Raw genomic sequence first — 57,671 nt, forward strand, 5'->3', positions numbered from 1 at the left:
GTCGGCTTGCAGAAGGGGGGTATGGTAACTGATAAATTCGCTTTCCATCGGCTTGCCCTCGGTGGCAACCTCTGTTCCTGCCTGTTCGGGGGTGGAGAGGGTGAGGGGGACGAAGCCGGCTTGAGAGACGGGGTTGCCTGTCGTCGGATCGATCAGTGTGCTACAGTTGGCAATGCAATAGAGCTTGACGAAAAGGCCTTTTTTTAGTTTCATCAGTCCTTTGGTTTGCTTATTGGTGGCATCGGTTGCCGTCAGATCCAGTTCGGTAGCCCCGGCGGGCAGCTCTGCTGTATCGTCGGCACGGTAGGAGAACTGTTCCTGGAAGGTATAATCACCCTCCTCGGTGGCACAGCCGAAAACATAGACGTCGAGCGAAGAGATTGCATTCTCTTCGGCTGTAGCGATTGGATCGTCACCGGCTTTCGTTACGTTCTTTTTCAGGACTAGCTCGTTGTTTAACGTGAGCAATACTTCACGCCGTTGTTGAGGCGTTTCGCCGCCTGGTTCCGGCCCAGTGCCGTTTCCCTGTTCTTTTTCTTCGGTACATCCTGTCCAAAGAAAGACGACAAGCAGCATCATTGTTAGTTTGCAGATTTGTTTCATGACATTCATATATTTAATTTTCAATTCTTATGGTTACCCAAGTGTTCCTCCTTCATCCCAGTCGGATGCTCCGGCCAGCGATACGATGATTTTATCTTTATATACGGTTATCAGAATATCGAATTCCTGTTCGATGTTCGTATCCATATTCATAGGCAGCTTGCTGAAAAAACTGTTCAGGTCGAGCTCCCTGATGATCTGTTTACCATCCCGCCACAGGCTCCACATCTGGTGGGTATGCGAGGTGTAACGGTAGGTGACCAGCTCTCCGGTCACTTCGCCGTCGTAATTCATAGCGGCGCGCGTTTCGTGGTAAGTCACCGTTCCTCCGATACGCGGTATATGGAAAACTCCGGTACCCGAAGGTGTATCCGACTCATACCCGCTGGTAAAATCGTATTTGTCCGGAATACCTTTCATCCGCATCCGGTAGATACCCCCTTCGGGCGGTGGCGATGCGTCGGCCATCCAGCGGACGGTTACCGAAAGAACGGCATGGGCGTGCGAGAGATAGACCCGCAGGCGTTGCGTCACTTTGTCATCGACCTCGAAAGTGGCCGTACCGTAATAGATACGTTCGGTGTTCTCCCGGAAACCGGGTGGAACACCCTCGCGTCCGGCATTGAGCGTGGTGTTACCGAGCGATGTGCTGCCGTTGGCTACCACCTGTACCGAACTTTTCTCCTCGTTACCCAGGTTTCCCCATAGCACGATAGTGTAACGTCCTTCCGGCAGATCGGCCGACCAGCCTGTCACACTGTCGCCTCGCAGGGTAGTCGTTGCTATCAGTTGCCCTTCGTTGTCGAAGAGATACTGACGGATATTGTCTACATAGACCGGTAGCAGATTTTCTGCACTGCTGCCTGCATACCAGTATTCCAGCCGGGTGTTGAACGGACAGAGCGAAGGCTCGTCGCCGAAGGAACAACCGGACAGGATAACTGCCAGCAGCATGTAAACTATCTCCGGTATCTTGTTCATTCATCATTCGTTTTATCATCCTCGTAACGTACAATTACCTCGATACGGCGTAAACGGGGAAAGAAATGTTTCAACATATCTTTATAAGGAACGCCTCCCTGCAACTCCATCAAATGCCTTTCCCGGCCGTTGAAAACGCCGTAACGGGAAATCACTCTCTGTACGGCCGCCCGGTACGAGGGGGCATCCCGTTCCAGCAAATCGACCAGTCCTTCCCAATCTTCCGCCACCGACGAAACCTGTACCAGTCCGCGGGGAATACCGTACATACTGCGTAGATAAATCGAGAAGAAGCGCGACCGGGCTTCGGCCAGCCGTTCATTATCGCCATAATTACCATCGGGAGAACTATAACCGCAGATACGGATGCTGCGGACAGACACAAAGTGTTCCCGTTGTAACGGAGCGATCAGCCGGTCGATCTTATCGATTTCATAACGGTTATTCTTAAAATCAGGATGTATATCGTCTTTGCCGATGGGATAATCGAAATAGAGAACCAGACTTTCGGTATCCCGGACAGGCTTCGCCGGAACACTATCCCGTTCCTGTGCCTGAGACAAGATCGCAGAGACACTTGCCGTACTCTTAGCCGTAGGAAGAGGCTTGTTTTCCGGCACTCCCGTATCCGGTACGTGAACAGGGAAGTCTTTCAGAGTAATATGCCGTACCAATGTATCGACACCCAATACTTGCAGGTTGCAACAATCTTTGATCTCCTGGCGGAGCAGTAACGATGCTTCGTGCATCCACGAGGTATAAGGTACGGATACTTCATACTGTACATTCTTCGACCGGGTTTTCCGGTTATCCAATATAACCAGAAAAGGAATCGGCAATGGAGTTTCCCGGTCGGTCAGGGCTCTTTCCCTGCGTTCGAAGCGAAACCGTTTATTGCCGGTTATCACAACGGGTGAAAGATCGAGTTGCTCCGGGTTGCCCTTTAAAACAGGAGTGAAGCTGATAGCTGTAAGCGTATTGACGCGGACGGCATTCAGATCCATTTCAAGGGCCAGATGTAAGCTGTCGTTGCGAACCTGGATTGAATGAGGAATAATACGGATTCCCTCGGCCGCCGCTTGAAGCAGGCAGCAGGATAATCCGGCAATCAGAATACCCGGTCTTATTATATTATATATATGTATGGATTTCATCTGTTAGTTATTTAGTGTAAAAAGTAGATGATGGAAAAGCCTATCCGGGTGGGGCCGATATAGCTGCGTGTGTACGAGCCGACCCGTTCGGCACAATCCGTACAGCGTAGTTTATCATATTTCATATAGGCATAACCGGCACCGATCATGGCTTCCATGCCCCAGCGTTCGCCCAGTGCCCAGTGATAACCGTAGGTGGCACCTCCTCCGTACAGGTCGCCTCTGAGTACATACTCTTTCAGTCCTGATATAAACGGGATTTGTCCGATATTGAAGTGACCGTAATGTCCGTGCAGGCCGACGAAATGACCTTCGAACTTGCGGCAGAACCAGTAACGTATTTCCGGTTGGGCGAGATAAAGATTTAGTTTCATATCGTTTCTGAATTTCCAGGCGTTGTAAGCACCCCATATATCGACAGTGATCCGATGGAAGAGTGCTATCTCTACACCTGCGTTGGGTGTTGTGGTAGCCCAGAAAAGCGCATTTGTTTTCATCGCTGTCTGCTGTCCTTGCAAGCAGGTAGTCAAACAGACGAACAGAATAGTAATTATGTGGTATTTTCTAAATATCCCCCTATACATCATTACCGATCGGTTTAAAAAGTTATTTAACTCTTTCTGTCTCTTGGTAAGAGACGGAAAGAGAAAAGGCAGATTGTTGTGAGGTATTAATAATTAAACTGTTTGCCATGTTAGTGGCTCCCCACATGACAAGAACGTAAAACAAAATGTCAAACAATAAACATAATGAATGCCTTTATTTTAATATTTAGTAATGCTTTATTCAGTAATGCTGCATGTCCCGAAGGGACTAACTGTGAAGCTTGTTGAAGCTCTGGCCGTCTAACATGACAAGGACTGTTTGAGGCTTTTATCACCCCATGAAATTGTAAAACAATTGTGAAACATCTGATAATAAGGAAGTAAGGAGAAGAAAAGACAGTAGATAAAAGAACATAAAGGGCATAGGAAAGCTGTTTGTGCTATGTGGTTCTTTCCTTAAAATACGTTATAATATTCTGGAAAACTCGGAATATTAAGCTTTCGCTGTTTATTAATCGGTGATTTCTCTTGTTTGTTCAAAAAAACGTTATTACATTTGCAACGTTTTAACAATCAGTTGAAATGTCTTTTCCGTCTCTTACCAAGAGACAGAATTTCCCATCCAATAATTCTCCGTTGTCTTTCTAGAAATAACAAGTTTATTAGCTCGGTCAAGTCTTGAATTATCAAGTGTAGCGATATAGATATGCGTTGTCTTTGCCGATGTGTGTCCCATTCCTTCCGATATGAGTTCTTCCGGAACTCCTTTGCTTTTGGCAATACTGGCCCAGGTATGGCGGGGAGTATAAGTAGTCAGATCGCATCCTATCAGTTCGCTTATCTTTTGTAACCGCATATTCTGAAGCCGGAGAGCACTTTCGTAGTTCCGGTATTCCGACTTGCAGGGACATATCACAGGGAACAGGTAGGGTGAATTTTCTGAATGGTAACGCTCTATCAACTCTCTGATTTCCGGTAGTATTCCGATCTGTAACGTCTGACCGGTTTTTTTGCGGGTATAGACCAACATGTCGCCATGGATATTTTCGTGAGTCAGATAAGCCAGATCGATAAAAGCCATCCCTCGCGTATAGAAGGAAAAAAGGAAGAGATCGCGAGCCATCGACAGAGAAGGTTCCCCTAATTGTTCGTCTGTCAGCGTTTCCAGTTTTTTGATGACTTCTTCCTTCACAGCACGTTTTTGCGTCTTTTCAATGCGGGTATTCACCCGGCTGAATAATCCGGGCTTATCTTCTACCAAGCCGGCCAGAACTGCTTTATTCCATATGGCCCGGAGATTTCGGAAGTAGAAGGAGACGGTGTTAGGAGCCAGTCCCCGTTCATTCAGATAGTTTTCATACCGGATAATAATTGTCTCGTCGATAGCGGCGAGAGTTATATCATTCGTTTTTTGTTCCTGTTGGCTGAGAAAGCCGGTAAAGCTGTTTTGCAGGCTTCGGTAATGGTGCAGGGTGGCACATTGTTTTTTGCATGCCAGTTCCTGCATCAGTTTCCCGATGTGTGCAAAGAGGGTGACGGATGATGTTTTATCCGTATAGGCGTCCACGATATCGTTGAGGGTATAATCTCCCCGCATTTCCAGTTTGCTTATTAGTATACTGATCAGTTTACGCGTTTGTTCGATCTCTTCGTTTACGCGGAGCAGATATTCACCCCGTGCCCGTTGTGTCCCGACCGGAATAAGGGCCGTCTGGTTACCTGCATCCCATTCCTCTTGGTAGACCGAGAGGTTGAGTGGGATGCGTTTCATCCTGCGGTGACGGATCAGTTGTATGCAGAGCGCCGTCTGCCTGTCCGGTATCACCGATTTCCTTCGTTTGATTTTTATTGATGTATGAGTCATAATATATAATGTATAGTGTATAGTGTATAAAACAAAAATAAGGGTGGTCGGTCGTTTATAATAAGATAATAAATCCTTATTTCTGTCACCGTAAAACCGTTGTTTTAATTACTACATATTATATTTATGCTCCGGTTAAATATCCTTCTTCCGTAATAAGTAATATTGTCAGTTTCCCTTTAGGGATAAGCGGGGTACAATGCTCGTAGCATTTTTTCAGCAGGAGATTGAAGAATGCATCCTGCTCTTCCATGGGAAACAATTGCCATAGTTCCCGGGCCAGCGTGATGCCGTCGATCTTTTGGATGGAAACATCGGGACAGCCGGATTGACTTGCCAATTCTTTCAGGAAGTCTTTATTCATTACTACCTTTTTACTATGTGTATCGAGGAAACCTTCGGCCAGTTTAACTGCTTTCCCGATCATTATACCCATAACAACCTGCTGAAAGCCGAGTGATGAAGCTATCTTTAATGTCTCGCCGATAAAGTTGCCGTAGTGTACGAATGCCTGTGGCGGCAGTTCGGGATAGCGGACTTTCAGATGCCGTTCGCTTTTGGCGCCGGAGTTGATTACCAGCGTCGTGCAACCGATGGCTCTGGCTACTTCCGCTTCCTTACGGATAGAGGCGATAAAAGCATCCGTGGAGAAAGGGCGAACGATGCCGGATGTCCCGATAATGGAGATCCCGCCGACGATACCCAGTTTCGGGTTGAATGTCCTGGCTGCAATCTCTTCTCCACCGGGCACAGAGATCGTAACGGTTAACCCGGCTAACTCCTCCTGCCGGAAATCCCGTAAGACGGCAGTCAGTTCTTCTGTTATCATCTTACGGGGAGTGGCGTTGATAGCCGGGCCGCCTACTTCCAGGCCCAATCCCGGAAGCGTAACGGTGCCGACCCCTTTTCCGGCAAGAAAGCGGATGCCTGACGGGGCAATATCCGTAGAGAAAGCAACCGTAGCAACGATCCGGCAGCCGTTCGTTACGTCTGGGTCGTCTCCGGCATCTTTAATGACTGCACAGGTGGCGCTGTTATCGTTCCAGGCGGTATCGGCGATCGGCAAGGTGATCACTTCGCCCGAAGGCAAGGTGATGGGAGAGTCGGCTTGCTCTTTCCGCGTTAGCAGGGCTACTAAGGCAGCCTTAGCAGCGGCAGTGGCACAGGTGCCGGTGGTGTAACCATGATGCAAAGGAAAGAATTCCGGCAATAGCCGTTCTATTTGCTTGCGCAATCCGTCTTCTCCGTAAACGATATAGAATGTTTCGGGTAATGCCGGACGTTTTACGACGAATACCGGAATAGACCGACTACGTGCGGCAGCCACTTTCTCGTTGAAATATCCCGATTGCCCGCTTTCTTTCGTGATGACGGCATCCGGCTGAAGCTGATCCATCAGCTCTCCGGCGTCATCTTCATCGCGATAGAAACATAACCGTCCGGCGAGAAACCCTTGCCGGGTAGCGATGGCGAGCGATTCTTCACGTTCGAGGATGCGGAACCATGCCGGATGCTTTTCCCACCAGGGGCGGAGCGGGGCGATGGTGTTTACCCCGGTCAGGGCGAGCAGGTTACGGATGCCGTGTTCGTTTAACTTGTCGATGGCATCGTGGTAATCGTCACACCAGATCAGCTCGTTGTCGCGCGGAGGATAACGCCGCTCATAGCGGATAACCGGCAGTTGGAGGGAGGAAGCGACTTCCGCTACCGTTCGGTGCAGGGCGGAAGCGAAAGGATGTGCGGCATCGATCAGCAGGCGGATATTGTTTTCGCGGCAGCATGTTTCCATCGATGCAGCATCCATTCCACCGATCAGGCGGATACCGTGCGCACAGTCTATTTCCTGAAGCGACCCTTTAGTCGAATAGAAATAAGGGGCACTTCCTTCGTCGGCTATGCGGACGGCGGCGCGTCCTTCTGTCGTTCCTCCCAGTATCAGTATCATTGTCCGGTTATTTGCGGAACAGGTGTTTGAACTCGTCGGCATACAGTCGGGAAAGGCCTTCGCGGTTGTCGATCGCGTCACCTACGACCAATAGCGTGGTCAGTGTAAGGTTGTTCTCTTTCACGATCTTAGCCAGGTCTTTCAATTCCCCGCGGTAGATACGCTCGTCTTTCCATGTCAGCTTGTAGCAGGCGGCTACCGGTGTAGTAGGCGCATAATGCTGGAGAAGTTCTTCCTGTACCTTGTCGGCTATGCCTGCGCTCAGGTAGATGCACATGGTACTCTGGCTGGCGGCCAGTTTGTGCAGCTGCTCTTTTTCTGGCATTGGCGTGCGGCCTTCGCCACGGGTAAGGATGATGGTTTGTACCTTTTCCGGGATGGTGAACTGCGAGCGCAAGGCGGCAGCGGCAGCCTGGAAAGAGGATATTCCTGGCGTGATATGATAGCTCATATCGTACTGGTCGAAGAAGTTCATCTGTTCCTGTATCGCTCCGTAGATGCAGGGATCACCGGTATGCAGACGAACGATGAACTTACCTCTGTCGTAGAACTCTTTCATCAGGGCGAACTGCTCGTCGAGATTCATATCGGCCGAACTACGAACGGTGGCTCCCGGTTTGGCACAGTAAGTCAGTTCCTTCGGGACGAGACTTCCGGCATACAGGATAAGGTCTGCTTTCTCAAGCATCCGGCGCCCACGGATAGAAACCAGTTCAGGATCACCCGGTCCGGCTCCGACTATTTCGATATGTCCCTGGCGACGAACCGACTTGTCCATAGCAACGGCGAAAGTGTATTCGTTGCCTTCACCCAGACTTCCTTTTTGCTTTTCCAATAATAAAAGACCACCTCCGGCACTGTAAATAGCGGCGGCTTCGGAAACGCTGGCCGATGCTGTCGCCTCTTTTACGCGGAGGGATGGGTTAGGAACCGGTATTTTGTTCAAGATTTCCGCCGGATAGGTCTTGAACGGACAGTTCATAATGCCGTAAGCCAGCAGGGCAAGCATAGCCTCGTCTTTCTTGATGTCGATGGATGAAATATCGACGATCGACTCCGGACAGATATTGTTGTCGATCAGCGTTCCGATGATATGCTGGTGAAGTTCCACCGGATCGCCTTTTATATCTTTACGGCAGCCGATACCGATATGCAAGACCTTCGGGAAGTAGGACACCATCATCACATCGGCCTCGTAGATGAACGGCCCGACAGTGATAACCAATTCGAACTGATCGAGCGGTATATCCGAGAATTTATTGAATTGCTGGACATGGACAGGAAGGGTACTTTCCAGATAATCCGTTCCCTTGTCGCGTACATTGAGCAGTAAAGCAGTCGGTTTCTTATTGACGAAGGCGGCGATGCAGGTGTTCATCGCGTTCTCGTTGTCGCTCAAATCGTCGGCAACGACAGACCAACCGAACTTCTCGGCCAGCGTATCCAATGCCCACAATCCGGTGTTATCGCTTTGGGTCGTGACAATGGCGTTGCCGCCCAGAAGTTGTGCCAGTTCGGTGCTGAGTTCGTTCGCTCCTCCGATATGTCCCGACAGGACAGGGATGATATATTTGCCTGTGCTGTCGATGCAGACCACAGCCGGGTCGGTATGTTTATCCATAATATAGGGAGCGATGCATCGAACGCAAATCCCCATCGCACCGATAAAGACGATAGCATCCGTTTTCAGGAAAAGATCTCCCATAATAGAGTCGATCGATTCCATCAAAACTGTTTCTTCTTCTGACTCTTTGCTGTAAATAACAGCGTCGGGGAATTGTTTTTTTATTTGGCGTGCCAATGGTAGACTACTTGTAGAGACTACCACAATGGCTAAAGATCGTTTATTCATTGTTCTCCTATTTTGCTTCTTTAAATGCCTTCAGTATGACTATCGGGTTATAATCGCCCACAGTTACATGTAAAGGATCATCCAGTTTCAATCCGGCTTCAAGAACCGAGTCGATAAATAGTTTCTCACTTTCTTCGGATACGGAGTTGAATACCAGTAAACCGTCGGGTGCCAGATAGCGAGCTACCTTATTTACTATCTCTTTCAACTTTCCTCCGTGACCGCCTATGAAGACAGCATCGGGTGCCGGCAGGTCGGATACTTCTTCTTCCATAAAGTCGCCGATATGTACATCGATGCCGGGAGCACCCAGGCGGGAACTGTTATTTTCCATCAGTTGCCAACATTCCTTACGGATCTCAAATGCATGGATATGCAGATGCGGATATTGCCGTTTGGCTTCGATAGAGATGGAACCGGTACAGAAACCGATATCCCAGAAATGATTACACATAGGTAACATCAGGGCACTCATGTCGAGGATACGGATCGGTGCTTTTGTGATCATCCGTTCCCGTCCGTCGAGAAGTTCGAACATCTTGTCGGGTATTCCCAATGGCCGGTAAATACTGTCGTTATACATTCGTTCCAGGATCACGCAGTTTGGGCTGTCGATCGGATGCTCTTCAACTTCCGACAGGGCGAGTGAGCGTGATACACGTTGTTTCTCCGGATTACCTAAATGTTCGCCTATATACATTTTATACTGTGTGAAATTGTATTTCAACAGGCGCATGGCAATGGCGGCCGGTGTATGCACATGGTCGGTCAGGATACCGATCTTACTTCTGTTTTCTATCAACGCACGATCCAGTTCATGCCAGGGCCGGCCTGTAAGAGGAACCATAAGCATATCTTCGTACGACATTTTTAATTCATGAGAAAGCATTTGCAAAGAGTTGAACGAAGGTATGATCGTAACTTCGGCTTCCGGCATGCGTTTTAATATGGTTGAAGCAAATCCCGAGAATAAAGGATCACCCGATGCAAATACAACGATCTTCCGGTGATATTCATATTCATCGAAAACGTTGGACAAGGGTGCTTTTATATCGATCCATACGGCCTCGGGAGGCAGGAACGGCCGGAGCAGTTCGTGGTGTCGTTTCCCTCCTGAAAAGTGGGTGTTGCTATTGATGATATCCTGTATATCTATATTGTAGCTGATATAGTCTTGATTATCGGGCATACCGATAACGATAAATTGTGTTCTCATACGTCTCTTCCGGGTTTTAAATTAATAGCGTCGTTATAACAAAGTATAGAATTTACTAGTGTGGCTGCCAGGTTACTGCCGCCTTTTCGTCCCTCAACGATCAGTTTAGGAATGGAGACGAATGGTTTTACCATATGTTTGGACTCCTGTACATGCACAAAGCCGACAGGTGCGGCAATAATGCCGGCCGGGGTCGCTTTCCCTTTCCGTATCAGGTCGCACAACTCCATCAGGGCTGTCGGTGCGTTACCGAATACATATAAAGCGTCCGGATGTTCGCTGACGGCCACACGGATACCGGCCTGTGTACGGGTGATTCCTTTTTCAGAAGCCAGGGCCATTGCCTTCTCGTCAGACAGATAGCATTCCACTTCTATGCCCATGCGTTGCAAGGCTCCTTTACGGATGCCCGAGGCTGCCATGGTGACATCGGTGATGATGGTGCGTACCTTTCTGCTATTAAGTAATTCGTAAAGGGTTGCCACAGCGTTGTCGTCTATCCGCAATACGTTTTCCATGTCGAAATCGGCTGTCGTATGGATTGCATGTAGTAAAGCCCATTTCTTGTCTAATGGAATATCTTTGTTCTTTAATTCTTTCTCGATTGTCCGGAAACTGCGTATCATGATATCTTGCCCGATACCTGTTTCCTTTTTGCCCATCTTGATCTCTCCATAATAGCCGCGTGGGGTTATCATGTGATTATTGAATTGGTACGTCTGGGAGTTACCGATGATGATAACGGTGAACATATCCACTTGCTCGGGATCGAATTCGGCCAGCGTGGTGATGGTGACTGTCTGTTCCTCACGTCCTGCCTGGCGGACAAAACCGACAGGTGTTTGCGGGTGACGTTCCTGCAGGAAGAGTTCGATGAGGCGGTAGAGCTGCCAGTAGCGCCCTTCGCTTTTGGGATTGTAGATAGCCGTGATAAAGTCGGCAGAGGCAGCGGCTTTGATCCGTTTCTCTATCATTTCCCAGGGTGTCATCAGATCGGAGAGGGAGATCACGCAGAAATCGTGTCCTACCGGAGCACCCAACAGAGAGGCTGCTTTCTGGAAGGCACTGATTCCCGGAAGTACTTCGATCGAAATATCGCTCCCTTTCTCGCGTTTCATCTCGTAGATAAGGGGAGCCATGCCATAAATGCCGGAGTCACCGGAACTGATAACGGTTACCACATGACCTTCGCTAGCATAGTTATAGGCTTCTTCTGCCCGGACTTTTTCGCGTTTCATCCCTGAGTCGATACAGATTGCATCGGGCCGGATCGCTGATTCAACAAACTGAAAGTAATATTTATACCCGACGATGACATCCGACTGACGGATGGCAGATAATACTGCTGGAGTTATATCTGATTCACTGCCGGGTCCGATCCCGGCTACGATTATTTTACCTGTGCTCATTTGTAGCTTTGAGTTATTGATTCTGATCTGCTCTAAAAATCATGAGACACAAAGATAATGTATTTAATCTTATTTATTAACTGATTTGATGTTTCTGTATTTAATTTTGTTTGTACAGTTTTTCTTCTGTACCGATTATTTTGTCTACTTTGCCGGTGCTGACAGAGCGTATGGCAACAGCATTGAACCTATACACTTCATATTCCCCGTTATTGTAGAAACGTAGAAGTTCGGTCATTCTTTCTATCAAACCGGACGATAACATATGTAGGTCATTTTCGTATATTTCCCTGTCATCCGGGTGAATTAGTTCAAGTCCTGTTTCATAACTCATTCCATCTTTAGAGAAAGCATTATTATGCAGAGATATAAATAAGTTCAATTGTATATCATATATCCAGACTGCCAGCCGATGTACTTCTTCTGTACTGTATTCCGATTTTAATTCGTGGTTAAGTAGAGTAGGTAGTCTGGTTCTTTCTTCTCTATTCTTTTGTTTTTCAAAAATAAGCTTTTTTACTTTGTGTTTGAAGTGCAGGATTTGTAGCCAGGATATTACTCGCATCAATACAACAAGTGAAATTACCCCTAACAAAATATAACTAACTAAAGGAGTTGACATTCTCTCCTCAACATAACTACTATCCCCGTCCTTAATCAGGGATAATAACAAATACATTTTGGTCATCATAATTTAAAAAGATCTGTTTATAGATGACACAAAGGTAACTTATGCGATAGAAGGGTGATGTATATATAATCACATATAAAGTGTATATTCTGATAATCTTTTACTGATTTAATTTTTTTCTTAGTTCTTGGGGAGTAAATCCGTATTGTGTCTTACAAAATTTATATAAATGTGAATGGGAACTGAAACCAAAGTCATCAATTATATTTTTGAAATCTTCTCCGTTCGTTGCCAGGCATTTCAATATACGTTTTGCCTTTTCATTTAGTAACCATTGATAAGCAGCTATACCGAAAGTTTCCTTGAATTTACTCCGGAAAGAATTTACTCCGTATCCCATCAGATCTGCGAGTTCTTTTACATTCTTTACTTTTATATGATTAGCTATAACCTGATTCTCGAATTCAGACGGATGGCTAGCCAACAGATAGAAAAAGTGACCTAATTCTTCTCTTGAATAAATAGTTTTGAGTAGATAGAATAGTTCGTCCCTTTTGGAAACATATAGTTTGTAATCCAAATAATGATTCTCTAAGTACTGGGCGAGAAGATTTAAAAAGCTGTATAAGGGTTCGAGTATCTTTAATTCTATCCATTCAAATGCAGACTGGGGCAACAGATCATATTGGACCCGAAAACAAATGAGTTCATCGATAGGCAGGCTGTCGAAGGTGAAAGCCAGAATTTTTGAATATGGAGCAATCTCATATGTATATTTTTCGTATACTTTAAGGAAGACCATATGTGCTTCGTCTATAAATGTCATCTGGGTATGAGAAGAATATATTTTTACCGATCCGCTTAGAATGAAAACTATCATATTATCATATAGGCTAGATTTTGTTAATATCATTCCTTCTGTACTTTTTAGAAGATCAAAACCGGCTTGTTGTATACGGTTATTTGCTACTTCAGAAGGAGCATTGTCGTTTGTACTCTTCATGTTTTCATTTAGATTTAATTATTAGTTCACATTTATATCAATGTGGAATGCAAAAAAAGTATAATATTGTAGTTTGATATGTATACAAAATATCATTTAATGTGTATAATTTAATATAAATAAAAATACAAATAAAGGTGATAAATAATTAGTGGATAACAGATAAAATATGTATTATTATTACTCCTTTATTTTTAATGTTATGATATAGGAAGTTAGGTGTTATAAGTGAGAACTCAATGGAAGTCATTTATGCTTTATTAGTAACTACTCAGCCCCCATAACATATTGTCATTACGATTGATAATTGATTACGTTTTTCGCAATCTCTCTAAGAGAAAGAAAAGTATCTTGCTTTTTTTTCTTTGTAGTATCAACTATTGAGTGAATCATAGAAAAAGCGCTGGCACCTTCATCGGACTTAAACTGGCCACTTACCTTCTGTTTCACTTTAAGGGGATGGATTGTTCGTTCAGATGCCTCACGGAATACATTCACGATGTCTGATACGCTATTTTCATGACATGAAGATACTTATAATTAGGTCTGTATACTAATTATTAAACCGGTTTTTTCATTCAAAATGATATTTATGCTAAAAAATATCATTTTGTCATTTTGACCAAAGGTTTGACAGGCAGCTTCTATTGCTTAATGAAATGCTTTAAAACCGTAACATAAAAAATCTAAACAGAGGGCTGAGTGGTTACCTTTATCGTATTGCGGGGATATGTTAAGTGTTCTTTACTGGCAGATATAAAAAAGAACCGACCTCTCCCTGTAAGAGGAAGAGGCCGGTTGTCATTTGGACAGTACGTATTTTAGTCTTTTTCAGCTGCGTACTGTTTCTTTTTCTCTGTGATGTTGATCATTTTGTGTTTGGCGGCAAACTTTGCATGATCGATAAATATCTTCTGTATGTCTGTGTTTTGTCCTAGGCCCTGCATAAAGACAAATACTTCGTATCCTTTGTCTTCCAGTTGTTTTTTCATGTCGACTGCAATGTCATTGTTCGCATGGTCGCCGGCAACAAACATGAAAGGCATCAATAATACTTTCTTTGTTTTGCCTGCTTCGAGTTTGGCAACCATATCGTCGAAAGAAGGATAACCTTCAACTGTTGTCACATAATAATCGTTGTAACCTTTCGAATGCAACATATAATCCATCATCGCGTACTGAGCTGTTGCAGGTGTGTACGTGCCATGTCCTACAAGGACGGTTGCACCTTTTTTCGCTCCGTTCTTTGTGATGGCTGCTATTACATCCTCAAAATCGTGAGGCGTATAAAGCAACGGATTGCCGATGCGTATGTCTTTGAAATTCTTTTCCAACGGTGCAATGTCTTTGCGAAGCGATTCCATTTCCACCCCTTCGATAATGTTGGTTGACTGGATAAGGATATGGGTATATCCGTCAGCTTTCAGTTTTACCAGTGCTTCCATAGGATTCAGTTTTTCAATACCGCGTGCTTTCAGGCGGCGTGCGACAATGCGGGAAGTGTAAGCTTCTCGTACTTCCATGTCTTTAAAGGCTTCCTTTGCTTTCTGGTTGATCGCGTCGATAGTAAGTGCACGGGTGTTGTCATACGTGGTACCGAAATGTACCATTAATAAGGCGGCTTTGTCACCCGGTTGCATGGAGGCCAGCATGTCGGATGCCTTGAAGTTCTCGCCGTCGTGTGCCCAGCACATAGGTGCGAGCATACAAGCAATAAGTAATAGTAAATGTTTCATATAATGTAAATTAAAAGATAACCTACGAATACGACAAACCATAATACCGATAGTCGGTAAACATTTTCTTTTATGAAAAGAGGTTGTCCGTATGTTCTTATCATCCTCCTGACCCCGGGAAGATACGATATAAAAAAACTTGGCAGGTTTCCTGACTTGCCCGGAAAGCGACCTTCCCGTCCTTGTACCGGACAGTGGTGTAAGAATGCCTTCCTTCGGAATGGGCTTAACAGTAGCGGGCACTGTTCTGGATTTTCACCAGATTCCCTTTTATACGATAACCGGAAGTTACCGTATCACCAAAGCGGTGACAAAGTTAGAAAATTATTTAAAATAAGAGGGATTTTATACTATCTTAATTGATTCTGTCGGAACAACTGCCTTACGGCTTCTGTTTCATTACCACAAGTAAAAACCGGACATAAAATGTCTATTTAGTATTAACGCCAAACAGTTTATATATGGAGTGGTTTGTAGATTTACTCAAACACTATCCGGAACTGGCCATCTTTCTGACACTGGCTTTTGGATTCTGGATCGGTAAGTTCAAGATAGGGAAATTTTCGTTGGGAACTGTCACCAGTGTCCTGCTGGTCGGAGTAATAATCGGACAGTTACATATCGATATCGGAGCACCTATCAAGTCGGTATTTTTTCTTTTATTTCTTTTTGCCGTGGGCTACAGTGTAGGCCCGCAGTTTTTTCGCGGACTGAAGAAAGAAGGACTTCCGCAGGTCCTTTTTGCAGTATTGATGTGTCTGTTCTGTCTGTTTGTTCCTTTCTTATTGGCAAAGTTGATGGGATACAATGCAGGTGAAGCTGCCGGGTTACTGGCCGGTTCACAGACGATCTCTGCCGTATTGGGTGTGGCAGAAGATACGATTAATCAAGGAGGACTGAGCGCTGCCGACAAGGCTTCGATGATAAACGTGATGCCTGTGGCTTATGCCGTTTCTTATATTTTCGGTACGGCCGGCTCTGCCTGGATCATGAGTGATATCGCTCCCCGTTTCCTCGGAGGGTTAGCTTCTGTAAAGAAAGCTTGTAAAGAATTAGAGTCGAAGATGGGGACTGACGACGAGAGCGAACAACCCGGTTTCATGCCTGCTGCCCGTCCGATAACTTTCCGCGCATATAAGATAAATAACGATTGGTTCGGAGCCGGTAAGACGGTGCAGGAGCTGGAAGATTATCTGGAAGGGCAGGGGCGGCGTTTGTTCGTCGAACGTGTCCGTATCAATGGTATTGTATATGAGGTGAAGCCCGATCTGATGCTTATGAAAGGAAACGAAGTCGTATTGAGCGGTCGCCGAGAGTTTGTGATCGGGGAGGAAGACTGGATCGGAGACGAAGTGAACGATATCGAATTACTGGATTTCCCGGCAGAGACATTACCGGTCCTGATATCACGCAAGAAATTCGTTGGAATGACCGTAGCCCGGCTCCGTAAGGAAAAGGTGATGCATGGTGTCAGTATTAAAAGTATCAAACGTGCAGGTATCAGTATACCGGTATTGGCAGCGACTAAGATTGATCCGGGTGATATGCTCGAGTTAGTCGGCACCAAGATGGAGGTGAATGAAGCGGCTGCCACATTGGGCTATGCAGATCGTCCGACGAACCAGACGGATATGGTCTTTGTCGGATTAGGTATCTTTATTGGTGGCGTGATCGGTTCGCTCGCATTGCATTTCGGAGATATTCCGGTTAGCTTGAGTACAAGCGGTGGAGCACTGATTGCCGGACTGGTGTTCGGTTGGCTTCGTTCCAAACATCCTACTTTCGGCCGTATCCCGGAACCATCGCTCTGGGTATTGAATAATGTCGGACTGAATATGTTTATCGCTGTTGTCGGTATTACGGCCGGACCAAGTTTTGTGACCGGCTTTAAGGAAGTAGGTGTAAGCCTGTTCGTGATCGGTGCACTGGCAACGACCATCCCGCTGATCGTTGGTGTCCTGATGGGACGTTACCTCTTTAAGTTCCACCCGGCCATCACACTGGGCTGTACTTCCGGTGCACGAACGACAACCGCCGCCCTCGGTGCCGTGGAAGATGCGGTGGAGAGCCAGACTCCGGCACTCGGCTATACCGTTACATATGCTGTCGGAAATACTCTGCTGATTATCTGGGGGGTCGTGATTGTTTTATTAATGAATTGACAAATTTAAATTTATAAATCATATAATAATGTATATATGGAAGAAAGAGTAATTACCCGTGAATATGAAAAGAAGATGTCGGAGATCAGTCCCTTCGAATTGAAGGATATCCTGATCGATCTGGCTGACGAGAGTGCTCGTAAAAGCACTCATATCATGTTGAATGCCGGACGAGGTAACCCGAACTGGATCGCAACGACACCTCGTGAAGCCTTCTTTCTGCTAGGTCAGTTCGGAATGGAAGAATGCCGTCGCGGAACCAAGTTGGAAGACGGTATGGTCGGTTTGGCGGGTGTGCCCGAGAAAAAGCGCATTGCTGTCCGTTTCAAGGAATTTTTGGATAAACATGAGGAAACACCCGGTTCCCGCCTGTTAAGAGATACTTACGAATATATGGTCCGTGAAAAGGGTGTCGATGAAAACGATCTCGTACATGAATGGGCCGAAGGGGTGATCGGCGACCAATACCCGGTTCCGGACCGTATTCTGAAATATACGGAAGTGTTGGTAGAAGACTATCTGAAGCTGGCACTTTGTAACAACCATCCGCCCAAAGGTAAGTTCGACCTTTTTGCAACAGAAGGCGGGACAGCTGCGATGTGTTATATCTTCGACTCCCTGCAACAGAACTTCCTGTTGAATAAAGGTGATAAGATCGTCCTGTTCGCTCCGGTCTTTACTCCATATATCGAAATACCCGAACAGGCGCGTTACCTGTTCGATGTAATTGAGATTCACGCTTTAAAAATGACAGGCGACGGATATCATACCTGGCAATATCAGGAAAAAGATCTTGATGTACTGAAAGACCCTTCAGTCAAGGCTGCCTTTATCGTTAACCCGAGCAATCCGCCGTCTTATGCATTGACAGAAGGCCTGACAGAATGTATCGTCGATATCGTCACCAATTTTAATCCGAACCTGATGATTATAACCGATGATGTGTATGCTACTTTTGTCCCGGGCTTCCGCTCTTTAATATCGGTATTGCCGGATAACACGTTATGTGTATACTCTTTCTCCAAATATTTCGGAGCGACCGGTTGGCGTCTGGCAGTGGTGGCTTTGCACGAAGACAATATCTATGACCGAATGATTGCCGATCTGCCGGACGATAAAAAAGCGGCATTGAATAAACGTTACGACAGTATCATGATCGATCCGTCAAAAATGAAATTAATCGACCGCATGGTAGCCGACAGCCGCCAGGTCGCTTTAAATCATACGGCTGGTCTTTCCCTGCCACAGCAGACCCAGATGGCTCTGTTTTCCGCCTTCTCCCTGTTGGATGCGGAAAACCTCTATCAGTCGAGAATGATCGAGATCATACACGAACGCCTGCATACACTTTGGGAAAGCACAGGTTTTACCTTGCTGGACGACCCGCTTCGTGCCGGCTATTACAGTGAAATAGATATGGAAGTCTGGGCAAAGAAATTCTATGGAGACGAGTTTGTGGAATATCTGAAAGCCAATTATGAACCTGTCGATGTGGTGTTCCGCCTGGCACAGGAAACGGCATTGGTTCTCCTGAACGGCGGTGGCTTCGATGCCCCCGAATGGTCTATCCGCGCTTCCCTGGCTAATCTGAAAACAGAAGATTATGTCAGGATCGGAGAGGGGATAGCCTCTATTCTTCATAGCTATGCCGAGAAATGGAAGGAGTCGGAAGGAAATAAAAACAATCATTAAATAAACAGCGATAATCGCTGAACAAAATGGGTTCGCCTTGCGTTCTATTAATAAATGTAGAATGTAAGGCGAACTTTCTTTATATAATAGATATTCTCTATTGAACCATAGAAATTATTGAATGAAACGTATTCTGATATAATATATATTTGTTAAGAATTAAATCAGACAGTAAAATTTTTATGATGTCTTATATATTACATTCCATCCGATGACAAGTCGGTATATTGCGTGAAAAACATTCTGATAAACAAACAACTAATAAGATTACGATATGGTGTACGACATTGAAATGCTGAGAAGCTTCTATTCAAATTTTCCGAAACGGGTAGATACAGCCCGTGAAAAGATTGGCCGCCCGATGACATTGGCCGAAAAAATCTTATATGCTCATTTATATGATGAAGAAGCACTCCGCCTGTTTAAGCGTGGAGATGATTATGTAAACTTCCGTCCCGACCGTGTGGCGATGCAGGATGCAACAGCCCAGATGGCTTTGCTGCAATTTATGAATGCAGGGAAAGACAAATCGGCTGTTCCGGCAACCGTCCACTGCGATCACCTGATTCAGGCGAATATCGGAGCGAAAGCGGATATTGAAACGGCTACCAAAGGAAACAGCGAAGTGTATGACTTCCTTAAATCCGTATCTGATAAGTTCGGTATAGGTTTCTGGAAGCCGGGAGCCGGTATCATCCACCAAGTTGTATTGGAGAACTATGCATTTCCCGGCGGAATGATGGTCGGTACGGATTCTCACACACCGAATGCCGGTGGCCTCGGAATGGTGGCTATTGGAGTTGGGGGTGCTGATGCTGTCGATGTCATGACCGGTATGGAGTGGGAACTGAAGATGCCGAAGCTGATCGGTGTTAAACTGACCGGACGTTTGAACGGTTGGGCTTCTCCCAAAGATGTCATTTTAAAGCTGGCGGGTATCCTGACCGTAAAAGGAGGAACGAATGCCATTATCGAATATTTCGGTGAAGGTGCGTCTTCCATCTCTGCAACAGGAAAAGCGACGATCTGTAATATGGGTGCCGAAGTTGGAGCAACTACTTCGTTATTTCCGTACGACTTGAATATGGCTACTTACCTGCGTGCTACCGGACGTGATACGGTTGCCGCCTGGGCAGACGCTATCCAAGATTATCTGGAAGCCGATATGGAAGTGAGGGCGCAGCCGGATGAATACTACGACCGGGTGATCGTGATTAACTTGTCTGAACTGGAACCGCATATCAATGGTCCGTTTACTCCGGATGCAGCAACGCCTATCTCTGAATTTGCTGCTAAAGTAAAAGCGAACGGTTATCCCCGTAAGATGGAAGTGGGTCTGATCGGTTCGTGTACGAACTCGTCTTATCAGGATTTGAGCCGTGCCGTCTCTATTGCCCGTCAGGCTTTTGAAGATAAGATTCCTGTTGCCGCTCCGCTGATCATCAATCCGGGATCGGAGCAGATTCGCTATACTGCCGAACGTGACGGTATTATCGGTGACTTCGAGAAAGTGGGAGCGACCATCATGGCAAATGCCTGTGGACCATGCATCGGCCAGTGGAAACGTCATACCGACGATAATACCCGTAAAAATTCTATTGTAACCTCCTTTAACCGTAATTTTGCCAAACGTGCGGATGGCAATCCGAACACACATGCCTTTGTCGCTTCTCCGGAACTGACGCTGGCACTGACTATTGCCGGCGACCTTTGTTTCAATCCGTTGACCGATACGTTGAAGACGGAAGATGGCCGTGAAGTAAAGCTCAAAGAACCGCAGGGAACCGATTTCCCACCTAAAGGATTTGATGTAAAAGATAATGGTTATCTGGCTCCGACCGGAAAGAATACGGATGTAAAGATCAATCCTGAATCAAACCGTTTGCAGGCTTTGCAACCTTTTGCTCCGTGGGATGGCAATGACCTGTTGGAGATGCCATTGCTTATCAAAGCGGAAGGAAAATGTACGACAGACCATATTTCGATGGCAGGTCCTTGGCTGCGTTTTCGTGGTCATCTGGAAAATATCTCCGATAATATGTTGATGGGAGCTGTCAACGCTTTCAATGGTAAGACAAATGCCGTATTAAATCAGCTTACTGATGAATATGAAGCTGTTTCTGCCGTTGCCAAGCAATATAAAGCAAAAGGAATCTCGTCCATCGTTGTTGCCGAAGAGAACTACGGCGAAGGTTCTTCCCGCGAACATGCTGCTATGGAGCCCCGTTTTCTGAATGTAAAGGTGATACTTGCCAAGAGTTTTGCCCGTATCCACGAGACAAACCTCAAGAAACAGGGAATGCTTGCCCTGACGTTTTCAAATAAAGATGATTATAATAAGATCCGTGAAAACGATCATATCTCCATCCTCGGTCTGAAAGACTTTGCACCCGACAAGCCGTTGACTGCCGTTCTTACACACGCCGACGGTTCGCAGGAATCATTCCCGGTAAATCATACATACAACGATTTGCAGATCAAATGGTTCAAAGCAGGGGCGGCACTGAATGTAGTACATTAATAGGAAAATTTAAAACAACTAATAAGCTAACAACATGCATAAAATAACAAAACAAAAAGACCATTTGATCGTTCCTGATAAGGTTGTTATCCCTTTTATCGAAGGAGATGGCGTAGGAGCAGAGATCACGCCGGTCTGCCAAAAGATAGTAAATGCAGCTATCGAAAAAGCCTATGACGGTAAACGGTCCATCGAATGGAAAGAAGTATTGGCGGGTGAGAAAGCTTTCAATAAGACCGGAAGTTGGCTTCCTGATGAAACGATGGATGCTTTCCGTGAATATATGGTTGGAATAAAAGGTCCGTTGACCACTCCTATCGGTGGTGGTATCCGCTCGCTGAATGTGGCTTTGCGCCAGACTTTAGACCTTTATGTCTGTCTGCGCCCTGTCCGTTGGTTCAAAGGTGTTGTTTCTCCGGTACGCGAACCGCAGAAGGTAGATATGTATATCTTCCGTGAGAATACCGAAGATATCTATGCCGGTATCGAATGGCAACAAGGAACGCCTGAAGCACGTAAGTTTCTGAAGTTCCTGACGGAAGAAATGGGAGTGACTAAAGTTCGTTTCCCCGAAACCTCTTCATTCGGCGTAAAACCCGTATCCGTAGAAGGAACCGAACGCCTCGTGCGTGCCGCTATCGAATTTGCCCTGACCAATAAATTACCGAGTGTAACGCTTGTACATAAAGGCAATATTATGAAGTTCACTGAAGGCGGTTTTAAACTCTGGGGCTATGCTTTGGCAGAACGTGAGTTTGCCGACAAGACATTCACCTGGCCGCAATACGAAAAGATCAAAAAGGAGAAAGGAGAAGCCGAGGCGGTTAAAGCCATGTTTGCAGCATCTGAGAGCGGAAAAGTCATCATTAAAGATGTTATTGCCGATGCCTTTCTACAGAATACTTTATTGATCCCGGAAGAATATTCCGTCATCGCAACGCTCAATCTCAACGGCGATTATATCTCTGATCAGTTGGCTGCTATGGTGGGCGGTATCGGAATTGCTCCCGGTGCTAATATCAATTACGACAGCGGTTATGCTATTTTCGAAGCAACACACGGCACGGCTCCTAACATTGCCGGAAAGGATATTGTAAATCCGTCGTCCCTTTTGCTTTCATCCGTGATGATGCTTGAATATATGGGATGGAATGAAGCAGCCAACCTGATTACGGCTGCTATGGAAAAAGCTTTCTCGAAAGGTGAAGCAACGAATGATCTGGCTCGTTTCATGCCGGCAGGAAAATCTCTTGGCACCAGGGAGTTTGGTGATTGTATCATATCTTTATTATAAACTCATAAAATAATTAGTCATGAAGAAAGAATATCTTATTTATAAACTGTCGGATGCATCAAAGGATGCCTGTAAGATCGACAATGAACTTTTCCCGATGTATAATGTGAAACGTGGTCTGCGTAACGAAGACGGCAGCGGTGTTTTGGTCGGATTAACCAAGATCGGTAATGTTGTAGGTTACGAACGTCTGCCGGATAACGGTGGTCTGAAGGCTATCCCCGGTAAACTGTTTTACAGAGGGTACGATGTGGAAGATTTGGCACATGCCTTGATTAAAGAGAAACGTTTCGGTTTTGAGGAAGTGGCTTACCTGTTGCTTTCCGGTAAGTTGCCCGATAAGGAAGAACTAGCCTCTTTCAAAGGTCTGATCTGCGACAACATGCCGTTGGAGCAGAAAACTAAAATGAATATCCTCGACCTGGAAGGACAGAATATCATGAATATTCTTGCCCGTAGTGTTTTGGAAATGTACACTTTCGATCCTAATCCGGATGATACTTCGCGTGACAACCTGATGCGCCAGTCCATCGAGCTGATCTCCCGTTTCCCGACTATCATCGCTTATGCATATAATATCTTCCGTCATAGTACACACGGACGTTCTTTGCATATCCGCCATCCGCATGAAAACCTGTCGCTTGCAGAAAACTTCCTGCACATGCTGAAGAAAGACTTTACCGAACTCGATGCACGTACACTCGATTTATTGCTTGTCTTGCAAGCTGAGCACGGTGGTGGTAACAACTCCACCTTTACGGTTCGTGTAACCAGTTCGACTGGAACGGATACCTATTCATCCATCGCAGCCGGTATCGGTTCGTTGAAAGGCCCGTTACACGGAGGTGCCAATATCCAGGTTGTAGATATGTTCAACCATCTGAAAGAAAATATTGGTGATTGGAAGAATGTGGATGAAATCGATACTTATTTCATGCGTATGCTGAATAAGGAGGCTTATAATAAAACGGGGCTGATCTATGGTATCGGTCATGCCGTTTATACAATATCCGACCCGCGTGCCATTGTCTTGAAGGAACTGGCTCGTGATCTGGCAAAGGAAAAGGGGCGTGAAGAAGAATTCGCCTTCCTCGAACTGCTGGAAGAACGTGCTATCGAATGTTTCGCCAAACATAAAGGAACGAAGAAACGTGTCTCTTCAAACGTGGACTTCTATTCCGGCTTCGTTTATGAAATGATCGGCCTGCCGCAGGAAATCTATACGCCGTTGTTTGCCATGGCTCGTATCGTCGGCTGGACAGCTCACCGTATCGAAGAACTTCATTTCGATGGCAAACGTATCATCCGTCCGGCTTATAAGAATGTTTTGGAAGAAACAACTTATGTTCCGATTTCGGAACGTTGAGATTAACATTTATTTGTAAGAGGTGTGTCAACAACGTTGTTGAGGCCGATCTCAACACCCCTGTTGAGTAGGATGGGAATAACGTTGTTGAGGTAGGTGGGAACAACGTTGTTGAGCAGGGTGTCAATAACGTTGTTCCTAATAACTTAACGACAATCCGTAAGCTACACTATTGAAAGTATTGCCTGTACGGATTTTATCTTTTCCGAAGATACGGTAGAGTATTTCTCTTACTGGTATAACAAGACTGCTACCGCCTGTGATAAAGACGGAGTCGATATCTGAAGCGCTGTATTTGGAAGTTTCGAGCAGTTGGCAGATATATTGTTCGATTGCTGTCGTATGCCGTTCGATGACTGTGGCGAATTCGTCAGGAGTGAAAGGTTCGTGAATACTGATCGTTTCTTTCTCAAAATCGATCGTCGTATCTTTTCCGTCTGATAAATTGATTTTGGACTGTTCGATCCCTTTGAATAGTGAGAATACATAGTTGTTGTCAATCAAGACCCTCACGTTGTCAATCTTCGGATTGTTGCCTGAAAGGTGGTAATAGTTATCCATCGAACGGCGCAGTTTACTTTCTTTCAGCATAAAAGTCCGTTCCCAGTTTTTCAGTTCGCGATAGAGGATGGAGGGTACTTCGATCTCTTTGTCGTATGACTGATATTTCACGCCCCGTCCCAGGTGAGGAGTTACTTTATACCACATGATCTCCGAATCGAAGAGGTCGCCACCAATGTAGACCCCGCCGTGGGCGATGATATCGTCTTTCCGATCTTCCTTGCGTACTTTGCTGGGTGACAGGTTCATGATTGTAAAATCGGAAGTACCACCACCGAGGTCGGCTACCAAGACATTTTCACTATGGTCGAGCCGTTGTTCGTAGGAGAGGGCGGCAGCGATCGGTTCCAGTTGCAACTTGATATTCCTGAATCCTGCGTTGCGGGCGGCAAGCATCAGGCGGTTGACGGCCAGGTTCTCCTGTTTGGGATCTTCCGAAAAGATGGCAGGTCTTCCCAATACCACATCGGTGATTTCAGTACCGGTAAAAGCTTCCGCTTTCTCTTTCAAATGACGGATGATGCAGGTGACGAGCTGGTCGGGTGTCATTCGTTTGCCGAATATCCAGGTAGAAAGGAATTTATCCTGACGAAGCAGTGTCTTGACCGATTTCAGCAGGCGTCCGGTCATATTCTCTTCTATATATTTGTCGTGGGCTTCCTTTCCCACATAATAGCTCATTTCGTTTGTATCCGGGAAATAAAGGATGGAGCTTTCGCTATAAGAGAATACTTCTTTTTGTGTCGTTTTATCAGTGAGGGAGATAATAGAATTGGAAGTCCCGAAATCTAAACCACATGTCAACTCGTTCATGTTCATCTTTGCCTTTTGTTTAATGAAAAATGGGGCGCAAAGATATAAAAAGGAGATGTAGCTGCCAAACATCCGGTAGCTTTTATTGTTATTACCGGATGTCTGCGAAAAAACTCGTTTCGTATATTATTACAGCTGCTTCGTATACTAACTTGTTCTCCCGTTGTCTGTTTGCTTAGTTTTGCATCAAGTTCAATTATAATAAAGAAGCATAATATGAAAACAGGATGGTTGATGTTGATTTTGTCAGGGGTTTTTGTATTTCAGGAAGTAAGTGCACAGGTCTGGCTGAAGGCTGAATATATCGGTTCTTCCGGTTTCCGGGATATCGATAATAAAAAGGTTGATGGAAAGGGCGATATGAAGGTGATACAGGGAGGTGTCAATATCCCCGTATCGATGAAGATGGATGAAAACAATCATCCGACAGCCTGGATGGTAGGCCTGGGCGCTTCCTATGCTTCGATGGATAATAAGAACCTGTCGGGATATGTGGATATACCGCAGATATTTAATGTGCAGTTGGCTGTCTCTTACATTCGTCCGCTCAGTAAGAAGTGGTCGTTGCTGGCCAGTGTCGGGGCGGGGATCTTTATGGATACCGGAAGTTTGGCCTATGCCCGTTGGAAAAATGTGATGGGCGTAGGAATGGCGGCGGCTATCTGGCATCTGCGGGATAATCTCGACCTGGGGATGGGATTGGCGTTGAATACCAGCTTTGGTTATCCGATGGTCTTCCCCGCTCTTTTTATCGATTGGCGGATCGAAGGACGCTATATGGTCAATATCTCGATGATGGACGGGGTGGAGGTTTCAGGCGGTATCCAGCTGCATAAGCTGTTTCGTCTGAAGCTGGTCGGCTCGATGAACGGAATGCTGGCCTTTGTTGAACGTGACGGCAAGGATAAGATATTTGCGCAGCAGTATGTGATAGCCGGGTTGCAACCGGAGCTTACGATCACGAAGTCGCTGTCTGTCCCTATTACGATCGGCCTGTCTGCTTACCGGGCTGCCTATTACGACGACCGTACGCTGAAGGCCATGTTTAAGGTGGAGGGAGATTATGACCCGCATTTCTCACCATCCTTCTATGCCAGCGTAGCCATTAAATATGGTTTCTGAATGGGGATATTACTATCTTTGTTCGTTGAATAGCTCAAAACAGATAAACAATAAATAATGTCTCAACCGGAAGTTACATATAATAGTTTTTTGATCGATTTCCTGATCGCCCCCAAATACAGGGTTGGCAGACATGTGTTGCTTGTGCTGTTCTTTGTGTTTGTGTCATTCAATATGCCGTATATAATTTGCTCTGAGTATCTGGACAAGATAGATAACATGGTGCTGTATGCCGGCCTATTCTTACTGGTGGCTTATTTAACAGGGCTTTATCTGCATATGTATGTTTTATTACCAAAACTACTGCTGAAGAATAAATATCAGCTATACGTAGGAACTATATCGTTGCTTATTTTATTGATATTAGCGATTTCTTTCGGAGTGGATTATTGGATAAATAATTATTATCAACAGAAGCCTGGCCATTATTCTTTTTTCTATGAAAACCGGAGCATGATAGTAGAAATTATAGGGAATTTCTTTCTGTTCGCTTTGCTGATAGCAGGAACTTCGCTTACTGTGTTATTGCGCCAGTGGCTGCAATTCAGCATGCGAAAGAATGAATTGGAAAAGGTAAATCTGAAAACAGAACTGGAGCGTTTGAAAGATCAGATAAACCCGGAGTTCCTTTTCAGTATGCTGGATGAAGCCGGCGAGCAAACAGCCGGTAATCCGGAACAGGCATCAAAGGTCTTGATGAAGTTGAGCAAGCTGTTGCGCTACCAGTTGTATGACGGGAATAGAGAGAAAGTATTGCTGATCTCGGAGATCTCCTTTATTGAGAATTTCCTGATTTTGGCTCAGGTGCGCTATACAAACCTGAGCTTTGCACTGACATGGGAAGGAAATGTCAACCGTAAACTGGTGCCCCCCTTATTGTTTATTCCCTTTGCTATTTACTATGTAAAGTTATTGATGAAAAAGACAATGCAAATGGATCTTCAGATCTGCTTTCGGGTGGAAGAAGCTGGATTATTATTCTCATGTATCTGTTTTTCTCCCGAGATATCGCTGGCGGATATTGAAAACAGTCGCGAGCTGATAGATGTAAAACATCGTTTCGACCTGTTATTTGCCGGCAGCTATACTTTAACGATAGTGGGTGATGGCTCGCTTTATAAAACAAATTTGTATATTAAGCTATGATAAATGCCTCCGGTTTCCTGTTGCGTTTGTTGGTTGATCCTCGTTACCGGATTTACAGACATCTCCTGCTGTTCGTTTTCAGTATGATAACGATCGGCTTAAACTATTACATGGATCTGATAGAACGAAAGAATTTGACAGAAGATTTTGCGCAGAGCGTCTTTTTGCTTGTACCCATTTATTTGAGTGTCTTTGTACTGACCCCTCGTTTTCTACTGCGAAATAAGATTGGTACTTATATATTATCTGTTTATTTGTGTATAGGGCTAAGCCTGCTCTTTTCGTTTCTGTTGCGTAACGAGTCGATCAGACAAGAGTATCACATTTATCAATTTTGGATGGGTTCCTTCCTTATCATTTCGTCTGTTATCCAGTTGAGTCTGATTATTGCCGGAGCATCTGCCGTGATCGTCTTTCAGGATTACATAAAGAACGGGCAGCGCATCGACCAGTTGGAAAATGCTACCATACAATCCGAACTGGAACAGCTGAAGAACCAGATCAACCCGCATTTCCTCTTTAACATGCTGAATAACGCGAATGTGCTGATAAAAGAAAGCCCGTCAGAAGCCGTCCTTGTCCTTTCCAAACTGAAAGACCTGCTGAAGTATCAGCTGAAAGACAGTGTTTCGGAAAACGTCCGCCTGAAAGACGACATCTCTTTTCTGAATGATTATCTGAATATGGAAAAGATACGGCGCGATAACTTCGATTTCATCGTATCGACAGAAGGCGATACGGAGGATGTCACTCTTCCACCTTTGCTGTTCATCCCCTTTGTGGAGAATGCCGTGAAGCATAACAACGATAATAAGAAGCTCTCCTATGTACACCTTTATTTCAAAGTGGAGGAGAAGAGTCTTACCTTTATCTGCATCAACTCCAAACCTGCCGAACAGCAGGAACGTCCGTCTGACGGAGGAATAGGGCTTGCCAATATCCGCCGCCGGCTCGAACTGTTGTACGATACCGATCATTCGCTGCAAATAGACGAGACCGATATAACATATACGATCAATCTCCGTTTAAACATAAAAAGAATAGTTGTATGAATTGCATAATTGTAGATGATGAACCGCTGGGGCGTAAAGCCATCCAGTTACTGGTACAGGATACACCGTTATTATCCTTATGTGGAAGTTTTGGAGACGCCGTTTCAGCCGGTAAATTCATGCAGGCTAGCCCGGTCGATCTTGTCTTTCTGGATATCAAAATGCCCGGTGTAAACGGCCTGGAGTTTGCCAGGATGATCCCGGCCGAAACACTTGTGATCTTTGTTACTGCCTATGCAGAATATGCCCTCGACAGCTACGAAGTGGACGCGATCGACTATCTGGTGAAACCGATCGAGATAGAACGTTTCAAACATGCTGTTGGGAAGGCGCAGATTTATCACACGCTGTTGAAGGCAGACAATAATAAGAACAGTGTCGAGTCTGTTGCTGCAGATCATATATTTGTCAAAGCCGAACGTCGTTATTTCAAGATACAGTTTAAGAATATCCTGTTTATCGAGGGATTGAAGGATTATGTCGTGATCCAGACACCCGACCAGCGGATCATAACGAAGATGAACCTGAAGGCCATCCATGAAATGCTTCCGAAGGATGTTTTCCTCCGTACAAATAAATCATATATTGTTAATACAGACTATATTGACTCGTTCGATAACAACGACGTGTTTATTGGGAAATATGAGATTTCAATCGGCAATAGTTACCGTGATGCCTTTTTCGAGACGTTTTTTATGAAGAATAATCCGGCGGATTAGGGCTCGTTCTCTTGAAAATCACGTATATTTGTCGTCGGAAAAATGAATAAAGACAATAAGAGATGCCTAAAATAGCCCCTGTTTTCTCCATTAGAAGTTATGGATTATACACTGCTTGGGAGCGGGAATCGAAGACTTTGCCCAAGATTATCAAACATACGTTGGATATTCCTGCAGAGGTCGGCATCGAATTTGGCTATATTCTTTCTGTGAAAAAGGCAAAGGGAGAAGTGCTTGATTTTAGTATAGAACATCCTCCGTTTTGTGATGAAAATGGAGAGTTTATGCCTCCATTCGTGGGAACCTATTTTATAAACAGCAACGATTTCGAGTTCTTTCTGGGTGATACCATCTGGGAACCGGTCGACGACAAGAAAGGGATTTGGACGCTCATCGTGAGCTATAAAGGCAAAGAGGTCGTTCGCAAAAGTTTTAATATATTCTGATAGATATGAGCAGCAAGCTCATGAACGATTGATATGAAAGAGTCTGTACGAATACTGCGTTTTATCATTGTAGGCACGCTGAATGCCCTCATTACCGCCCTTGTTATCTGGGTGCTGATGGAGGGGGTGGACTGCAATTATTTATGGTCGAATGTCGCAGGATATGTCGCAGCACTTATCAATAATTTCTTTTGGAGTAAATACTGGATATTTTCAGCCCGTAGTGGAAAGTTCCAGCGTGAGATTCCTCTTTTTTTGGTCGCTTTCGGCTGTGCCTACGGGCTGCAATTCCTGTCCCTCTTACTTATGGTAGAGATCTGTGATATGAACGAATATCTGGGCCAGTTCCTGGGGCTCTTCGTATATGGTGCCGTTAACTTCACTATGAATAAACGGCTTACCTTCCTCCGGAAATAAAACGATGCCAAGTGTTTCCTGGCCTTACTCGCTCCTCAACGTATCAGCCGGTGCAATGCGAGACGATAACCATGCCGGGTACCAAGCCCCCAACATAATGACAAATGCCATGAATAGGTAAGTAATCGACAGTCCGAAGAAGATACGGAAGAAATTGATTTGCATGATATTCGTGCTGATAAACTCCAGTTTAGCCAGGTTGACACAGAGAATGGCGGCAGGTATGGCAACCAGGCTTAACAACAGCCAGCCCTCGCCGATCATCATCTGTAGTATCTGGCTGCGGGTAGAACCGATAGCCAGCCGTAATCCGATCTCCGGTTTCCGGTATTCGTTGCGGAACCAGAAAGTACCGATAATACCCAGGAAAATGTTGAAGACAAGGAAAGCCATGAAGGCTATCCGGTAGCGGATGGCATCCGTCACCCCGTTGGTAAGATAAAGTCTCTCTCTTAAATCGTAATAGGAGTTGACTTTGGAAAGCATGAAATTGCTAACATTTATCTGTTCCCTCATATCTCGCTGGAAGTTCTCTATGAACTTTTGTTCATTAAGTCCGGGTTTTACCCGTATACTGATCCCTAACGACCAAGCAAGTTGTTTTTCATCCCATTCCTTAAAACTGGATGTAGACAAAAGAAAGTAAGCAGCTCTTTCTTCATGGCTGTAATCATCACGTTTTAATGCTCCGCAAACATCTCCTATACGGAATGAATTATCATTATCCATATAAATAGATTGTCCTTTAGCTTGTTCACCGGGGAAAAGAACTTCTGCCAGTTTACGGGAAATAACAATATTTTTTTCATTTAGCGCATTCTTTAAAGCAGATGGGTCTTCACTGTTCAAGGAACGGACTTTGAATACATCGAAGTAGGAGGGTGTAACCGGTAAATATTGGAATTGTACTCTATTTGAACTGTCTTTTCCCATTTGGTTATCCATGTAACTGGGATTATAAGGACTGCTGTCAAGTGTCAGGCATACTTCTTCTACTTGTGGGTATTGCCGGATACGTTCGATAATAGATAAATACCGGTCAGAAGCCTGTTCTTCTGTGTTTTCATAGTGAATGTAATTCGGACTGCTTACCGGAACCGTCGTGAGTCGTACCTGATAAGTGTCTCTTATATCATAAGCACTATCGATAGAATCGGCATATCCGATCGTAGTAAAATAATCTATAATGTACCATAGTAAAATGAATACCAGGAATAATTCGGCAGCAATCCAAGCATTTTGCCGACGTTGTTTCCACAAGAGTTTTAAAAGATGTTGTATCATGATCTTTGTTATTTATCGTTTAAAGCATCAACAATGGGGCGTTTGAGTGCATGCCAGGCAGGAACGAAAGCGGACATTAGGTTTAAAACCAGGCAGAATATCAGTGCATATCCGAAAATTGCCGGGTTGATCAACATACCGGGAGAAAGATCAATAGAGGCAGTAAGTGAACTGCCATCCCAATCGTACTTGCTAAGTAACCAGCCTTTTAACATAAAGATTAGCCCGTAGGAGATCAGTAGCCCGATCAGTCCGCCTAATAGTGTGAGTAGCAAGTTCTCATATAATATCTGCATAAGCAGTGTTTTATTTTGAGCTCCGAACGCTTTACGAATACCTAATTCTTCCATCCGTTTTTTCATGCGTGAGGCAGTCATCCCTGTCAGGTTTATGGAAGGAACTAACAACAGAAGGAGTATAACTGCAGAGATTTGTATCAGGATTTTCAAGAATTTCGGACTGCTGAAGGAATCTGTGCGCAACCAGGCACGTAATACAGTGTCCGGCTGTTCGTTTAGTACAAAATTGTATTGTGGAATATCTGCACTATAACGCCGGCAATTCTCTTCGGCTTCGTGGCGAATGGCATCAAACTCGCCAGGTTTTTTTGCAAGGATACAGAGAGTCATGCGGCCTAAAATAAAATCACACCACTTATCCCCTTGGATCAGCGAAGGTCGGTTGGTGAATGGTATCCACATTTCAGCATAACAGTATTGTGCTATTGAAGGTACATCTTCTACCACACCGGAGACCTGATATTCTTCGAAGTTCAATAAAAATGTTTTACTTATTGCATCAGAAGTATTGAACAGTCTGCGTGCCAATGATTCGCTTACAACTGCTTTTTTGATTCCTGAAGTAAACTCTTCTTCCGTATAAGGTTTGCCGGCAAGGAATTTAAACTGGAATACTTTCCAGAATGCCACATCTGTTCCCATAACAAGTCCGTTGTATACATTATTGCTTCCCGGGGTTTGGATGAATTCAGTCTGTTCTCCGATCGGGAGGATGGCAGTAACGGCTTCCGGGGTTTGTAACGGATAAAAGCATTCTTTGATGGTCGAGTAAGAAAGCCGACTACTTCCGTTTCCCTGACCTTTTACTTTATTCAGAATTTTTCCGTGTTGTATGATCAGCATCCGGTCACGGTTATTTTCCGGTGCGATGTTACCGGTTCGAAAATAATATAAGATAGCCAGTATCATAACCATTGTAATGGCCAGACCAGTACCGGTTATGTAAACGATACTGAAGAATTTATTTTGCTTCAGCATCTGAACTGCCTGTTTGAAATAGACCTTATACATAAAAAACTTTGTTATTATTGTTCGATGTAGATACTAACAAAGTCTATGCCATAAAGATAATGTATTGAAATACAGTGTTTGCAGCTTTGCTATTGCTGTTCATTATCGGACACTGTGTTCGTTTTCGTGAGCCTTAAAATGCCGTCTTCCTGAGAAAAGCGATCATCATGTTCGGAAAGAAATCTGATAGCCGTTATGATTTTGTCTGCTGGAGAAGATAACTCTTCCGTCAGCTTTTTTACTTCCTGTGGGCCATTTTCTTCCAGTGTTTTCAATAAAGCTTCCCGTATGGTGTTGAATGTATGGTTGTTCAGTCCCGAGTCGTTTTTGGCCAGGCAGACATCACAGCAACCGCAATCGGAAGTATCCTTTTCACCGAAGTAAGTGATCAGCATCCGGCTCCGGCAGATTCGGTTTTCCTCTATGTAATCTATTACCCGATTCATCCGGTTTTCGAAACGTTCTTTACGCTCTTCATAAGCCGAGCGGGGGATGGAGAGGTATTTGATTTCCTCCCTTGTCCGGGTATAGATGATGAGTGGCGTCTTTTTATGTGGAATATAATTGACGATCCTGTATTTGGAAAGTCCGATCAATACGTCATATATTTCTTGCTGGCTCAGTCCGGTTCGGGTGGAGATCAGCCCTTCATTAATATATACATAATCGGAAAACAGTCCGGTATAAGAACGGAGTATACATTGGATCACCTCGTCTGTCTTTCTATCCTGGTGCAGATACTTGTAAAGTTCGTCGCGGGTAGCAGTGAATACCAGGCGGGAAGCATTGTCCTGCTCTTCCGTATATTCTATATAACCGGCCAGCTCCAGTATTTTCAGCGCATGATGAGCCTGCAAGTGTGAAAACTTGTAGGCTGAACAGAAATCGATCAGTGAGAAATCATGTACTGTATCGAGTCCGAATCCGACAGCAATCTGGTAATAATTGCCCAATGCATCGTATACCCGGCTGATAAACTCCCTGTCCGGATACTCGTCGGCCAGTCGTTTTTTGAGTTTTATAGTGTCCGTATTCGAACATAAGGCAACAGCATAGGCTCGTTGTTCATCGCGCCCGGCGCGTCCGGCTTCCTGATAGTATTCTTCCAGTGATCCGGGCATATCCAGATGGACAACCAGGCGTACGTCCGGTTTGTCGATCCCCATACCGAAAGCATTGGTGGATACGATGACACGGCACTCGTTATTTTTCCAGCGGCTTTGTCGGAGATTCTTCTCATCACGGTTGAGCCCCGCATGGAAAAAGTCAGCCGATATACCGGCTTCCCGCAGTAAGGTCGCTACCTCTTTGGTCCGTTTCCTGTTGCGTACATAGATAATGGCACTTCCTGGAACTTTCCCCAGTATGTGAGCTAACGAGTTTATCTTATCTTCCGTGCGTCGTACAATATAGGAAAGGTTCTTCCGTACGAAACTTTTCCGGAAGACATTCTTTCCCTTGAAATGCAACCGTTCCTGTATGTCATTGACTACTTCAGGTGTTGCCGTAGCCGTAAGTGCCAATACTGGTATATCGGGAAGTTGTTCGCGGATGTCGGCTATCTTCATGTAAGAAGGACGGAAGTCGTATCCCCATTGAGAGATACAGTGACTCTCGTCGATAACCAGCAGGCAAACATTCATCGCTTGCAGTTTATTTATAAATATGTCGGTCGCTAAACGCTCGGGCGATACATACAGGAATTTATAATTACCGAAAATGCAGTTTTCCAATTGGGTGATTATTTCCTGACGGGTCATACCCGAATATACGGCAGTGGCTTTGATGCCCAGGCGACGCAGGTTGTCCACCTGGTCTTTCATCAGGGCGATCAGTGGGGTTACGACAATGCATATTCCTTCCATGGCCAATGCCGGCACCTGGAAGGTAAGCGATTTACCTCCACCGGTCGGCATTAGCCCCAGTGTATCTTTTCCCTCACAGACAGAGTGTATTATGTCCTCCTGGAGAGGACGAAAAGCAGGGTATCCCCAATACTTCTCTAATATCTTATGGTAGACGTCCACCGGTTTCCTTCATATGTCATCGACCTTTATGTCTTTAACCATGAGTTGTAAGGTCGTGTTCCCGTTATACGTATTTTCTTCGATGGTATAGCAGATATTAAAAGGTCTCATCCCCTTAATATGCTTACTGTGTTCATGCATCCCGAAAGCGATACCGTGAATCGGCGTGTTCGATTTGTCGTCTATCAATTCCAGTTTGATATGTTCCAGTTCTTTACCTACCAGCTTGCTTGTACCGTAATCTTTGACGTTCAGTGAGCAGAACACCGGTTTCTGGTTGTCGGGTCCAAACGGGTTCATCCGTTTGAGCTCGCTCATGAATTTGGTATTGATCTCTTTCAGGTCGAGTACAGCGTCGACATCGATCTGAGGTGTCATCTGTTCCGGGATGATCTCGTCGGCAGCGAGTTTCAGGAAACGATCGGTGAAAGCCTCCAGATTTTCCTCTTTCAGGGAAAGGCCCGCGGCATAGGTATGTCCTCCGAAGTTTTCCAACAGGTCGCGACAGTTCTCTATTGCCTTGTATATATCGAAGCCAGTAACCGAGCGGGCAGAGCCGGTAATCAGTTCGGACGATTTGGTCAGTACGACTGCCGGGCGGTAATACTTTTCAGTCAGGCGGGAGGCAACAATACCGATAACTCCTTTATGCCAGCCCGGATTGTAGACTACGATTGCCTTCCGGTCTTCCATATTGGCGAATTCATCGATGATGGCGTTAGCCTCGTCTGTTATTCTCTTGTCCAGTTCACGGCGTTCGTCGTTATACTGGTTGATATTTTCGCTCTTTTCGCGGGCTGATTCGACATCTTTGGCCAGTAGTAGGTCTACTGCTTCCTTTCCGTTCATCATACGCCCGGAAGCATTGATGCGGGGACCTATTTTAAATACGATGTCGCTGATAGTGATATCTTTTCCGGTCAGACCACAGATGTCTATGATCCCTTTCAATCCCAGGCTGGGATTGCTGTTTAGTTGCTTCAGCCCGTAGTAAGCCAGAATACGGTTTTCTCCTGTAATAGGCACGATGTCGGAAGCGATACTGACAGCTGTCAATTCAAGCAATTTTTCCAATTCTGAGAAGGGGAAATTATTGCTTTTGGCAAAAGCCTGCATAAACTTAAAGCCAACCCCACAGCCCGACAAATGTTCGTAGGGATAGATAGAATCTACCCGCTTAGCATCCAGTACAGCTACCGCATCCGGAAGTGTATCGTCCGGCATATGGTGGTCGCAAATAATAAAGTCGATACCTTTTTCTTTGGCATACTCTATCTTTTCGATTGCTTTGATTCCGCAGTCGAGTGAGATAATTAAGGTTACGCCGTTTTCATACGCGTAATTGATCCCCTTGTAGGAAATACCATACCCTTCGTCATAACGATCCGGGATGTAATAATCCAGAGTCGAAGAGTAGGGTCTTAAATATTTGAACACAAGCGAAACGGCAGTCGTTCCGTCTACATCGTAATCACCGTAAACCAGAATTTTTTCTTTATTCCCAAGAGCTCTGTTCAACCGTTTTACTGCTTTTTCCATATCCGGCATCAGAAATGGATCATGTAGGTCGTTGAGATTGGGTTTAAAGAACTTTCTTGCCTCTTCTGCCGTGGTAATCCCTCTCTGAACAAGCAGGAGACAGATAATGGGACTGAAGCCGATCTCAGCCGCCAACGTATCTCTCTTACGTAATTCTTCTTCTGTCGGGGTTTGAAAATTCCATTTGTTAGTCATTATATATTATTTTTTCTTTTTTATCTTTCCACATAGCCTTGCGGCATGTTATTTTTTCTTCCTTACGAAACTATTGTTTCACTAGGGTGAAACTAAAGTTTCTTCAGCATGAAACAAAAGTTTCAACCGGATGAAACTGGGACTGGAATTGCTGTCTTATCTATATCTCCCGGAAGATGCCCATGTTTTCTTTTCAACCCGTAAAATTAGGAATTTAAAATGGATAATAGCAATAGCCCAGGGAAAATAGTTTTTTTGTTATTATTTTTTTATAAGTACACGAATCATTTGTACATTTGTCACAATATTATAAAAAACAATGACGGAAGATATTAAAAAGGCCTGTGAAGTAATGCAGGCAGGCGGTATAATACTCTATCCCACAGATACAATCTGGGGAATAGGTTGTGATGCAACGAATGAAGAAGCTGTGCAACGTGTGTATGAGTTAAAGAGAAGAGCAGACAATAAGGCCATGCTGGTTTTATTGGATAGTACTGCAAAACTCGAAATGTACGTATCGGATGTTCCCGATGTTGCATGGGATTTGATCGAAGTGGCAGACAAGCCGCTGACCATTATCTACTCCAATGCAAAAAATCTGGCAAAAAACCTGTTGGCTGACGATGGAAGCGTGGGTATTCGTATTTCAAACGAAGAATTTTCGCGTAAACTGTGTGAACGTTTCCGTAAACCGTTGGTGTCGACATCTGCCAATGTGAGCGGCGAACTTTCACCGGCTAATTTCTCGGAAGTATCGGATGTAATTAAAAACGGAGTAGATTATATAGTTGGCTATCGCCAGGATGATATGAGCAAGGCACAACCATCAAATATTATAAAACTTGGTGCCGGAGGTCTTATTCAGGTTATCAGATAAGAATGAAGAAAAGTAGGCAGGCAGGAAAATATATACTATCAGATTTTATCTCTGCAGCAGTAGCGTGGTTTTTATTTAACTGGCTACGATATAAGGAAGTGGCTATTTATGAGGGGGCCGGTTCTTTCAGTAATTATCTGGCTTATATGCAGGTATTGAAAGGGCAGTTTCTGATCCCTTTCTTCTGGCTGACTCTGTACTATTTTTCGGGTTATTACAATAAACCGTTCGGAAAGTCGAGGTTGACCGAGTTGTTTTCGACTTTTGTCACTTCTTTGATCGGAGTTGTCCTGATTTTCTTTATCGTTGTATTGAACGATCTGCCTCGCTCGTTTCATATTTACTACGAACTCTTTTTTGTATTATTCGGTTTACAGTTCGTATTGACCTATATCCCGCGTCTGTCTATCACGCTTGCGGGCCTGCGGAAAATAAAAAGTAGGGAAGGGGCAATGAATGTATTGATAATCGGAGCAGGGAAGAAGGCATGTAGTATTGCTAAAGATCTTTATCGGATGGGATATAATATTTCTGGTTTTATACCGGAAGATCCGGTAACTTCGGTAGAGGTGGATCAAAAAGAAGTACTAGGAGTTTTGGACGATTTGCCGATGATTGTTGCAGAAAAAAGGATCGATGAACTGGTACTTGCTGCAGAAACGGATGATAATAAAAAATTGTTGAATATTCTTTATTCGCTTTATCTTTATAAGTTACCGATCAAAGTCTTGGCCGATAAGTTGAGTATGCTCTCGCAGGTAAAGATAAAGACGATTCGCGGCATTCCTCTGGTGAACGTCACGGATAACAATTTCTCGCAGGTGGAAAAGAATATCAAGCTGTTCATGGATAAGGTCATATCGGCTTTGGTACTGATTCTGTTTTCACCGATGTATCTTTATATTGCATATCGGGTGAAGAAGGATTCTCCGGGGCCGGTCTTTTTCTGTCAGGAACGGATCGGATATATGGGAAAACCGTTTATGATCTATAAGTTTCGGACGATGTATGTGGGAGCCGAAGATAAAGGACCGTTGTTGTCGTCTGAAAATGATGAACGTATTACTCCGTTCGGACATGTTATGCGGAAATACCGGCTGGATGAATTTCCTCAGTTCTGGAATGTACTGAAAGGGGATATGTCGGTAGTAGGGCCGCGGCCGGAGCGTAAATATTTTATCGATCAGATAGTAAAAGTTGCGCCTCACTATTATTTATTACATAACGTACGTCCTGGCATCACTTCTCTCGGGATGGTGAAATACGGATATGCCGGCGATGTGGATAAGATGATCGAGCGCATGAAATATGATGTTTTATATTACGAAAATATGTCGTTACTGCTGGATATAACAATATTGATCTACACAGTAAAGACAGTGTTTACAGGTAAAGGTATTTAAAATGGCAAAAGAAGGTTTATTTTACAGGTTTCTGTTGTGGCGTGATAAGCATATAAAAGAGAAACATTTTATTCTGGTGATCAGTTTTCTGGTCGGTATATGCACGGCGGCATCCGCTATCATACTGAAGCAGTTGATTCATTTTATACAGCATCTCCTTACCGGGAATTTCGATGCCAGTGGGGTGAACTACCTCTATCTGCTCTATCCGGTAATCGGTATCTTGCTGGCAGGATTGTTCGTTAAGTATATTGTGCGCGACGATATCAGTCATGGAGTAACAAAGATCCTTTATGCCATTTCACAGCGTAAGAGCCGGATCAAACCCCATAACACCTGGTCGTCTATCGTAGCCAGTTCCGTGACTATCGGATTCGGAGGATCGGTAGGAGCAGAGGCCCCGATCGTATTGACCGGAGCGGCTATCGGCTCTAATCTGGGACGTTTGTTCCGCATGGAGCAGAAAACCTTAATGCTGTTGGTTGGCTGTGGAGCGGCAGGGGCGATTTCCGGTATCTTCAAGGCTCCCATTGCAGGACTGGTTTTTGTGATCGAGGTGTTATTGCTCGACCTGACGATGACGTCTGTGTTGCCTTTGCTGATTTCATCGGTGACGGCAGCCACGGTTTCCTATATTTTTACGGGAACGGAAGCGATGTTTAAGTTTTCTCAGACTGAGGTTTTTGAGATAGAACGTATTCCGTATGTACTGTTGTTGGGCGTTTTCTGTGGTCTGGTATCTTTGTATTTTACCCGTGTGATGAACCGGGTGGAAGGAATGTACCGGAAGCTGGGTGTTTATTGGAAGAAGTTCCTGTTGGGAGGCGTGATGCTGAGTATCTTGATTTTTCTTTTCCCTCCGTTATATGGCGAAGGTTACGATACGATCGGTTCCCTATTGAACGGACAGTTCTCCCATATTATGGACAAGAGTTTATTCTATGACCTGAATGATAATTACTGGGGAATTATCGTATTCCTATTCCTGATCCTGCTGACTAAAGTTTTTGCATCGAGTGCGACTAATGCCGGTGGCGGTTGTGGTGGTATTTTTGCACCTAGTTTGTATTTAGGCTGTATATCAGGATTCCTGTTTGCTCATACCTCCAACTATTTCCCGTTTACGATGTATATTTCGGAAAAAAACTTTGCCTTGTTGGGTATGGCGGGAATCATGTCGGGAGTTATGCATGCACCGCTTACCGGAGTGTTCCTGATTGCGGAACTTACCGGTGGATACGATCTTTTTCTTCCGTTAATGATCGTTTCCATCAGTTCATACCTGACAATCCTGATGTTCGAGCCTCACAGTATCTATTCGATGCGTCTGGCTCAGAAAGGGGAATTACTTACGCACCATAAAGACCGTGCCGTTCTGACTTTGCTGAATACGGATAGCGTGATTGAGAAAGATTTCCAGACCGTTTCACCGGAAATGTCGTTGGGCGATATGGTAAAAGTAATTGCGAAGAGCGGACGAAATGCATTCCCGGTTATCGACGATAAAGGTGTTTTGCTGGGAATCGTGCAATTGGACAATATCCGCAACATTATGTTCCGTCCGGAGTTATATAACAGATTCCATGTATCCAAATTCATGGTGTCGGCTCCGGCCAAGATACAGATCGGAACCCCGATGGAACAGATCATGGGGATATTTGACGATACAAAGGCCTGGAACCTTCCCGTAGTGGATGAAGAAGGCCGTTATGTCGGCTTTATGTCGAAGTCGAAGATATTTAATTCATACCGCGAAGTATTGGTAGAAAACTTTTCAGGAGATTAAAAGATGGATAAAAAAGAATTACGTATTGTATATATGGGCACTCCCGACTTTGCAGTGGAGAGCCTGCGTGCCTTGGTGGAAGGGGGCTATAATGTAGTAGGAGTGATTACAATGCCGGATAAGCCGGTAGGACGTCATGGCAGTGTTTTACAGGCTAGCCCGGTAAAAGAATATGCTTTGTCGCAAAATCTCCCGGTGTTACAGCCGGAGAAGCTGAAGGATGAAGCGTTTATTTCAGACCTACGTGCCTTGAATGCTGACTTGCAGATTGTGGTTGCTTTCCGTATGCTGCCGGAAATTGTGTGGGATATGCCGCGCTTCGGAACATTCAACCTGCATGCTTCGTTGTTGCCGCAGTATCGTGGTGCAGCCCCGATCAATTGGGCGGTTATCAATGGGGATACTGAAACCGGAGTAACAACATTCTTCCTTACGCATGAGATCGATACCGGAAAAATCATCCGCCAGAAACATCTTCCGATCGCGGATACGGATAATGTAGGAGTCGTGCATGATGCTTTGATGGCAATAGGGGCAGGACTTGTTACCGAAACAGTCGATCTTTTGCTGGCAGGTGAAGTAGATGCCATTCCGCAGGAAGAGTTCTTCAAGGATGTCGCCGAGCTTCGTCCGGCTCCGAAGATATTTAAAGATACTTGTCGTATTATGTGGAAACAACCTTTAAAGAATATCTATGATTTTATTCGTGGTTTGTCTCCCTATCCGGCTGCTTGGACGGATCTGGTAGCTCCTGACGGAAGTTGCCTGACGTTGAAAGTCTATGAAACAGAGAAATATCCGGCTTCTCATAACCATACTATAGGCACGATCCATACAGACGGAAAGAGCTATATCGATGTAGCCGTAAAAGATGGATATATCCGCCTTTTATCCCTTCAGCTAGCGGGAAAGAAACGCATGGGTGTAAAAGATTTTCTGAACGGTAACAAACAAATCGGGGATTTCACAGTAGAATAAGAATGGGAGAGACCAGACGTATCATTTATATCATACTGGGGTCTTTCTTCCTGATATTGGGAGCAGTGGGCATATTTGTCCCATTGCTCCCGACTACTCCTTTCTGGCTGTTGACCTGCTGGTTTTATCTTCGCAGTTCAGAAAAGTTGTACAACCGGGCGATGAGCAACCGTTATTTTGGTTCCTATATCAGAAACTTTCTGGTAGACAAGGCTATTCCTTTACGTTCGAAGATCATTTCTGTTTCGATCATGTGGCTTTCTGCTATTCTGACCTCTCTTTATTTGATTGAATATCTCTGGGTAAAGATATTGTTGATACTTATCAGTATCGGAGTAACCTGGCATATTCTTTCTTTTCCTACCAAGAAGAAGTGAACTTTTAAAACAACAGTTCTTTTCTTTTTTTCCTGTATTCACCGGGTGTAATGCCGTAATGGTTTTTGAAGACACGTGAGAAATAGGCATCGTCATAGAATCCCAACTGATAGGCTATTTCCTTTATACTGTATTCATTGTTCAGGAGAAGGGGAAGTGCTGTATTCATCCGTAGCAATGAAATGTAATTGGCCGGAGTGGTCTTTAATGCTTTGGTGAATATCCGGTGGAAATAGTTTGGTGAAATGTTACAGCAATCTGCCAATTCCTTCAACCGGACAGATTCGGTAAAATGTTCCTTGATGTATAGAATTGCCGGTTCGATCATGCGGATCGAGTAAATATCCTGTGGCGATGTCCAGGGATATTTTTCCAACAGGGAAACGATCATGGACTGGATACCCGCCTGCATACGCAATGACTCGAGGAAATAGTCTTCGTAGGAAGCCGGCTCGCCGGAGACCAGTACTTCTATATTCGCCAGCGAGTTACTAACGAGGTCCATTGTCCCGGTAAAATTGACGACTAACGGCATCGATAACAGGCTGTGATGTATGACCAGGTCTTTCGGGATGAAATGAAGCCAGTTGGTGGAAAAAGAGTGTCGGCATTGCTGGGCTGCCAGCTTGCTTCCGTTAATAAAATATAGGTTTCCGCTTTCCAGTAAATATTCCTCGTTTTCATCGGAGAGAAAGAGCTTTCCTTCCGTGATCTGGTATATCTTGAAGCAGTTGTCTATATCCGAGTGTTTCTTATTCCAGGAATTGTTGCCTGTGTAAGTTCCTCCCGTAAGAATGTCGATCGTATGGCTTAAATGAATCATATTGCTGTTGTCTGGAATAAGATTGTACAATAATAGCCAAAAATTATACAATCCGTATGTGAAAAGGAATATTTATTTTTGCTGATACTAAATTCTAAATGTGATATCATGAAAACAATAGCAGGAAATTTGTTCGTCTGGTGTGTAATTATATTATGTGTATTTTCTGGTTGCGATCAGAAAAAGGCCACTCCTGATCCGGTCAGGGCGAAGGAAGTGGCTGATCTTCGTTTCGGAATGTTTATCTGCTGGTCGTACAGCACATTCTCCGGTAAGGAATGGACAGGTGAACCGCACGATGTCTCCTTTTTCCGGGCTACTTCCTGTAACACCGATCAATGGGCCAGAACGGCCAAAGAAGCAGGAATGAATTATATCCTGTTCCTGACAAAGCACCATGACGGTTTTTGCCTGTGGGATACCCAAACAACCGACCTGAAAGTGACTAATGCCCCGCTTAAGACCGATGTCTTGAAACAGTTGCGTGCTTCATGCGATAAATATGGTATAAAGTTGGCTCTGTACTTTTCGGAAGGGGATTGGAACTGGGAAGGTGCTGAACGTGGACGAAGCCAGAAAGGCGGAAGTAATCCAGACATGAAAAAAGCCCAGCTGAAAGAATTACTGACCCAATACGGCCCGGTGGAGTTTATCTGGTTCGATCATGCCGTAGGCGATGGAGGTCTTTCGCATGAAGAAACGACGGCATGGGTACATCAGTTTCAGCCCGATTGTTTTGCCGGTTATAATCATGGAGCGCCATCCGGTCGTTTGAGTCTGCGTGAACGGGGATGTGCAGGACCTCTTGGTGGCGACAACTTAACTTGGGTGGAAGATGCCGGAAAGAATGAAAAGGCTTATGACGGTTATCTCGTAGCTGAATTTACTTATCCGTTGCTGCCACCCCACGAAGGCGGTGCAGACTGGTTCTACTCTTTGCCGCAGCATGACTCGTTGGCTTTCCCAGCAGAAAAAATCTATAAGGATTATAAGGAGGCTGTTGAATATGGAAATATCTTTTCATTGAATATCGGCCCGGATTATAACGGGAATATTCGTGATATAGATTGTAAAGTGCTCCGGGAAGTGGGGCGGATGATAAAAGAGAATAAATAGAAAATTCATGATCTGTATGAAAAAACTGGATAATCTGTTACTGGGAGCCGCCCTTTGTTCCCTGATAGCTTGCAGCAATAAGCAAAAAGAGATATATGTCAACTCTTGTACCTTCCCGGAAGGGGCAAGTGTAGAAGAGAAGATCCGCTTATCGGCTCATGTTGTTCCCTCTGCTCGGCAGCTGGAATGGCAGCAAATGGAGTTTACCGGCTTTATTTGTTATGGTGTAAATACTTTTACCGACGTGGAATGGGGTACCGGAAAAGAAGATCCGGCAATATTTAACCCGACAGAACTGGATGCCGGACAATGGGTACGTACAGCCAAAGATGCCGGCATGAAAATGATCTTGCTTACCTGTAAACACCATGACGGTTTTTGTCTGTGGCCATCGGCCTATACGGATTTTTCAGTTGCCGCGACTCCCTGGAAAGAGGGTAAAGGTGATTTGGTGCGTGATGTTGCGGAAGCTTGTAAGGAGCAGGGACTGAAGTTTGCTGTTTATCTGTCTCCGTGGGATCAGAATCATCCGGACTACGGAACTGAGCGGTATAATGATTTTTTTGTTGATCAGCTGACGGAACTTCTGACGCAGTATGGCCCTGTGGCTGAAGTTTGGTTTGATGGTGCCTGTGGCGAGGGACCGAACGGTAAAAAGCAAGTATATGATTTTAAACGTTACTACGATGTGATCCGTCGTTTGCAACCTCAGGCTGTTATTGCCGTTATGGGACCTGATGTCAGATGGGTGGGAACGGAGAGTGGTTACGGTCGCGATACGGAATGGAGTACGCTGCCTGCAGCGGCTACCAGTTTGTCGGATATTGCCGAGTCGTCCCAGCAGGAAGCGGGAAGCGGAACATTCCTACCGGTAGGTAATATGATGGAGGATGATCTGGGTAGCCGTAAGTTGCTGGCTGATGCCAAAGGTGTGATCTGGTATCCGTCTGAAGTGGATGTCTCTATCCGTCCGGGTTGGTATTATCATGCTTCCGAAGATACATTGGTTAAATCTTCCCGGAAACTGATTGATATTTATTATAGCTCGATCGGAAAGAATTCGTTATTACTATTGAACCTGCCTCCCGATAAACGGGGATTAATCCATGAGAATGACGTATCAAGTCTGATGAACATGCAGCGGATACTGCGAAAGACTTTTGAAAAGAATCTGATTGCCGGAGCCGGGGTGTCTTCCGGTAATATCAGCCGGCTGCTCGATGGACGGTTGGATACTTACTGGCAGGGTTCTCCCGGTAAAAACGTACTGGAGATATCCTTTGATAGGGATCAGGTCTTCGATCGGCTTCTTTTGCAGGAAAATATAACCGAAGGACAACGGATAGAGCAGTTTGTTCTGGAATGTCTGGTTGGAGATAGTTGGGTACCGGTAACGGAAGGGACGACAATAGGATATAAGCGGATCCTCCGGTTTGACCCGGTGCGTTGCAGTAAGGCACGTATCGTTGTTCGTGAATCGAGGGATGTCCCCCAGATCTCAGAAATAGGTTTTTATAAGGCATCCGACGAAGAAGCAATGATGGAATAATCTCTTTCATAAGAATAAGGTCTTACAGATATTTCTCTGCAAGACCTTATTTTATTAACAATTGAATGAATTATCGGCAGATGATATATCTTTCTCAAATTCACTCTTTAGTTGGTCGACCCACTTCCTGATTCGCTCATCTGTCTTATCGGGCTGGTTTTCGATATCCAGTGCCAATCCCATGAACATTCCTTTTTTCAATGCCTGGGATTGGTTGAAGTTATATCCTTCTGCAGATGTATACCCTATCAGGATTGCTCCCCGGTTAACAAATGCTTTTGCCAGATAGCCGATCGCATCGACGAAATTATCCGGATATTTCACCTGATCTCCTAATCCGAAAACGGCAACTTTCTTTCCTTTCAAATCGGCAGATGTTACTACCGGCATTACTTCATCCCAATAATCCGGTAATTCTCCGTCAAACCAGGTTGACGAACCGGCAATGATATGATCGTATGCCTCGAAATCTGCTTCTCCTGAATTCTCAACCGGGATAATATCGACCTGGATATCATGGAATGCTTCTTTTACTTTTTGGGCGACTGCTGCTGTTTTTGCTGTAGACGAACCATAAAATAATCCTATCTTTTTCATATCTCGTTATAATTAATAATCCAACAATTCTTTGGCTGCCTTATAAATTTTCTCTTCATCCGGAAGGATCGCCTTTTCAAGTACCGGATGGAAGCCTACCGGGGTAAATATCGAACCGACCCGCTGTATAGGGGCATCCAGATACCGGAATAACTCCGATCCGATTATACTGGCTATCTCTGCTCCGAAGCCGGAGAACACTTTGTCTTCATGTACGATCAGAACCTTACTTGTCTTTTTTACGGACTCGAATATCGTTTCCTTATCCAGCGGAATCAATGAACGGATGTCGATCACTTCCACATTCCGGTCGTGTTCTTTCTGTAGGCGTTCCGCAACATTCAAACAGAGGTGTGTAGTGTTGCCATAGGTGATGATACTCATGTCTTCTCCTGGACGGCGGATGCGAGCTTTGCCGAAAGGAACCTCGAAGTCGTCGGGTACAACAGTAGCCGCTTCTGTGGCATTATAAAGAGCTTTGGGTTCCAGGAATAAAGTGAAACCTTTGGAACGCATACTAGTGCGAAGCAAACCGGCTGCATCATCGGCAAAGGAAGGATAGACGATACGTGCTCCCGGCAAAGTGGTCAATGCTCCTTCTATAGTTTGAGAATGATACAAACCTCCGCCGATATAGCCACCGGAAGCAAGTCGCAAGGTGATGTTCGGAGTAAATTGCCCGTAGCTTCTCCAGTATTCATGCGTACATTCCACATATTGCTCGATGGCAGGCCAGAAGTAATCGGCAAATTCCGCTCCTTCAATTACGACATGTATTTTCGGGTCGAACCGGCACATTCCGTTCGCTGATCCGACGATATAATCTTCTGCAATCGGGGCATTGAACACGCGTGCATCTCCAAATTCCTGCTGCATGCCTTTCGATATATTGAATACACCACCTTTGTCCTTGTTGGCAATATCCTGCCCCCAGATGAAAGTATCCGGGTTGTGCCGGAATTCGGCTTTCAGGGTTTTATTGATGGCGGTAGCCAATGTTTCCTTTTCACCGGCTTCGTTTTGTATTCCGTTTATATATTTCTTTGGAATATAAGGTTCCGGTAATACGAAATCAGTGACGGTGGCAGGATCCGGATCAGGAGCGGCCAGCGCTTTCCGGTTGGCTGCACTCAGGTCTTTTCTGGCCTTTTCTTCGATCTCTTTCAGTTCTTCTTCGGTAAAACGTTTATAACGGAGAAGCATACGGCGGAACTTCTGCAAAGGATCAGCGGCCTTTACGTAGTTCAATTCGTTCTCATCCCTGTATAAGGTGTGTTTATCCGAGTTGGAGTGAGAGCCGATACGCACACAGTTGGCCTGTACGATTACCGGAATCCGGTTAAGCGCATATTCTTTGGCTTCCGTCATGGCGTTCATCGAGTCGAACACGTCTTTACCGTTGCAATGAATGATCTTCAGATTCTTAAAACCGGAGAAGTTATCGGCTACCTTGCGGTTGGCCGTTTGGTCTTCTTTCGGTACGGATATTCCGTATCCGTTATCCTGAATGACGAATATAACTGGCAGTCTTTCCGTACTGGCTCCGTTAATCGCTTCGTATACGAACCCTTCGGATGTGGCCGATTCACCGTGAGAGGTAATGGCTACTCCTTTGTGTTTGTAATAGACCATTGCCCTGCCTACACCGGCAGCATGCAGGTCGTGGGTACCTGTGGCGGAAGATATGTTCTCGATATTCCATTCCATTTTTGAGAAATGGTTCGACATATGGCGTCCGGCACTTGTCAGGTCGGTTGCTTTTGAGATCCCATTCAGTATGAGCTCTTCGGCAGTCATTCCGGCTGATAATACCGTCAGCATATCCCGGTAGTAGGGGAACAGGAAATCTTCTCCTTTTTTGAATACCTGTCCGATCGCCAGCTGAATGCCGTCATGTCCTGCATAAGGAGCATAAAACGACCAGCCCAGCGATTGTAACAGGTAAGAAGGGGCCTTTTCATCGAGAGCCCGTCCTAATGTCATCAGATAAAACCATTTTTTCAGGGTTTCTTTGTCTGTATTCTTTATATCGTACTTTTTCATTTTTGAACATATTAATTATTGATTCCAGTTTTCCAGATAATCGGCGATACGGCGCAGGAATGTTCCGCCCAATGTTCCGTTGATGATCCGATGATCGTATGATAACGAGAGGTACATCTTATGGCGGATACCGATCGTGTCGCCTTCCGGTGTTTCAATCACGGCCGGTTTTTTCTCAATGTAACCGACTCCCAGAATAGCAACCTGGGGCTGGTTAATGATCGGCGTGCCGAATAGGTTCTTGAACGTGCCGAAATTAGTGATTGTAAAGGTGCCTCCCTGTATATCGTCCGGTGACAGTTTGTTATCACGGGCTTTGTTTGCCAGTGTATCGATGGCTATAGCCAGGCCATTCAGGTTTAACTTGTCGGCATCATGAACAACCGGGACGATCAGATTCCCGTCATTTAATGAAACGGCAATACCTACGTTAATATGTTTTTTCAGGATCATCTGATAACCTTCTACCGACGCGTTTACCTGTGGGAAATCGGCCAAAGCTTTGGCTGTCGCTTCTGTAATGGCCGGCATATAAGTCAGGCTGATGCCTTCGCGCTTTTGAAAAGCCTCTTTATTGCGGGTCCGCCATTGTACCAGTTTGGTCACATCTACTTCCACTACTGTAGTAACATGCGGAGAAACCTTCTTGGATAACACCATGTGGTCTGCGATAATACGGCGTACACGATCCATTTCGACGATCTTGTCTTCGCTGGTCGCTGATGACGGAGTGGGAGGCACAGAAGGAGCAGCTGCCGGGGCTGTTTTGGCTTGCGGGGCAGGTTCCGCTTTTCTTTCCGGTACAGCCTGTACGGACGGTTGAGCTTGTTGTTTTGTCGTTGTGCTCTTCTTGCCGGAAAGATAATCTTTCATATCTTTCTTGCTCAGGCGTCCCATATAACCGGTTCCCGGGATATGATCCATTTCCTCTTTACTTAGGTTGGCTTCCTGTGCCATCTGAAGAACCACAGGCGAATACCATCTTTCATCCTCTTTAGCGGCCACTACACTTGCTGCATTGTTGACTGCTTCTTCCTTTTGGGGCGTAGTATTATTGTCTGGGATCTCATCTTCAGATCCTTCCAACTGAATGATGGCGACAGTTGTACCAACAGCCACTGTATCGCCTTCATTAAATAATATCTTAAATACTTTGCCGGCGACGGGAGAAGGTATCTCCGCGCTTACCTTTGCCGTGCTTACTTCAAAAAGCACATCATCTTCATTTACCTGATCACCTATTTTTACGGACCAGGAGATAATGGTCCCTTCTGTAACGCTTTCACCCAACTTGGGCATCTTTATTTCAAATGTAGCCATAGTTAATTAATCTTTTTGCTTTTGTTCTTTCGCCGGATAAGGTCTATCGACCTCTATGCGTTTTGTTTTACTCTATCGTTAAATTAGAACAAAGGTCAGACAAGGAAAGTTCTATTTTACAGAGGGTAAGTGTTGTAAATCCAGTTTTTGTCGGCATATTTGTTATTCCTTAACAACCGGATATTTTCCAGATCATCCTGGCTGAATTCGTAATAATGATTATTCTCGTTGTTGTTGAAGAAATAATCCATCAGTAAGCTTTTAAATCCATCGATAGTGGTTGGCTGCGGAAGTAAACCGGACAGGTTGGTGACCGGGCTTTTAACCGATTTGACGAAATAAGGATGTGGAATAACCCTGTCGGAAGAAGAGATGTCCGACGACTGAAGGGATCGGTTTAGTATATCCAGGTCTGTTGAAAATAACAGGGTAGCATGATGCATCATCCTGCGTTTGTGGATGGCCTGGGCACTACCGGATATTTTCAATCCGTCAATGGTTAAGCCTTGTCGTTCATCTGCCTGTGCATGGACTCCGGCTGTTTCGAGAAAACGGATGATATTTTCAGTGAACCGGATGGAGTCAATCTGGCTACTGTTCTCGATGAAAGTAAGGTTCAGGTTTCCCATATCGTGGTATACCGCACCTCCTCCGGAGAAACGGCGGGCGACTCTGATCTGTTTTTCCTTTATATATTCAAGATCCGTTTCCGCCCATATATTCTGATGTTTCCCGATAACGACGGCCGGTTCATTCTGCCACAGCATAAAAATATCTTCCGGAAAGTTCTTTAAAAGATATTCTTCCGCAGCTAGATTGAACCAAGCGTCTGTATGGGTATTGTAAATGCAAAGCATTACATGTATAAACTTTCATGAATAACTTCTCCGACTGTCGGATGGGGGAAGATATTCTTTTTGAATTGTTCGGTTGTGTAACCGTTTTCCACAGCTATACCAGCGGCAATAATGATTTCGGATGCCGGATTTCCAAGCAGGTGGCAACCGATGATGCGATCATCCGTATCGGTAATCAGTTTGCATAATCCTGTACCGGTTTCGTTCTCGGCCATAAAACGACCTGAATAAGTCATTGGGATCTTCACTACATTATACGCGATGCCTTCTGTTTTCAATTCTTCTTCCGTTTTTCCTACACCTGCTACTTCCGGGTTGGTATAAACGACGGCAGGGATAGCTTTATAGCTCATCCGGTCTTCACGTCCCAACAAATGGTTAATAGCCACTTCCGCTTCCCTGTAAGCCGTATGGGCCAGCATGGAGAAACCGGTGATATCACCACAGGCATACACATTCGGATGTGAGGTCTGCATGTATTCGTTCACTTTTACACCGTTACGGAGAAGTTCGACCGACAGTGCTTCAATTCCCAGATTACGGATGTTGGCTCTGCGGCCTACACTGACCAGTATTTTATCCGCTTCAATAGTTTCAGTCTTCCCGTCTTTTTCCACGATCACATTGTTTTGTGTAACCTCGATCACTTTTGTTTCAAGAAAGAACTCGACACCTCTTTTAGAATATTCTGCCCGTAGCATGGCTGAAGTTTCCTTATCCATAGCCCCGAGTATCTCCGGCATCATTTCGATTACCTTCACTTTAACACCCATACTGTTAAAGAATGAAGCAAATTCGATGCCGATCACTCCACCTCCGATAATAGCAATCGATTGGGGAAGCTCTTTCATGTCCAGTGCTTCTTTTGAAGTCCAGTACGCTACGTCCGACAATCCTTTGATAGGAGGGATGACTGTCTCCGAACCTGTACACAGCAGGATATTTTTAACAGCAAACACTTCCTCACCGCACTGGATCAGGATATATCCGTCTTCTTCTCCCCGGGTCAAAGCTTCTCCCTGCACGATTGTCACACCGTTACCGTTGAGCTTGGCCTTGACACCGAGTGTCAGTTTCTTTACGGTCTTATTCTTCCGTGCGATGATCTTACCCAGATCGAAGCCCGGAGCAGCATCCGCCTGTATTCCGTATTTGGACGCACTCTTTATGCTATCCAGTATTTTGGCTGAATATAATAACGTCTTGGTGGGGATACACCCCTCATTCAGGCAGACTCCTCCAATGGCATTTTTCTCAAAGAGAATCGTTTTTAACCCATTTTCGGCAGCACGTTCACCGGCAGTGTAACCCGCCGGCCCTCCACCGATAATGGCTATATCGTATTTCATAATGGATGAACTTTAATTATTTGAAAATCTAAGATAAAAAACCTTTGTAAGTATTTTATACTTTTATATAGTATATAAACAGTCGTAATTTCTGTTTTGTTGTGGAGATAAATTTGTTATTAGAAAATAAAGAAGTAATATTTTGATCTGAATGATTTATTTATGTAGTTTTGTGGAAAATCAATAATAAAATGGCAAAAAAATTGCATTCATACGAATTAGGAGATAATAAACCCTCTCCCAAGTTAGAGGAGTCTGCTGTTGCTTATATTTCTGTTAACTTGCGAGATAATTATTTAGGGGTTGTCTCCGAAGAGCTGTTCAGAAGTGCTATATCGAAGGCTGTTTCCGACTTTGAGAATGGATTGGCTATACCTCATAACAAGATAGATGAGTTGGTGAAAACTCGAATGGGATGGAAATAATTTGGTCATCCTTAGCAACGGAAGGGCTTCTCTCCATATTAGAATATGTTGAAGCTGATTTTGGGAGCCATGTATCCCAGCGAGTATATACAGATTTGACGGGATATATAGAAACTTTAGCCCAATTTCCTGGTTTAGGTATCCTTGATGAATTATTTTCTACCACAAGTTTAGAAGTTCGTTATTTGATTTTCAAGCAAAATATAATTTATTACTTGGTCAATAAGGAAACAATATATCTTTTGTCGATTGCAAATTCGAATCAATCTCCAGAGCGTATACGAAAAGTAATATCAGATTATTTGCGGTCATATAAATGAAGAACGTTTTGAAGTCTAAAAGAGTCTCCAAAACGTTCTTTTTATGTATGAACTATTTTATTTGAATACCAACACCCTTTCGCTCAAAGGTCTGAACTCTTTCTCGCCCGGTTCTTTGGTCGGTGTTCCGAAGGGCATTTGGGCGATCAGTTTCCAGTTGGGGTTGATGTTCCATTCCGCTTGTGCCATTTCATCGATCAATGGATTATAATGTTGCAGGGAAGCACCCAGGCCGGCATCTTCCAGCATTGTCCATATAGCGAACTGATGCATCGCTGATGTTTGCTGCGACCATACCGGGAAATTGTCTTTGTAGCTTGGAAATGCTTTCTGCAAATTCTCCACCACTTCCATATCTTCGTAAAACAGGATGGTGCCATATCCGCAATCGAAACTGGTGTTTATTTTGGCAAGCGTTTTTTCGAACGCATCTGCCGGAACGATAACACGCAGGGCTTCTTTTGTGATATCCCAGAACTTCTTATGATTTTCACCCAAAAGTAGAACAACCCTTGTCGATTGCGAATTGAATGCCGAAGGTACGTTTGTCACTGCAAAATCGATAATCTCTTTAATTTCATTGTCTGATATAGGAGAACTGTTAGTGATATTATAATAGGATCTCCTGTGCTTTACCGCTTCTTTAAAATTTTTAGCCATATTCATTGTAAGTTTTTTATGTATCTATTTTGATAATATAACCATTTAGGCAGCTGTTTTGTTGCTGAAATTTTATTAGAAGCATAAATCTGTGTTTGTGTAGGTTATAGTATTTTTATTATGTCTATTGGTAATTCTGTACAAGATGATATGGTTTCTATATCTATATTGTTCTTTTTCATTTTGATCGCGATGTTAATTATTTTTGTATTTTCAGATTTTTCCTCAAATAGTAATTCTATTAAATAACTGAGTGCATTAAATATGCGCTTTTCACCATTTTCACTATTGATATCTATTCCGCTAAATGTACTCAGATGACTGTGCAAAACTAGATAATATATTCCACCAACAATGAGCGATGAAATAGCAACGATATCGATAGAAGATTGTTCAAATTTTTTTTCATACTCTTTGGCTATGGGAAGAGTATGAAATTCTCTTAGTTGAGCTGTTCTCCTAGCGATATCATTATCTGTGGCTAACTCCCATTTTAAGATTTGTTGCATTACAATATTGCTTTTAAGCGATCTTAATAAGTTAGCCATAATATTGTTGTATAATTTTTCGTCACATTCAGATGCTTTACTTTTTTGTATAACATCACTAAACCAATAGTCGTATTTTTTTACAAAGTGATTTATAAAGTCAAGTAAATTCTCATATCTTTTGTAAAATACAACTGGTTCAATTTTTGCATCTTTTATTATATCAGTCACTAAAAGACCAGAGATTCCTTTTTTTTTAATTAAACTGATTGCTGCATCTGTTATATTTTTTTCGATATCTTCATTTGATCTCCTTTTCTTCTCTTTCATTTTATCTTTTGAATATTAAAGTTTTATTTATTTCTTCTAGTGAATAAATTAACTTATCCAAATCGGCCTTTGTATGCGTGGAAAGAACGCTTATTCTTAATCTAGCCTCTTTAACTCGCACGGCAGGATAAACTATTGGAATTGTAAATATACCTATTTCTCTTAACATTTTTGCAATTGTGTATACTTTTTTATTATCTCTGATCATAACAGGGAATATGGGTGACGTAGATTTACCTATATCAAAATTTCGCTTAGTAAGTTCATTTCTCAAGTAATTTGTATTATCCCACAATTTTCTTCGAATAGCAGGTTCTGACTTCATAATATCCAATGCTTTTGTAACAGAGGCAGTCACTTGCGGAGTAATAGCGGCAGAAAAGACATTGCTATCAGCATAAAATCTTAGATACTGAATAATTTTTGCAGAAGCTGCAACAAATCCGCCAACGCATCCGAATGACTTGCTAAAAGTTCCCGTTATAATATCTATCATTCCAAGGCAGTTAAAGTATTCTGCAGTTCCGCGCCCTGTGTCTCCCATGACACCAATGCCATGAGCATCATCCATCATGAGCATGGCACCATATTTATGACATAGTTTTATGATCTCCGGAAGTTTAGATAGATCTCCATCTTGTGAATAAACACCATCTATTATTACAAGTTTAGTTTTGAATTTATCTTTAACATCTTTCAATGCAATTTCCAAATATTCAAGATTGTTATGACCAATGTGTTTTATATGTGTATCTTTTAGTCCGGCAAGTGTACTGGTGTGGATAAACGAATCGATTAGGGCAATATCATTTGTTCCTAAGATAGCCCTTAATAGACCTGCATTAGCACCAAAACCGGATGAAAAGAGGAGAGCATCTTCTTGTCCTACAAAGTGTGCTATTTTTTCCTCCAAGTTGCGATGGATATCAAAATATCCACCTATCACCTGGGCGGCACATGCTCCAGTTCCATATTTCATTATAGCATTTATTCCTGCTTCTTTTGTTTCTATTCTTTGAGACATTCCCAAATAGTCATTTGAAACAAAACTAATCACAGGGGAGGATGTGTCTTCAACATCCATTCTGGCTCCAACCCCTGAACTTGACCGTGTCCAATAGCTTTTGGGGCCAATTTCGTTTAACTGTTCAATGTAGTTTTGAAAACGGTTACTTCTATCTATGAGACTTTCATTTGTTGATAGTTCAAAATCCTTTAAGGTGTAAAGTTTATTGTTTTCCATAAGTTGCAATATATAAATTGATTACAAAATTATCGTATATCTTATCTTACAAGGTAATTTAAATGTAAGTATACAGTGTTATTGATGGGATAAATAGAATGTACTTCCGATCTTATTAATCTGATTTCGTTTTTCAAAGCTGAATAAAGATATTTCCCAGTTATTTTCTTTATTATTACCTTCATACTCCTGCAATACTACGAACGTGCGTTCCGGCATGTTGGGCGCCCATTTCTTATCGATCCATGTGCCTGAATTCACGTATACACTATTACCAATATTCGTAATTGTTGCTTCATGAGTATGTCCAAACACAACAATCCGTTTAGGATTGGTCGTTTCTTCGATATATTGACTTTTGGCCAGGTTTTCAAAAGTGTTATTCATTATACCTGCGACTAAGCCTGTTTCAAATGGTACCTTTTCAGTATTCAACACCCCATTTGCTTTTAATCGTTTGTTCCATTCCTCCGCTTCAAATGATGTCCGGTATAAAAGTGGTTTTCGACATTTGTCCGGATCAGTCGTTACATACCAATCACTCACATCTTTAAGTGTATAATCCCGAGTGAGACCATCAATATTAGTCTTAATATATTTGCCTGAAATTTCTTCACTGACCGGCTTTGTCGAAAGGATGAGAGGCCAAGCAAGGGCCAATTCAAACCAGTTTTTTTTATCTTCGGTGTAACTGTTCGCGAAGTTAGGTAGTATGGCTTTGCTTCGTTTAAAGCTTGCTGCTTCCAAATCAGAAGAAGAAGCTATTTTTGAAACAAAAAATCCGGGAGGAAGAATGCTGTTATCGTTTACTTGATCGATCCCTTTATTAGAAAGGGGATCTGGGGCATTAAAATAGTCATAGCGATGTCCATGTTCAATTACAATATACTCTCTAGGCTCATAACGGCCTAGTCCTTGCATATCGCGTGATTGGGTTATAACGTCTTTCCCAAAATAAAAATCGAAATCCTCGGCTGTTACTAGCATATCATGGTTTCCCGGCAGATATACAATTTCGACTTCGTGCTGATGCAGTTCTTTTAGTTTATTGACTATCTCTTGATTGGCTACGATTATTTTCCCGACAAATTCATGTTGACTAATCTGGTTTCCATACTCATCAGCAAAAGTTTCTGTATTCATGGGGGCTACCCATTCATCCATAAAGTCTCCCGCAATGACCAGTTTATCTAATAAGTGAGAGTTTACAATTAGATAGTCAATAAACTCGGAGAAAAGTTGTTTGTTATCTTTGAACCAGCAATATCCTCTGTCTTGACTTCTTTGATCGCCCATGTGAATATCACTTACAATCACTATTGCTTTCTTGTTTTGTGTGGATTCTGGCAGATCAGAGTCTAAGCAATCTTTCCCACCTACGTAAAACATTCCGTCAACCTCTTTTTCCAAGATAGAACCACTCGTTGAAATGAGCTCAGTTGTAATATTCAACTGAAATAGTGCATGTGAATCGAATTTATTTTTTTTGGGCAACTTCAAATAGAGAATGTTTTTCTTATCATTGGCCGAAGTGATTTCTGGAGAAAGTATCTGGGCTTCCGTCGATCCTCTATAAAATGCTTTCATATGAATTCCATTTGATATAGAATTTTCATAAATAGGTTCACTAAAAGTAAGTATAATCTCCTGGACACTATCTTCTGCTAAAAAAAGAATGTTTTTACTTTCCAATAAATTGACATTAATACTCACAGTCATAAATTCGCCACTTCTCACAGGTTCATTCTCTTCTTCTTTTTCACAACTAATGAGGATAAGAAGAGATACAATAGATAACAAAACTTGTTTATTTAGGTATTTTTTCATTTTGTTGCGTAATTAGATTTCATTTTATATGAGTGCTCAAATATATAACTTCCTGCTATATTCTTTCGTAAATTTAATGCAATAAAAATTGTGTTGTATAGCATACGTGAGTGATTCTATACCATCTTATCCAGATTTGTGTATATGAAATATATGACATATGACAATGTATTAAGGGATATGTGTAATTTTTCATTAGATAGTCTTGTGCAATACAATATATATTGTATATTTGTCGAATAAATAATAAATTGTAATGTTTGCTTTATATATGATACTAGTATCTGTTATCGCAAAAATATATTCTATATGTCACACTATGTATTATTAACCTAAATATTATTATCATGAAAGTGAAGATTTTTATTACGATTTTAGGTGTAGTAGCCACCTCTATGGCGTTTGCACAAAGTTTGCAGAAGCAGTATTATGATAATACTTTCAACCTCGGTGGTGATGTTATAATTAAATCGTCAGAAATTGCACGAAGCAACAAAGATGAAATTAGTAAAACATTTTCACAAAAAATTTATATATAAATAGGGAGGCGATTCATCGCCTCTCATATATCTAACATAAAATTAGTTTATATGAGAAATAGAATTTATATTTTAGCAGCTTGTTTTATATCTTTTATCTTCACTGCTTGTCAAAATGAAGACAATGATATAAAATTACCGACAGGAGAACTGTTT

At 43.9% G+C, this 57,671-nt stretch carries 49 protein-coding genes and 1 riboswitch (1 of these 50 running past the window's edge); of the genes, 22 read left to right on the forward strand and 27 right to left on the reverse strand.

Features of this window, described 5'->3' with window-relative positions:
* From QZ076_RS07675 to QZ076_RS07730, 12 genes are all read right to left on the reverse strand, one after another.
* Nucleotides 1-468, reverse strand: a 468-nt coding sequence (locus QZ076_RS07675; RefSeq protein ID WP_293712011.1) for a fimbrial protein, incomplete at its 3' end; no start/stop codon positions are given.
* A 168-nt stretch (nt 469-636) separates the two neighbouring features.
* Nucleotides 637-1,584, reverse strand: a complete 948-nt coding sequence (locus tag QZ076_RS07680) for a FimB/Mfa2 family fimbrial subunit (protein ID WP_293712014.1) — start codon at nt 1,582-1,584, stop codon at nt 637-639.
* Nucleotides 1,581-2,738 carry a DUF3868 domain-containing protein gene (locus QZ076_RS07685; RefSeq protein ID WP_293712017.1) on the reverse strand — a complete coding sequence of 386 codons (1,158 nt, stop codon included), beginning with the start codon at nt 2,736-2,738 and terminating at the stop codon, nt 1,581-1,583. Before QZ076_RS07685 ends, QZ076_RS07680 begins: the two co-directional genes overlap by 4 nt.
* A gap of 11 nt (nt 2,739-2,749) precedes the next feature.
* Nucleotides 2,750-3,322, reverse strand: a complete 573-nt coding sequence (locus QZ076_RS07690) for a DUF3575 domain-containing protein (protein WP_293712220.1) — start codon at nt 3,320-3,322, stop codon at nt 2,750-2,752.
* 559 nt (nt 3,323-3,881) lie between these two features.
* Nucleotides 3,882-5,147, reverse strand: coding sequence for a site-specific integrase (locus tag QZ076_RS07695; protein WP_293712020.1), 1,266 nt, complete (start codon nt 5,145-5,147; stop codon nt 3,882-3,884).
* A 124-nt stretch (nt 5,148-5,271) separates the two neighbouring features.
* Nucleotides 5,272-7,092, reverse strand: a complete 1,821-nt coding sequence (cbiD, locus tag QZ076_RS07700; protein WP_293712023.1) for a cobalt-precorrin-5B (C(1))-methyltransferase CbiD — start codon at nt 7,090-7,092, stop codon at nt 5,272-5,274.
* A 7-nt stretch (nt 7,093-7,099) separates the two neighbouring features.
* Nucleotides 7,100-8,944, reverse strand: coding sequence for a precorrin-4 C(11)-methyltransferase (gene cobM, locus QZ076_RS07705; protein WP_293712026.1), 1,845 nt, complete (start codon nt 8,942-8,944; stop codon nt 7,100-7,102).
* Nucleotides 8,945-8,951: 7 nt separating this feature from the next.
* A complete protein-coding gene (cbiE, locus tag QZ076_RS07710) occupies nt 8,952-10,160 on the reverse strand; it encodes a precorrin-6y C5,15-methyltransferase (decarboxylating) subunit CbiE (protein ID WP_293712029.1) in 1,209 nt (402 codons plus the stop codon).
* The gene (cobJ, locus tag QZ076_RS07715) at nt 10,157-11,569 is read right to left on the reverse strand and encodes a precorrin-3B C(17)-methyltransferase (protein ID WP_293712032.1); all 1,413 of its coding nucleotides are present in this window, start codon (nt 11,567-11,569) and stop codon (nt 10,157-10,159) included. Before cobJ ends, cbiE begins: the two co-directional genes overlap by 4 nt.
* A gap of 100 nt (nt 11,570-11,669) precedes the next feature.
* Nucleotides 11,670-12,260 carry a hypothetical protein gene (locus tag QZ076_RS07720; protein WP_293712035.1) on the reverse strand — a complete coding sequence of 197 codons (591 nt, stop codon included), beginning with the start codon at nt 12,258-12,260 and terminating at the stop codon, nt 11,670-11,672.
* Nucleotides 12,261-12,360: 100 nt separating this feature from the next.
* Complete coding sequence (locus tag QZ076_RS07725; protein ID WP_293712038.1) at nt 12,361-13,203, reverse strand: helix-turn-helix domain-containing protein; 843 nt, start codon at nt 13,201-13,203, stop codon at nt 12,361-12,363.
* A gap of 821 nt (nt 13,204-14,024) precedes the next feature.
* Complete coding sequence (locus QZ076_RS07730) at nt 14,025-14,939, reverse strand: sirohydrochlorin cobaltochelatase (RefSeq protein ID WP_293712041.1); 915 nt, start codon at nt 14,937-14,939, stop codon at nt 14,025-14,027.
* Nucleotides 14,940-15,062: 123 nt separating this feature from the next.
* Nucleotides 15,063-15,258, reverse strand: a riboswitch (cobalamin riboswitch).
* Between the two features lie 142 nt (nt 15,259-15,400).
* Here QZ076_RS07730 and aspT point away from each other — a divergent pair.
* The 5 genes from aspT to QZ076_RS07755 all read left to right on the forward strand — a co-directional run bounded on the left by aspT (nt 15,401) and on the right by QZ076_RS07755 (nt 23,974).
* Entirely contained in the window at nt 15,401-17,101 is a 1,701-nt protein-coding gene (aspT, locus tag QZ076_RS07735; protein WP_293712044.1) for an aspartate-alanine antiporter, read from the forward strand.
* 36 nt (nt 17,102-17,137) lie between these two features.
* Nucleotides 17,138-18,793: a bifunctional aspartate transaminase/aspartate 4-decarboxylase gene (locus tag QZ076_RS07740; protein WP_293712046.1), complete on the forward strand. Its 1,656-nt coding sequence runs from the start codon at nt 17,138-17,140 to the stop codon at nt 18,791-18,793.
* Nucleotides 18,794-19,067: 274 nt separating this feature from the next.
* The gene (locus QZ076_RS07745) at nt 19,068-21,314 is read left to right on the forward strand and encodes an aconitate hydratase (protein WP_293712048.1); all 2,247 of its coding nucleotides are present in this window, start codon (nt 19,068-19,070) and stop codon (nt 21,312-21,314) included.
* A gap of 34 nt (nt 21,315-21,348) precedes the next feature.
* Nucleotides 21,349-22,608, forward strand: coding sequence for an NADP-dependent isocitrate dehydrogenase (gene icd, locus QZ076_RS07750; protein WP_293712051.1), 1,260 nt, complete (start codon nt 21,349-21,351; stop codon nt 22,606-22,608).
* Between the two features lie 19 nt (nt 22,609-22,627).
* Nucleotides 22,628-23,974: a citrate/2-methylcitrate synthase gene (locus tag QZ076_RS07755; RefSeq protein WP_122362933.1), complete on the forward strand. Its 1,347-nt coding sequence runs from the start codon at nt 22,628-22,630 to the stop codon at nt 23,972-23,974.
* Between the two features lie 138 nt (nt 23,975-24,112).
* On the opposite strand, the gene QZ076_RS07760 is transcribed toward QZ076_RS07755, so the two are convergent.
* On the reverse strand, nt 24,113-25,354 hold the full coding sequence (locus QZ076_RS07760; RefSeq protein WP_293712061.1) for an Hsp70 family protein: 1,242 nt from the start codon (nt 25,352-25,354) through the stop codon (nt 24,113-24,115).
* Between the two features lie 210 nt (nt 25,355-25,564).
* On the opposite strand from QZ076_RS07760, the gene QZ076_RS07765 reads away from it, so the two are divergent.
* The 6 genes from QZ076_RS07765 (at nt 25,565) to QZ076_RS07790 (ending at nt 30,250) form a co-directional block, all read left to right on the forward strand.
* On the forward strand, nt 25,565-26,470 hold the full coding sequence (locus tag QZ076_RS07765) for a DUF6268 family outer membrane beta-barrel protein (protein ID WP_293712064.1): 906 nt from the start codon (nt 25,565-25,567) through the stop codon (nt 26,468-26,470).
* 57 nt (nt 26,471-26,527) lie between these two features.
* Complete coding sequence (locus QZ076_RS07770; protein WP_293712067.1) at nt 26,528-27,616, forward strand: sensor histidine kinase; 1,089 nt, start codon at nt 26,528-26,530, stop codon at nt 27,614-27,616.
* Entirely contained in the window at nt 27,613-28,668 is a 1,056-nt protein-coding gene (locus QZ076_RS07775; protein ID WP_293712070.1) for a histidine kinase, read from the forward strand. Before QZ076_RS07770 ends, QZ076_RS07775 begins: the two co-directional genes overlap by 4 nt.
* Nucleotides 28,665-29,387 (forward strand): LytTR family DNA-binding domain-containing protein, encoded by a 723-nt coding sequence (locus tag QZ076_RS07780; protein ID WP_075557661.1) that lies wholly within the window; start codon nt 28,665-28,667, stop codon nt 29,385-29,387. The genes QZ076_RS07775 and QZ076_RS07780 overlap by 4 nt, the downstream gene beginning before the upstream one ends.
* 62 nt (nt 29,388-29,449) lie before the next feature.
* Entirely contained in the window at nt 29,450-29,833 is a 384-nt protein-coding gene (locus QZ076_RS07785; protein WP_293712072.1) for a DUF3859 domain-containing protein, read from the forward strand.
* 33 nt (nt 29,834-29,866) lie between these two features.
* Nucleotides 29,867-30,250, forward strand: a complete 384-nt coding sequence (locus QZ076_RS07790; protein ID WP_293712075.1) for a GtrA family protein — start codon at nt 29,867-29,869, stop codon at nt 30,248-30,250.
* Nucleotides 30,251-30,274: 24 nt separating this feature from the next.
* Here the strand turns inward: QZ076_RS07790 and QZ076_RS07795 are convergent, their stop codons facing one another.
* From QZ076_RS07795 to recJ, 4 genes are all read right to left on the reverse strand, one after another.
* Nucleotides 30,275-31,534 (reverse strand): ABC transporter permease, encoded by a 1,260-nt coding sequence (locus QZ076_RS07795; protein ID WP_293712078.1) that lies wholly within the window; start codon nt 31,532-31,534, stop codon nt 30,275-30,277.
* An 8-nt stretch (nt 31,535-31,542) separates the two neighbouring features.
* Nucleotides 31,543-32,844: an ABC transporter permease gene (locus QZ076_RS07800; RefSeq protein ID WP_293712081.1), complete on the reverse strand. Its 1,302-nt coding sequence runs from the start codon at nt 32,842-32,844 to the stop codon at nt 31,543-31,545.
* An 89-nt stretch (nt 32,845-32,933) separates the two neighbouring features.
* Entirely contained in the window at nt 32,934-34,871 is a 1,938-nt protein-coding gene (locus QZ076_RS07805) for an ATP-dependent DNA helicase RecQ (protein WP_293712084.1), read from the reverse strand.
* Nucleotides 34,872-34,880: 9 nt separating this feature from the next.
* Nucleotides 34,881-36,605 (reverse strand): single-stranded-DNA-specific exonuclease RecJ, encoded by a 1,725-nt coding sequence (recJ, locus tag QZ076_RS07810; protein WP_293712087.1) that lies wholly within the window; start codon nt 36,603-36,605, stop codon nt 34,881-34,883.
* 319 nt (nt 36,606-36,924) lie between these two features.
* Between recJ and QZ076_RS07815 the strand changes: the two genes are divergently transcribed.
* Genes QZ076_RS07815 through QZ076_RS07835 form a run of 5 tightly spaced genes read left to right on the forward strand, consistent with a single transcriptional unit; the run spans nt 36,925 to nt 42,029 of the window.
* Nucleotides 36,925-37,485: an L-threonylcarbamoyladenylate synthase gene (locus QZ076_RS07815; RefSeq protein WP_293712090.1), complete on the forward strand. Its 561-nt coding sequence runs from the start codon at nt 36,925-36,927 to the stop codon at nt 37,483-37,485.
* A 2-nt stretch (nt 37,486-37,487) separates the two neighbouring features.
* On the forward strand, nt 37,488-38,888 hold the full coding sequence (locus QZ076_RS07820) for a sugar transferase (RefSeq protein ID WP_293712093.1): 1,401 nt from the start codon (nt 37,488-37,490) through the stop codon (nt 38,886-38,888).
* A 1-nt stretch (nt 38,889) separates the two neighbouring features.
* Nucleotides 38,890-40,674 carry a chloride channel protein gene (locus QZ076_RS07825; protein ID WP_293712096.1) on the forward strand — a complete coding sequence of 595 codons (1,785 nt, stop codon included), beginning with the start codon at nt 38,890-38,892 and terminating at the stop codon, nt 40,672-40,674.
* A 3-nt stretch (nt 40,675-40,677) separates the two neighbouring features.
* The gene (fmt, locus tag QZ076_RS07830) at nt 40,678-41,652 is read left to right on the forward strand and encodes a methionyl-tRNA formyltransferase (RefSeq protein ID WP_293712099.1); all 975 of its coding nucleotides are present in this window, start codon (nt 40,678-40,680) and stop codon (nt 41,650-41,652) included.
* Nucleotides 41,653-41,654: 2 nt separating this feature from the next.
* Nucleotides 41,655-42,029: a YbaN family protein gene (locus QZ076_RS07835; RefSeq protein WP_293712102.1), complete on the forward strand. Its 375-nt coding sequence runs from the start codon at nt 41,655-41,657 to the stop codon at nt 42,027-42,029.
* Between the two features lie 4 nt (nt 42,030-42,033).
* Here the strand turns inward: QZ076_RS07835 and QZ076_RS07840 are convergent, their stop codons facing one another.
* A complete protein-coding gene (locus QZ076_RS07840; protein ID WP_293712105.1) occupies nt 42,034-42,852 on the reverse strand; it encodes an AraC family transcriptional regulator in 819 nt (272 codons plus the stop codon).
* A 108-nt stretch (nt 42,853-42,960) separates the two neighbouring features.
* On the opposite strand from QZ076_RS07840, the gene QZ076_RS07845 reads away from it, so the two are divergent.
* Together QZ076_RS07845 and QZ076_RS07850 are read left to right on the forward strand one after the other, a co-directional pair.
* Nucleotides 42,961-43,968: an alpha-L-fucosidase gene (locus QZ076_RS07845; protein ID WP_293712108.1), complete on the forward strand. Its 1,008-nt coding sequence runs from the start codon at nt 42,961-42,963 to the stop codon at nt 43,966-43,968.
* A gap of 16 nt (nt 43,969-43,984) precedes the next feature.
* Nucleotides 43,985-45,517, forward strand: coding sequence for an alpha-L-fucosidase (locus QZ076_RS07850; protein WP_293712111.1), 1,533 nt, complete (start codon nt 43,985-43,987; stop codon nt 45,515-45,517).
* A gap of 54 nt (nt 45,518-45,571) precedes the next feature.
* On the opposite strand, the gene QZ076_RS07855 is transcribed toward QZ076_RS07850, so the two are convergent.
* From QZ076_RS07855 to lpdA, 5 genes are all read right to left on the reverse strand, one after another.
* Nucleotides 45,572-46,114, reverse strand: coding sequence for a flavodoxin (locus QZ076_RS07855; protein WP_293712114.1), 543 nt, complete (start codon nt 46,112-46,114; stop codon nt 45,572-45,574).
* A 12-nt stretch (nt 46,115-46,126) separates the two neighbouring features.
* Nucleotides 46,127-48,157, reverse strand: coding sequence for an alpha-ketoacid dehydrogenase subunit alpha/beta (locus QZ076_RS07860; RefSeq protein WP_293712117.1), 2,031 nt, complete (start codon nt 48,155-48,157; stop codon nt 46,127-46,129).
* 15 nt (nt 48,158-48,172) lie between these two features.
* Nucleotides 48,173-49,477, reverse strand: a complete 1,305-nt coding sequence (locus tag QZ076_RS07865) for a dihydrolipoamide acetyltransferase family protein (RefSeq protein ID WP_293712120.1) — start codon at nt 49,475-49,477, stop codon at nt 48,173-48,175.
* A 116-nt stretch (nt 49,478-49,593) separates the two neighbouring features.
* Nucleotides 49,594-50,334, reverse strand: coding sequence for a lipoate--protein ligase family protein (locus QZ076_RS07870; protein ID WP_293712123.1), 741 nt, complete (start codon nt 50,332-50,334; stop codon nt 49,594-49,596).
* On the reverse strand, nt 50,334-51,683 hold the full coding sequence (gene lpdA / locus QZ076_RS07875) for a dihydrolipoyl dehydrogenase (protein ID WP_293712126.1): 1,350 nt from the start codon (nt 51,681-51,683) through the stop codon (nt 50,334-50,336). Before lpdA ends, QZ076_RS07870 begins: the two co-directional genes overlap by 1 nt.
* Nucleotides 51,684-51,874: 191 nt before the next feature.
* Between lpdA and QZ076_RS07880 the strand changes: the two genes are divergently transcribed.
* Complete coding sequence (locus tag QZ076_RS07880; protein WP_293712128.1) at nt 51,875-52,108, forward strand: hypothetical protein; 234 nt, start codon at nt 51,875-51,877, stop codon at nt 52,106-52,108.
* On the forward strand, nt 52,099-52,428 hold the full coding sequence (locus QZ076_RS07885) for a type II toxin-antitoxin system RelE/ParE family toxin (RefSeq protein WP_293712130.1): 330 nt from the start codon (nt 52,099-52,101) through the stop codon (nt 52,426-52,428). The genes QZ076_RS07880 and QZ076_RS07885 overlap by 10 nt, the downstream gene beginning before the upstream one ends.
* 57 nt (nt 52,429-52,485) lie before the next feature.
* On the opposite strand, the gene QZ076_RS07890 is transcribed toward QZ076_RS07885, so the two are convergent.
* The 4 genes from QZ076_RS07890 to QZ076_RS07905 form a co-directional block, all read right to left on the reverse strand.
* Nucleotides 52,486-53,088, reverse strand: a complete 603-nt coding sequence (locus tag QZ076_RS07890; RefSeq protein WP_293712132.1) for a nitroreductase family protein — start codon at nt 53,086-53,088, stop codon at nt 52,486-52,488.
* A 104-nt stretch (nt 53,089-53,192) separates the two neighbouring features.
* Complete coding sequence (locus tag QZ076_RS07895; protein ID WP_293712135.1) at nt 53,193-53,906, reverse strand: TetR/AcrR family transcriptional regulator; 714 nt, start codon at nt 53,904-53,906, stop codon at nt 53,193-53,195.
* 1 nt (nt 53,907) lies between these two features.
* Nucleotides 53,908-55,149 carry an aminotransferase class I/II-fold pyridoxal phosphate-dependent enzyme gene (locus QZ076_RS07900; protein WP_293712137.1) on the reverse strand — a complete coding sequence of 414 codons (1,242 nt, stop codon included), beginning with the start codon at nt 55,147-55,149 and terminating at the stop codon, nt 53,908-53,910.
* A 78-nt stretch (nt 55,150-55,227) separates the two neighbouring features.
* The gene (locus tag QZ076_RS07905) at nt 55,228-56,976 is read right to left on the reverse strand and encodes a metallophosphoesterase (RefSeq protein WP_293712140.1); all 1,749 of its coding nucleotides are present in this window, start codon (nt 56,974-56,976) and stop codon (nt 55,228-55,230) included.
* 347 nt (nt 56,977-57,323) lie between these two features.
* Between QZ076_RS07905 and QZ076_RS07910 the strand changes: the two genes are divergently transcribed.
* Both QZ076_RS07910 and QZ076_RS07915 read left to right on the forward strand, forming a co-directional pair.
* On the forward strand, nt 57,324-57,515 hold the full coding sequence (locus QZ076_RS07910) for a hypothetical protein (protein WP_293712143.1): 192 nt from the start codon (nt 57,324-57,326) through the stop codon (nt 57,513-57,515).
* A gap of 51 nt (nt 57,516-57,566) precedes the next feature.
* Nucleotides 57,567-57,671 carry the 5' end (the start) of a hypothetical protein gene (locus tag QZ076_RS07915; protein WP_293712146.1) on the forward strand. 420 nt of this gene lie beyond the right edge of the window, so 105 of the gene's 525 nt are visible here — the first part of the coding sequence; it begins with the start codon at nt 57,567-57,569; the stop codon falls past the right edge of the window.

This window comes from uncultured Parabacteroides sp., from assembly GCF_905196875.1.
Classification (GTDB): domain Bacteria; phylum Bacteroidota; class Bacteroidia; order Bacteroidales; family Tannerellaceae; genus Parabacteroides.

Bases quoted from the DNA above. Each gene is read 5' to 3' on its own strand.
- QZ076_RS07795 (WP_293712078.1), bottom strand. From the start codon at position 31,534: ATGATACAACATCTTTTAAAACTCTTGTGGAAACAACGTCGGCAAAAT.
- QZ076_RS07880 (WP_293712128.1), top strand. From the start codon at position 51,875: ATGGCAAAAAAATTGCATTCATACGAATTAGGAGATAATAAACCCTCT.
- QZ076_RS07800 (WP_293712081.1), bottom strand. From the start codon at position 32,844: ATGTATAAGGTCTATTTCAAACAGGCAGTTCAGATGCTGAAGCAAAAT.
- QZ076_RS07825 (WP_293712096.1), top strand. From the start codon at position 38,890: ATGGCAAAAGAAGGTTTATTTTACAGGTTTCTGTTGTGGCGTGATAAG.
- QZ076_RS07725 (WP_293712038.1), bottom strand. From the start codon at position 13,203: ATGAAGAGTACAAACGACAATGCTCCTTCTGAAGTAGCAAATAACCGT.
- QZ076_RS07905 (WP_293712140.1), bottom strand. From the start codon at position 56,976: ATGAAAAAATACCTAAATAAACAAGTTTTGTTATCTATTGTATCTCTT.
- QZ076_RS07900 (WP_293712137.1), bottom strand. From the start codon at position 55,149: ATGGAAAACAATAAACTTTACACCTTAAAGGATTTTGAACTATCAACA.
- QZ076_RS07730 (WP_293712041.1), bottom strand. From the start codon at position 14,939: ATGAAACATTTACTATTACTTATTGCTTGTATGCTCGCACCTATGTGC.
- QZ076_RS07680 (WP_293712014.1), bottom strand. From the start codon at position 1,584: ATGAACAAGATACCGGAGATAGTTTACATGCTGCTGGCAGTTATCCTG.
- QZ076_RS07855 (WP_293712114.1), bottom strand. From the start codon at position 46,114: ATGAAAAAGATAGGATTATTTTATGGTTCGTCTACAGCAAAAACAGCA.
- aspT (WP_293712044.1), top strand. From the start codon at position 15,401: ATGGAGTGGTTTGTAGATTTACTCAAACACTATCCGGAACTGGCCATC.
- cbiD (WP_293712023.1), bottom strand. From the start codon at position 7,092: ATGATACTGATACTGGGAGGAACGACAGAAGGACGCGCCGCCGTCCGC.
- QZ076_RS07910 (WP_293712143.1), top strand. From the start codon at position 57,324: ATGAAAGTGAAGATTTTTATTACGATTTTAGGTGTAGTAGCCACCTCT.
- QZ076_RS07785 (WP_293712072.1), top strand. From the start codon at position 29,450: ATGCCTAAAATAGCCCCTGTTTTCTCCATTAGAAGTTATGGATTATAC.
- QZ076_RS07895 (WP_293712135.1), bottom strand. From the start codon at position 53,906: ATGAAAGAGAAGAAAAGGAGATCAAATGAAGATATCGAAAAAAATATA.
- QZ076_RS07790 (WP_293712075.1), top strand. From the start codon at position 29,867: ATGAAAGAGTCTGTACGAATACTGCGTTTTATCATTGTAGGCACGCTG.
- QZ076_RS07835 (WP_293712102.1), top strand. From the start codon at position 41,655: ATGGGAGAGACCAGACGTATCATTTATATCATACTGGGGTCTTTCTTC.
- cbiE (WP_293712029.1), bottom strand. From the start codon at position 10,160: ATGAGAACACAATTTATCGTTATCGGTATGCCCGATAATCAAGACTAT.
- lpdA (WP_293712126.1), bottom strand. From the start codon at position 51,683: ATGAAATACGATATAGCCATTATCGGTGGAGGGCCGGCGGGTTACACT.
- QZ076_RS07845 (WP_293712108.1), top strand. From the start codon at position 42,961: ATGAAAACAATAGCAGGAAATTTGTTCGTCTGGTGTGTAATTATATTA.
- QZ076_RS07815 (WP_293712090.1), top strand. From the start codon at position 36,925: ATGACGGAAGATATTAAAAAGGCCTGTGAAGTAATGCAGGCAGGCGGT.
- cobM (WP_293712026.1), bottom strand. From the start codon at position 8,944: ATGAATAAACGATCTTTAGCCATTGTGGTAGTCTCTACAAGTAGTCTA.
- QZ076_RS07865 (WP_293712120.1), bottom strand. From the start codon at position 49,477: ATGGCTACATTTGAAATAAAGATGCCCAAGTTGGGTGAAAGCGTTACA.
- QZ076_RS07840 (WP_293712105.1), bottom strand. From the start codon at position 42,852: ATGATTCATTTAAGCCATACGATCGACATTCTTACGGGAGGAACTTAC.
- recJ (WP_293712087.1), bottom strand. From the start codon at position 36,605: ATGACTAACAAATGGAATTTTCAAACCCCGACAGAAGAAGAATTACGT.
- QZ076_RS07780 (WP_075557661.1), top strand. From the start codon at position 28,665: ATGAATTGCATAATTGTAGATGATGAACCGCTGGGGCGTAAAGCCATC.
- QZ076_RS07690 (WP_293712220.1), bottom strand. From the start codon at position 3,322: ATGTATAGGGGGATATTTAGAAAATACCACATAATTACTATTCTGTTC.
- QZ076_RS07755 (WP_122362933.1), top strand. From the start codon at position 22,628: ATGAAGAAAGAATATCTTATTTATAAACTGTCGGATGCATCAAAGGAT.
- QZ076_RS07870 (WP_293712123.1), bottom strand. From the start codon at position 50,334: ATGCTTTGCATTTACAATACCCATACAGACGCTTGGTTCAATCTAGCT.
- QZ076_RS07860 (WP_293712117.1), bottom strand. From the start codon at position 48,157: ATGAAAAAGTACGATATAAAGAATACAGACAAAGAAACCCTGAAAAAA.
- QZ076_RS07740 (WP_293712046.1), top strand. From the start codon at position 17,138: ATGGAAGAAAGAGTAATTACCCGTGAATATGAAAAGAAGATGTCGGAG.
- QZ076_RS07720 (WP_293712035.1), bottom strand. From the start codon at position 12,260: ATGATGACCAAAATGTATTTGTTATTATCCCTGATTAAGGACGGGGAT.
- QZ076_RS07885 (WP_293712130.1), top strand. From the start codon at position 52,099: ATGGAAATAATTTGGTCATCCTTAGCAACGGAAGGGCTTCTCTCCATA.
- fmt (WP_293712099.1), top strand. From the start codon at position 40,678: ATGGATAAAAAAGAATTACGTATTGTATATATGGGCACTCCCGACTTT.
- QZ076_RS07775 (WP_293712070.1), top strand. From the start codon at position 27,613: ATGATAAATGCCTCCGGTTTCCTGTTGCGTTTGTTGGTTGATCCTCGT.
- cobJ (WP_293712032.1), bottom strand. From the start codon at position 11,569: ATGAGCACAGGTAAAATAATCGTAGCCGGGATCGGACCCGGCAGTGAA.
- QZ076_RS07765 (WP_293712064.1), top strand. From the start codon at position 25,565: ATGAAAACAGGATGGTTGATGTTGATTTTGTCAGGGGTTTTTGTATTT.
- QZ076_RS07820 (WP_293712093.1), top strand. From the start codon at position 37,488: ATGAAGAAAAGTAGGCAGGCAGGAAAATATATACTATCAGATTTTATC.
- QZ076_RS07695 (WP_293712020.1), bottom strand. From the start codon at position 5,147: ATGACTCATACATCAATAAAAATCAAACGAAGGAAATCGGTGATACCG.
- QZ076_RS07685 (WP_293712017.1), bottom strand. From the start codon at position 2,738: ATGAAATCCATACATATATATAATATAATAAGACCGGGTATTCTGATT.
- QZ076_RS07770 (WP_293712067.1), top strand. From the start codon at position 26,528: ATGTCTCAACCGGAAGTTACATATAATAGTTTTTTGATCGATTTCCTG.
- QZ076_RS07760 (WP_293712061.1), bottom strand. From the start codon at position 25,354: ATGAACATGAACGAGTTGACATGTGGTTTAGATTTCGGGACTTCCAAT.
- QZ076_RS07850 (WP_293712111.1), top strand. From the start codon at position 43,985: ATGAAAAAACTGGATAATCTGTTACTGGGAGCCGCCCTTTGTTCCCTG.
- QZ076_RS07890 (WP_293712132.1), bottom strand. From the start codon at position 53,088: ATGGCTAAAAATTTTAAAGAAGCGGTAAAGCACAGGAGATCCTATTAT.
- QZ076_RS07745 (WP_293712048.1), top strand. From the start codon at position 19,068: ATGGTGTACGACATTGAAATGCTGAGAAGCTTCTATTCAAATTTTCCG.
- icd (WP_293712051.1), top strand. From the start codon at position 21,349: ATGCATAAAATAACAAAACAAAAAGACCATTTGATCGTTCCTGATAAG.